At 75.8% G+C, this 57,671-nt stretch carries 48 protein-coding genes (1 of these 48 running past the window's edge); 21 read left to right on the top strand and 27 right to left on the bottom strand.

What is annotated here, in order from left to right:
- The 3 genes from cobM to WCD74_RS26895 form a co-directional block, all read left to right on the top strand.
- A protein-coding gene (gene cobM, locus WCD74_RS26905) for a precorrin-4 C(11)-methyltransferase (protein WP_337697985.1) crosses the window boundary here: on the top strand, window positions 1–601 show its 3' portion. 143 nt of this gene lie to the left of the window's left edge; only the last 601 of its 744 coding nucleotides appear in the window; its start codon lies beyond the left edge, outside the window; its stop codon occupies window positions 599–601.
- Window positions 602–684: 83 nt separating this feature from the next.
- Window positions 685–1,410: a cobalt-precorrin-6A reductase gene (locus WCD74_RS26900; protein WP_337697984.1), complete on the top strand. Its 726-nt coding sequence runs from the start codon at window positions 685–687 to the stop codon at window positions 1,408–1,410.
- A gap of 42 nt (window positions 1,411–1,452) precedes the next feature.
- Window positions 1,453–2,544 carry an LLM class flavin-dependent oxidoreductase gene (locus WCD74_RS26895; RefSeq protein ID WP_337697983.1) on the top strand — a complete coding sequence of 364 codons (1,092 nt, stop codon included), beginning with the start codon at window positions 1,453–1,455 and terminating at the stop codon, window positions 2,542–2,544.
- 27 nt (window positions 2,545–2,571) lie between these two features.
- Here the strand turns inward: WCD74_RS26895 and WCD74_RS26890 are convergent, their stop codons facing one another.
- The 8 genes from WCD74_RS26890 to WCD74_RS26855 all read right to left on the bottom strand — a co-directional run bounded on the left by WCD74_RS26890 (window position 2,572) and on the right by WCD74_RS26855 (window position 11,698).
- Complete coding sequence (locus WCD74_RS26890; protein ID WP_337697982.1) at window positions 2,572–3,849, bottom strand: MFS transporter; 1,278 nt, start codon at window positions 3,847–3,849, stop codon at window positions 2,572–2,574.
- 4 nt (window positions 3,850–3,853) lie between these two features.
- Window positions 3,854–4,297, bottom strand: a complete 444-nt coding sequence (locus WCD74_RS26885; protein ID WP_337697981.1) for a hypothetical protein — start codon at window positions 4,295–4,297, stop codon at window positions 3,854–3,856.
- Complete coding sequence (locus WCD74_RS26880) at window positions 4,298–4,516, bottom strand: hypothetical protein (RefSeq protein ID WP_337697980.1); 219 nt, start codon at window positions 4,514–4,516, stop codon at window positions 4,298–4,300.
- A 49-nt stretch (window positions 4,517–4,565) separates the two neighbouring features.
- Window positions 4,566–5,285, bottom strand: coding sequence for a helix-turn-helix domain-containing protein (locus WCD74_RS26875; RefSeq protein ID WP_337697979.1), 720 nt, complete (start codon window positions 5,283–5,285; stop codon window positions 4,566–4,568).
- A complete protein-coding gene (locus tag WCD74_RS26870) occupies window positions 5,282–6,001 on the bottom strand; it encodes a DUF3159 domain-containing protein (RefSeq protein WP_337697978.1) in 720 nt (239 codons plus the stop codon). The genes WCD74_RS26875 and WCD74_RS26870 overlap by 4 nt, the downstream gene beginning before the upstream one ends.
- 408 nt (window positions 6,002–6,409) lie before the next feature.
- The gene (locus WCD74_RS26865) at window positions 6,410–6,988 is read right to left on the bottom strand and encodes a TetR/AcrR family transcriptional regulator (RefSeq protein ID WP_337697977.1); all 579 of its coding nucleotides are present in this window, start codon (window positions 6,986–6,988) and stop codon (window positions 6,410–6,412) included.
- Window positions 6,985–10,119 carry an acetyl-CoA carboxylase family protein gene (locus WCD74_RS26860; RefSeq protein ID WP_337697976.1) on the bottom strand — a complete coding sequence of 1,045 codons (3,135 nt, stop codon included), beginning with the start codon at window positions 10,117–10,119 and terminating at the stop codon, window positions 6,985–6,987. The genes WCD74_RS26865 and WCD74_RS26860 overlap by 4 nt, the downstream gene beginning before the upstream one ends.
- 1 nt (window position 10,120) lies before the next feature.
- Window positions 10,121–11,698 (bottom strand): AMP-binding protein, encoded by a 1,578-nt coding sequence (locus WCD74_RS26855; RefSeq protein ID WP_337697975.1) that lies wholly within the window; start codon window positions 11,696–11,698, stop codon window positions 10,121–10,123.
- Between the two features lie 120 nt (window positions 11,699–11,818).
- Between WCD74_RS26855 and WCD74_RS26850 the strand changes: the two genes are divergently transcribed.
- A complete protein-coding gene (locus WCD74_RS26850; protein WP_337697974.1) occupies window positions 11,819–14,215 on the top strand; it encodes an NACHT domain-containing protein in 2,397 nt (798 codons plus the stop codon).
- On the opposite strand, the gene WCD74_RS26845 is transcribed toward WCD74_RS26850, so the two are convergent.
- From WCD74_RS26845 to WCD74_RS26835, 3 genes are read right to left on the bottom strand one after another with little or no spacing between them, the layout of a single operon-like run.
- Entirely contained in the window at window positions 14,187–15,719 is a 1,533-nt protein-coding gene (locus WCD74_RS26845) for a precorrin-2 C(20)-methyltransferase (protein WP_337697973.1), read from the bottom strand. The genes WCD74_RS26850 and WCD74_RS26845 overlap by 29 nt on opposite strands.
- Window positions 15,716–16,405: a precorrin-8X methylmutase gene (locus WCD74_RS26840; RefSeq protein ID WP_337697972.1), complete on the bottom strand. Its 690-nt coding sequence runs from the start codon at window positions 16,403–16,405 to the stop codon at window positions 15,716–15,718. Before WCD74_RS26840 ends, WCD74_RS26845 begins: the two co-directional genes overlap by 4 nt.
- Window positions 16,402–17,598 carry a ferredoxin-like domain-containing protein gene (locus tag WCD74_RS26835; protein ID WP_337697971.1) on the bottom strand — a complete coding sequence of 399 codons (1,197 nt, stop codon included), beginning with the start codon at window positions 17,596–17,598 and terminating at the stop codon, window positions 16,402–16,404. The genes WCD74_RS26840 and WCD74_RS26835 overlap by 4 nt, the downstream gene beginning before the upstream one ends.
- Window positions 17,599–17,654: 56 nt before the next feature.
- On the opposite strand from WCD74_RS26835, the gene cobN reads away from it, so the two are divergent.
- Window positions 17,655–21,263: a cobaltochelatase subunit CobN gene (gene cobN, locus WCD74_RS26830; protein ID WP_337698009.1), complete on the top strand. Its 3,609-nt coding sequence runs from the start codon at window positions 17,655–17,657 to the stop codon at window positions 21,261–21,263.
- 32 nt (window positions 21,264–21,295) lie between these two features.
- Here cobN and WCD74_RS26825 read toward each other — a convergent pair whose 3' ends face one another.
- The 10 genes from WCD74_RS26825 to WCD74_RS26780 form a co-directional block, all read right to left on the bottom strand.
- Window positions 21,296–22,060, bottom strand: coding sequence for an SAM-dependent methyltransferase (locus WCD74_RS26825; protein ID WP_337697970.1), 765 nt, complete (start codon window positions 22,058–22,060; stop codon window positions 21,296–21,298).
- Window positions 22,061–22,223: 163 nt separating this feature from the next.
- Entirely contained in the window at window positions 22,224–22,721 is a 498-nt protein-coding gene (locus WCD74_RS26820; RefSeq protein WP_337697969.1) for a MerR family transcriptional regulator, read from the bottom strand.
- 46 nt (window positions 22,722–22,767) lie between these two features.
- Complete coding sequence (locus WCD74_RS26815) at window positions 22,768–23,478, bottom strand: FHA domain-containing protein (RefSeq protein ID WP_337697968.1); 711 nt, start codon at window positions 23,476–23,478, stop codon at window positions 22,768–22,770.
- Window positions 23,475–24,779, bottom strand: coding sequence for a vWA domain-containing protein (locus tag WCD74_RS26810; protein WP_337697967.1), 1,305 nt, complete (start codon window positions 24,777–24,779; stop codon window positions 23,475–23,477). The genes WCD74_RS26815 and WCD74_RS26810 overlap by 4 nt, the downstream gene beginning before the upstream one ends.
- Entirely contained in the window at window positions 24,776–26,059 is a 1,284-nt protein-coding gene (locus WCD74_RS26805; protein WP_337697966.1) for a PP2C family protein-serine/threonine phosphatase, read from the bottom strand. Before WCD74_RS26805 ends, WCD74_RS26810 begins: the two co-directional genes overlap by 4 nt.
- Complete coding sequence (locus WCD74_RS26800; protein ID WP_337697965.1) at window positions 26,056–28,344, bottom strand: tetratricopeptide repeat protein; 2,289 nt, start codon at window positions 28,342–28,344, stop codon at window positions 26,056–26,058. The genes WCD74_RS26805 and WCD74_RS26800 overlap by 4 nt, the downstream gene beginning before the upstream one ends.
- Window positions 28,341–29,585, bottom strand: coding sequence for a hypothetical protein (locus WCD74_RS26795; RefSeq protein ID WP_337697964.1), 1,245 nt, complete (start codon window positions 29,583–29,585; stop codon window positions 28,341–28,343). Before WCD74_RS26795 ends, WCD74_RS26800 begins: the two co-directional genes overlap by 4 nt.
- Window positions 29,586–29,590: 5 nt before the next feature.
- Window positions 29,591–30,571, bottom strand: coding sequence for a glutamate ABC transporter substrate-binding protein (locus WCD74_RS26790; protein ID WP_337697963.1), 981 nt, complete (start codon window positions 30,569–30,571; stop codon window positions 29,591–29,593).
- A complete protein-coding gene (locus tag WCD74_RS26785; protein ID WP_337697962.1) occupies window positions 30,568–31,920 on the bottom strand; it encodes a GlnX family signal transduction membrane protein in 1,353 nt (450 codons plus the stop codon). Before WCD74_RS26785 ends, WCD74_RS26790 begins: the two co-directional genes overlap by 4 nt.
- An 84-nt stretch (window positions 31,921–32,004) precedes the next feature.
- A complete protein-coding gene (locus WCD74_RS26780; protein ID WP_337697961.1) occupies window positions 32,005–32,529 on the bottom strand; it encodes a type II toxin-antitoxin system PemK/MazF family toxin in 525 nt (174 codons plus the stop codon).
- Window positions 32,530–32,578: 49 nt separating this feature from the next.
- Between WCD74_RS26780 and WCD74_RS26775 the strand changes: the two genes are divergently transcribed.
- Window positions 32,579–34,210: a Na+/H+ antiporter gene (locus tag WCD74_RS26775; protein WP_337697960.1), complete on the top strand. Its 1,632-nt coding sequence runs from the start codon at window positions 32,579–32,581 to the stop codon at window positions 34,208–34,210.
- Here WCD74_RS26775 and WCD74_RS26770 read toward each other — a convergent pair.
- Entirely contained in the window at window positions 34,207–35,877 is a 1,671-nt protein-coding gene (locus WCD74_RS26770) for a dihydroxyacetone kinase family protein (protein ID WP_337697959.1), read from the bottom strand. The two genes, WCD74_RS26775 and WCD74_RS26770, sit on opposite strands and share 4 nt — an antisense overlap.
- Window positions 35,878–35,980: 103 nt before the next feature.
- Here WCD74_RS26770 and WCD74_RS26765 point away from each other — a divergent pair, with 103 nt between their 5' ends.
- Window positions 35,981–36,679 (top strand): thermonuclease family protein, encoded by a 699-nt coding sequence (locus WCD74_RS26765; protein ID WP_337697958.1) that lies wholly within the window; start codon window positions 35,981–35,983, stop codon window positions 36,677–36,679.
- Between the two features lie 52 nt (window positions 36,680–36,731).
- Window positions 36,732–37,022 (top strand): MSMEG_0570 family nitrogen starvation response protein, encoded by a 291-nt coding sequence (locus WCD74_RS26760; RefSeq protein WP_337697957.1) that lies wholly within the window; start codon window positions 36,732–36,734, stop codon window positions 37,020–37,022.
- Here the strand turns inward: WCD74_RS26760 and WCD74_RS26755 are convergent.
- A complete protein-coding gene (locus WCD74_RS26755) occupies window positions 37,019–38,482 on the bottom strand; it encodes a protein kinase domain-containing protein (RefSeq protein ID WP_337697956.1) in 1,464 nt (487 codons plus the stop codon). The genes WCD74_RS26760 and WCD74_RS26755 overlap by 4 nt on opposite strands.
- Before the next feature lie 260 nt (window positions 38,483–38,742).
- Between WCD74_RS26755 and WCD74_RS26750 the strand changes: the two genes are divergently transcribed.
- From WCD74_RS26750 to WCD74_RS26730, 5 genes are all read left to right on the top strand, one after another.
- Window positions 38,743–39,240: a helix-turn-helix domain-containing protein gene (locus tag WCD74_RS26750; protein WP_337697955.1), complete on the top strand. Its 498-nt coding sequence runs from the start codon at window positions 38,743–38,745 to the stop codon at window positions 39,238–39,240.
- Entirely contained in the window at window positions 39,237–39,437 is a 201-nt protein-coding gene (locus WCD74_RS26745; protein ID WP_337697954.1) for a hypothetical protein, read from the top strand. Before WCD74_RS26750 ends, WCD74_RS26745 begins: the two co-directional genes overlap by 4 nt.
- A gap of 135 nt (window positions 39,438–39,572) precedes the next feature.
- On the top strand, window positions 39,573–40,844 hold the full coding sequence (locus WCD74_RS26740; RefSeq protein WP_337697953.1) for an FAD-dependent monooxygenase: 1,272 nt from the start codon (window positions 39,573–39,575) through the stop codon (window positions 40,842–40,844).
- A gap of 172 nt (window positions 40,845–41,016) precedes the next feature.
- Window positions 41,017–45,756 (top strand): cation-translocating P-type ATPase, encoded by a 4,740-nt coding sequence (locus WCD74_RS26735; RefSeq protein ID WP_337697952.1) that lies wholly within the window; start codon window positions 41,017–41,019, stop codon window positions 45,754–45,756.
- Between the two features lie 95 nt (window positions 45,757–45,851).
- Complete coding sequence (locus tag WCD74_RS26730; RefSeq protein WP_337697951.1) at window positions 45,852–46,772, top strand: DUF2188 domain-containing protein; 921 nt, start codon at window positions 45,852–45,854, stop codon at window positions 46,770–46,772.
- Between the two features lie 144 nt (window positions 46,773–46,916).
- On the opposite strand, the gene WCD74_RS26725 is transcribed toward WCD74_RS26730, so the two are convergent.
- A complete protein-coding gene (locus tag WCD74_RS26725) occupies window positions 46,917–47,171 on the bottom strand; it encodes a WhiB family transcriptional regulator (protein ID WP_286055351.1) in 255 nt (84 codons plus the stop codon).
- 486 nt (window positions 47,172–47,657) lie between these two features.
- Here WCD74_RS26725 and WCD74_RS26720 point away from each other — a divergent pair, with 486 nt between their 5' ends.
- Both WCD74_RS26720 and WCD74_RS26715 read left to right on the top strand, forming a co-directional pair.
- Window positions 47,658–47,873, top strand: a complete 216-nt coding sequence (locus tag WCD74_RS26720; RefSeq protein WP_337697950.1) for a hypothetical protein — start codon at window positions 47,658–47,660, stop codon at window positions 47,871–47,873.
- A 39-nt stretch (window positions 47,874–47,912) separates the two neighbouring features.
- Complete coding sequence (locus WCD74_RS26715; protein ID WP_337697949.1) at window positions 47,913–49,436, top strand: DUF2867 domain-containing protein; 1,524 nt, start codon at window positions 47,913–47,915, stop codon at window positions 49,434–49,436.
- Here WCD74_RS26715 and WCD74_RS26710 read toward each other — a convergent pair.
- Window positions 49,433–50,518 (bottom strand): carboxylate-amine ligase, encoded by a 1,086-nt coding sequence (locus WCD74_RS26710; protein ID WP_337697948.1) that lies wholly within the window; start codon window positions 50,516–50,518, stop codon window positions 49,433–49,435. The genes WCD74_RS26715 and WCD74_RS26710 overlap by 4 nt on opposite strands.
- Before the next feature lie 47 nt (window positions 50,519–50,565).
- Here WCD74_RS26710 and WCD74_RS26705 point away from each other — a divergent pair, with 47 nt between their 5' ends.
- Both WCD74_RS26705 and WCD74_RS26700 read left to right on the top strand, forming a co-directional pair.
- A complete protein-coding gene (locus WCD74_RS26705; RefSeq protein WP_337697947.1) occupies window positions 50,566–51,033 on the top strand; it encodes an NUDIX domain-containing protein in 468 nt (155 codons plus the stop codon).
- Window positions 51,014–52,192, top strand: coding sequence for an acyl-CoA dehydrogenase family protein (locus WCD74_RS26700; RefSeq protein WP_337697946.1), 1,179 nt, complete (start codon window positions 51,014–51,016; stop codon window positions 52,190–52,192). Before WCD74_RS26705 ends, WCD74_RS26700 begins: the two co-directional genes overlap by 20 nt.
- Here the strand turns inward: WCD74_RS26700 and WCD74_RS26695 are convergent.
- Window positions 52,167–53,426, bottom strand: coding sequence for a sensor domain-containing diguanylate cyclase (locus WCD74_RS26695; RefSeq protein WP_337697945.1), 1,260 nt, complete (start codon window positions 53,424–53,426; stop codon window positions 52,167–52,169). The two genes, WCD74_RS26700 and WCD74_RS26695, sit on opposite strands and share 26 nt — an antisense overlap.
- A gap of 448 nt (window positions 53,427–53,874) precedes the next feature.
- Here WCD74_RS26695 and WCD74_RS26690 point away from each other — a divergent pair, with 448 nt between their 5' ends.
- Window positions 53,875–53,997, top strand: coding sequence for a hypothetical protein (locus tag WCD74_RS26690; RefSeq protein ID WP_337697944.1), 123 nt, complete (start codon window positions 53,875–53,877; stop codon window positions 53,995–53,997).
- A 54-nt stretch (window positions 53,998–54,051) separates the two neighbouring features.
- On the opposite strand, the gene WCD74_RS26685 is transcribed toward WCD74_RS26690, so the two are convergent.
- Window positions 54,052–55,302, bottom strand: coding sequence for an MFS transporter (locus tag WCD74_RS26685; RefSeq protein ID WP_337697943.1), 1,251 nt, complete (start codon window positions 55,300–55,302; stop codon window positions 54,052–54,054).
- 193 nt (window positions 55,303–55,495) lie between these two features.
- Between WCD74_RS26685 and WCD74_RS26680 the strand changes: the two genes are divergently transcribed.
- From WCD74_RS26680 to WCD74_RS26670, 3 genes are all read left to right on the top strand, one after another.
- Complete coding sequence (locus tag WCD74_RS26680) at window positions 55,496–55,993, top strand: DUF3145 domain-containing protein (protein WP_337697942.1); 498 nt, start codon at window positions 55,496–55,498, stop codon at window positions 55,991–55,993.
- Window positions 55,994–56,015: 22 nt separating this feature from the next.
- Window positions 56,016–56,600 carry a hypothetical protein gene (locus WCD74_RS26675; RefSeq protein ID WP_337697941.1) on the top strand — a complete coding sequence of 195 codons (585 nt, stop codon included), beginning with the start codon at window positions 56,016–56,018 and terminating at the stop codon, window positions 56,598–56,600.
- Window positions 56,601–56,694: 94 nt separating this feature from the next.
- Window positions 56,695–57,651 carry a hypothetical protein gene (locus WCD74_RS26670; protein ID WP_337697940.1) on the top strand — a complete coding sequence of 319 codons (957 nt, stop codon included), beginning with the start codon at window positions 56,695–56,697 and terminating at the stop codon, window positions 57,649–57,651.
- The last annotated feature ends 20 nt before the right edge of the window (window positions 57,652–57,671 follow it).

Here is a 57,671-nt window from a genome sequence, read left to right as displayed (position 1 = left end):
CGCCCGCCGGGTCGACACCGCGCGGATGACCCTCGACGAGATCGTCGCCGAGCTCGTGGCCGCCGACGCCGCCGGCCACGACGTCGCCCGACTGTGCTCCGGCGACCCCTCGGTCTTCTCCGCGGTCGCCGAGCAGACCCGCCGTCTCGACGAGGCCGGGATCGCCTGGGAGATCGTGCCCGGCGTCCCGGCCTTCGCCGCCGCGGCCGCCGCGCTGCGCGCCGAGCTGACCGTGCCCGGCGTCGGGCAGTCCGTCGTCCTGACCCGCGACGCCGCCAACGCCACCCCCATGCCCGACGGCGAGTCGCTCGACGTCTGGGCCGCCGCCGGCGGGACGCTCGTCCTGCACCTGGCCGTGCAGCGGTGCGCGGAGGTGGTGGCGACGCTGCGGGCGCACCGGCCCGCGGACGAGCCGGTCGCCGTCGTCGCCCGGGCCTCCCGCGACGACGAGCTCGTGCTGCGCGGGACCCTCGCCGACATCGCCGACCGGGTCGACGCCGCCGGGGTGAAGCGCACCGCGGTGATCATCGTCGGGCCGGTGGTGGGTACGGCCGCCGGTTGCGAGTCGCACCTCTACTCGGCGCAGCGCGTGCGTCCGTGAGCGAGTCCCCCGGATCCACGAACGGGCCGTTCGTCACGCAAGATCGTGATGAACGGCCCGTTCGTCGGTCACGGGGGACCCGCGTGCTCGTCCTCGGCGGCACCGCGGAGGCGCGGGAGCTCGCCGGCGTCCTGGCCGCCGACGGGCACGCGGTCACCACCTCGCTGGCCGGGCGCACCCGCGATCCGCGGCTGCCGGCGGGGGAGATGCGCACCGGGGGCTTCGGTGGGGTCGCCGGGCTGGGCCGGGCCCTCGCGCACGTCGACCTCCTCGTCGACGCCACGCACCCGTTCGCCGCCACGATGACCGCGCACGCCGCCGAGGCCGCCCGCAGCACCGGCACACCATTGCTGGTCCTGCGCCGCCCCGGGTGGGTCGAGCAGCCCGGCGACCGGTGGATCCGGGTCCCGACGACGGCGGCCGCGGCCGTCGCTCTCGGCGACGCGACCCGGGTCTTCCTCGCGATCGGACGGCAGGGCGTGCACCACTTCGCCGGGCTGGACGTCGTGGCGCTGGTCCGGGCCATCGAGCCGCCCGACGAGCTGCCGCCGGGCGCCCACCTGCTGCTGCACCGCGGCCCGTTCGCGCTCGACGACGAACGCGCGCTGCTCGCCGGGCACAACATCGACCTCGTCGTCGCGAAGGACTCCGGGGGCGCGACCGAGGCGAAGCTGGTCGCGGCGCGCGAGCGCGGCGTCCCCGTCGTGCTGGTGGACCGGCCCGCGCTGCCGGCCGGCGTGGCGGTCGGCGGGACGGTCGGCGACGCCGCGGCGTGGGTGCGGGAACACCCGGCCCGTCCCGGGGGTTGAGGCTGCTACCATAGTTGACGCTTCAACTTCCAGGAGGTCGTCATGCAGTTCGGGGTCTTCACCGTCGGCGACGTCACGCCCGACCCGACGACCGGCCGGGAGCCGACCGAGGCCGAGCGCATCCGGGCGATGGTGACGATCGCGCGGAAGGCCGAGGAGGTCGGCCTCGACGTCTTCGCCACCGGCGAGCACCACAACCCGCCGTTCGTGCCGTCGTCACCGACCACCCTGCTCGGCCACATCGCGGCGCTCACCGACCGGCTGGTCCTGTCCACGTCCACGACGCTGATCACGACCAACGACCCGGTCAAGATCGCCGAGGACTACGCGATGCTCCAGCACCTCGCGGAGGGACGCGTCGACCTCATGATGGGCCGCGGCAACACCGGCCCCGTCTATCCGTGGTTCGGCCAGGACATCCGCCAGGGCATCCCGCTGGCGATCGAGAACTACGCCCTGCTGCGACGGCTCTGGACCGAGGACGTCGTCGACTGGGAGGGCCGGTTCCGCACGCCGCTGCACGGGTTCACCTCGACCCCGCGCCCGCTCGACGGCGTCGCCCCCTTCGTGTGGCACGGCTCGATCCGCTCGCCCGAGATCGCCGAGCAGGCCGCGAACTACGGCGACGGGTTCTTCCACAACCACATCTTCTGGCCGGCCTCGCACACGCAGCAGATGGTCGCGTTCTACCGGCAGCGCTTCGAGCACTACGGGCACGGCTCCACCGACCAGGCGATCGTCGGGCTCGGCGGGCAGGTGTTCATGCGGAAGAACTCCCAGGACGCGGTGCGGGAGTTCCGCCCCTACTTCGACCGCGCGCCGGTCTACGGCGGCGGCCCGTCGCTGGAGGACTTCTCACGGCAGACCCCGCTGACCGTCGGGTCCCCGCAGGAGGTCATCGACCGCACGCTGGGCTTCCGCGACTACGTCGGGGACTACCAGCGCCAGCTGTTCCTCATCGACCACGCCGGGCTGCCCCTGACGACCGTCCTCGAGCAGCTGGACCTGCTCGGCGAGGAGGTCGTGCCGGTGCTGCGCCGGGAGTTCGCCGCGCTGAAGCCGGCCCACGTGCCGGACGCGCCGACCCACGCGTCGCTCGTCGCCGCGCGCGACGAGGCCCTGGTCTCGGCCTGACCGACGGTTCCCGACGGCGGGTGCGCGTCACCCGCCGTCGGACCGTGCGAGTGGCCCTATCGGCGTGCTGCCTGCTTCATGGTCAGGTGGCAGCGATGGACCATCGCTGACCGGCTCCAGGTCCCGCAGCGCCCCGGACGCGACGATCGCGACCAGCACCGCCACCCACACGGCGACCACGGAGAAGCCGGCCGCGACCGGTGAGCCCACCTCCGCGACCACCCCGGCGAGCCCGACCCCCGCCGGGGCGGCGACCTGCAGCAACGCGTTCTGCAGGCTCAGCACCCGCCCGCGGGTGGCCTCGGGGGTCCGCTCGGCCTGCAGCACGCCGAGGACCGCGCCCACGAGCGCGTTGCACACCCCGAGCAGCGCCGCCCCGGCGAGCACGACCCAGGCCGAGGCGAGCGTCGCGATCGTCGCCAGACCCGCCGTCGTCCCGACGAGGGCGGTGCCGACCCAGACCCGGCGCGGGACCCGGTGCCCGACCGCGGCGAAGACGCCGGTGCCCGCCAGCATCCCGGCCGCGAGCGCCGTCAGGACCAGGCCGAGCAGGTCCGGCCGGCCGACGGCCTCGAAGTACACCGGCAGGACGAGGCCCTGCAGGCCGCCGATGACGACGGCGAGCCCGAGCGTCAGCCCGACGGTCCCGGTCAGGAAGCGGCTGCGCCGCAGCACCCGGAAGCCGGCCGCCAGCTCGGAGCCGATCGACGGCCGCTCGGCGGGCCGGTCGTCGATCCGGCCGAGCCGGTGGGGGACGGCGAGCGTCAGCAGGGCCGCGGTCGCGGAGGTGGCCGCGGTGAGGAGCAGGACCGTCGTCCCGTCGAACACCGCGAGCAGCGCCCCGGCGGCCGCCGGGCCGATGATCAGCGCCATCGACGTCATGGACTGGCGCAGCCCGATCAGGCGCTCCATGCCGACCCCGGTGTGCCGGGCGAGCGCCGGGGCCAGCACCTGCCGGGCGGTCATGCCGGGGACGTCGCCGAACGCGCCGACGACGGCGAGCGCGATCAGCCAGGCGAGGTCCAGGCCGTGGACCAGCTCGACGACCGGGATCGCGACGACGGCGGCGGCGGAGACGACGTCGGAGACGACCGAGCAGGTCCGCCGGTTGACGCGGTCGAGCACCAGGCCTGCGCCGAGGCCGACGAGCAGCGCCGGACCGGCCGTCGCCACCGAGACCAGCCCGACGCTCGCCGGGCTCCCGGTGATCTGCAGGACGATCAGCGGGAGCGCGACCGCGGCGATGCCGTTGCCGAGCAGGCTGAGGAAGTGGGACGCGAGGAAGGCGAGCGCGGTGACGGGCACGGTCTCAGCCCCTCGGGCGCCGGCCCGGCCGCCGGTCGATCAGGAAGCGGCTGCGGAACGTGATGGCGCGTTCGGTGCCCGCGAGGGCGGTGAGGACGCCGACCACGACCAGCCCCGTGGGCGAGAGGTGGAACGGCATCGTGAACGTGCCGACCTGTGCGGCGATCGCGGGGCTGTGCGTGACCGCCTCGAGGCCGCGGCCGAGGGCCAGGAGGCCCCCCACCAGGATGACGACGACCGCGACGGCGCCGACTGCCCAGCTCGCCCGCGGGAAGCGCTGCGCGAGGCGGGCCCGGCGGCCCTCGAGCGAGCCCGGGTGCGGCGTCAGCAGGTGCTCCGCACCGCCGTCGGTGACGAGGTGGGCGCGCTTGACGCCGTACTGGCCGGCCGCGACCTCGACGACCCCGCCGGGGACGGGGAACGTCGCGGGGAGGTTCGCCCGGGCCACCTAGACGCCGTTGCGGTACAGCGAGGCCGGGCTGCGGCTCGTGGAGCCGTCGGCGCCGGGGCGCAGGTCGACCTCGAAGCGCCCGCCGTCGTGACCCGGGAGGTCGACCGCGAACACCGAGCGGGTGAACAGCTGCCAGAGACGGAAGGGCGGCAGCGGGGACCCGTCGCCGGGCCTGACCCGGGAGAGCTGCCAGCGACGCCGGTAGGTCGTGAACATGGTGTCCACGCTCGCCCGTGCCGTCGCGGCACCCTCCAGCCGGAGTGGCTCAGGTCACAGTTCCCTGGCGCAGGGCCTTCATCCGGCGCAGGACATCGAGCTGCGCGGCGTTGAACACCTCGTCGGACACCTGCTCGACGATGCGGCGGTAGCGCGCCGGGTTCGCGCCACCGAGCGAGCTCAGGCCCGGGAACCGCTCGCGCAGGACCTTCACGTCCTCGTTCATCCGCCGGGCCAGCTCCTGCCGGCTCGCGTCGTCGGCGTCGTCGGTGAGGGCGTCGAAGTCGTCGTCGGTCGGGGTGCGGGCGTCGTCGCTCATCAGCTCGGCGTAGAGCACGCGCTCGTCGTCGGAGAGCAGGCGGCCCATCACGGAGGCGAACTGGCGCTCGTGCTCGGGGAGGGGCCGGTCGGCGACGCGGGCGAACTCCGGAGGCAGGTCGGTGGGGACGCGCTCCGCGAGCATCTCGGCGACCTCCGCGCGGACCTGCTGCAGGCGCTCGATCTGGCCGGCGAGGTCGGCGTCGAGCGCACGCAGCGCCTCGTCGGGGTGCTCGTCGCCCTCGCCGAGCTCGGCGATCTGGGCGAGCCCGAAGCCGAGGTCGACGAGACGCTTGATGCGCAGCAGCCGGATCAGGTGCCGCATGCCGTACTGCTTGTAGCCGTTGGACCGTCGGTCGGGCTCGGGCAGCAGCCCGACCTGGTGGTAGTGACGGACGCTGCGCAGGCTCGTGCCCGCCAGGTCGGCGATCTCCCGGGTGCTCCAGGTCATCGGCTTCCTCGTCGGGCGGCCACCCGGGCGGGGGTGACCAGTCGGTTGGTGGTCCGGCGGAACGCCCAGAAGACCACGATCGCCACCAACGCCGTCAAGGGGACGCCGAGTACCACCCGGGCGACCGCGAGGCCCTCGGTCGAGTCGACCCACCAGAGCCACCCGGAGACGGCGCTGCGGGCGGCGAACATCCCCGCCGTCGCGATCGTCGCGACCAGGTGCGCCCGCCGGGAGGGGCGGTCGTCGCGCCACGCGTGCCCGCCGCCGTGGATCGCGTTCCAGGCCAGTCCGGTGAGCGGGCGCCGGACGACGAGCGAGACGACGGTGCCGACGAGGGCGAGGGTCGACGCGACGATGCCGACGAGGAAGTAGTTCGACGCCGAGCCGGTCCACAGCGCGATGCCGACCGCCACCGCGACCCCCAGCACCCCGCCCAGCGCGGTCGACAGCGGCTCGCCGCGCAGCTTCCGCACCACCCCGAGCACCACGGCGACGGCGAGCGCGACGCCGGCCGTCACGGGGAGGGTCGTGACGTTCGACAGCAGGGCGAAGACGACCTGCGGGACGCCGGTGCCGATCAGGCCCCACACGCCGCCGAGCCGGTCCAGCAGGGTCAGGCGGGTCTCCTCGTCGGCCGGCGGGGTCGGCAGGGGCACCGTCGGGCTCTGCGCGACGTGGTCGACGGGGTGCGGGTAGCCGCAGCGGGCGGGTCGCATGAGGGGTCCTCTCGGCGGTGCGGGCCCGGTGGACCCGTGAGTCGCCGGTGAGGAGACGCCATGACGCGGCGGCACACTCAAGTCCCGGGCTCCCGCGTCTGCGTGCCGCACACGGCTGCGAGAGAGGAGTCCGGGCGCGACGGGCGTTGTGCGCCGCACACGGCCGCGGGAGACGACTCCGGGCGAGCGGGCCGTTGCGTGGCACACGGCCGGCCGGTGAAGGCGAGCCCCCCGTTGCGCGGCGCAACGGTGCTGCGGGGGCGGTCGGCTCGGCTGGGTCGTGTGTAGCGCGCAACGGTGCTGCGGGGGCGGTCGGCTCGGCTGGGTCGTGTGTGGCGCGCAACGGTGCTGCGGGGGCGGTCGGCTCGGCTCGGCCGTGTGCGTGATGCACACCCACGCCCGTCCACCTCAGGACCCGGGTCGGGGCCCCTCGAGCCCGCCCAGCGCCAGGTAGGCGGCGACCGCGGCCTCCACCAGGTCCTCCCGTGCCGCCGGGTCCTCGTCGATCCGCTCCGCGAAGCGCCGCACGATCCCGGTGATCGCCTCGGACACGTGCTCCGGGGCCATCACCGGCGCCGCCCGTCCGGCCGCGCTCAGGCGGGCGAGGAACCGGGCGTTGCGGCGGTGCACCCGGTCGAGGAGCTCGTCCTGCACCGAGGAGTACGCCGGGTCCGTCCGGGCCAGCTGCGCGAGGACCTCGAGGACCCTGCGGTGCCGGACGGTCAGGTCCAGGTAGCCGGTCACCGCCCTCCGGGCGATCGTCACCGGGTCGTCGGTGTCCCGGACCTCCTGCGCGGCCAGCACGTCGTCGCGGACCCGTGCCACCAGCGCCGCGACCACCTCGGCCTTCCCGCCGGGGAAGTGGGCGTAGACGGTCGGACGGGTGACGCCGGCGGCGCTGGCCAGCTCGCCGATCGACGCCGCGTCCACGCCGCGTCGCGAGAGCACCTCCTGCGCCCCGGTGAGGATCGCCTCCCGTGTGCTCACCGGGTGTCCACCACGGCCCGCCGCGGCGGCAGCGGCCCGTCGGCGGCCGCGAGGGCGGCGAGCACGACCGCGGCGGTGTCGGCGGGGTCGATCACGTCGTCGATCTCGAACACCTCGGCGGCCGAGAGCGCCTTGCCCTGCTCGTAGAGCGCGGCCACGAGCTCGTCGTAGCGTGCCCGGCGCGACCTGTCGTCGGGAAGGGCCGCGAGCTCCTTGGCGTACCCGAGCCGGACCGCACCCTCCAGCCCCATCCCGCCGAACTCGCCGCTGGGCCAGGCCACCGTCGTCACCGGGACCCGCATCGACCCGCCGGCCATCGCCATCGCCCCGAGCCCGTAGGCCTTGCGCAGCACCACGCACACCACCGGCACCCGCAGGTTCGCCCCGGCGACGAACATCCGGGAGAAGCGCCGGACGGTCGCGGTCGCCTCGGCGTCCGGGCCGACCATGAAGCCGGGGGTGTCGCACAGCGAGACCACCGGGACGCCGCGGAAGTCGCAGAGCTGCAGGAACCGGGCCGCCTTCTCCGCGGCGTCGGCGTCGATCGCCCCGCCGAGGTGGCTCGGGTCGTTGGCCAGCACCCCGACCGCGCGGCCGTCGAGGCGCGCGAACGCCGTCACGACCCCGACGCCGTACTCCGGCCGCAGCTCCAGGACCGAGCCCTCGTCGGCCAGCCCGGTGAGCGCGGCGCGGACGTCGTAGACCCGCAGCCGGTTCTCCGGCACCACGTGGCGCAGGAGCCGCGGGTCGGGGCGCTCGCCGGGCACGGGCCGGTCCAGCGCGAGGTAGCGCCGGGCGACGTCGACGGCGGCCGCCTCGTCGTCCACCAGCACGTCCACGACCCCGTTGGGCACCTGGACGGAGGTCGGTCCGACGTCGTGCGGGTCCACCTCGCCCAGCCCCCCGCCGGCGATCATCGCGGGACCGCCCATGCCCAGGTTCGCGCCCTCGACGGCGACGACGAGATCCGCGCACCCCGCGAGCGCGGCATTGCCCGCGAAGCAGTAGCCGGCGACCACGGCCACCGTCGGGACCCGCCCGGAGAGCCGCGCGAACAGGGCGAACGTGGGGACGTCGAGCTGGGCGACGGCGATCGTGTCGGTCTCGCCCGGGCGTCCGCCGCCGCCCTCGGCGAACAGGACGACCGGCAGGTCGTGCTCGAGCGCCAGCTCCAGGGCGCGGTCGGTCTTGGCGTGCGAGAGGACGCCCTGGGTGCCGGCGAGGACGGTGTAGTCGTAGGCGAGCACCACGACCCGCCGCCCGTCGACGGCGCCGATCCCGGTGACGATGCCGTCGGCCGGCGTCCTCTCCCGCAGCTCGGCGAGCGACCGCCGGGCCCGCTGCGCCGCGACCGCGAAGGCGCCGTACTCGACGAAGGTCCCCGCGTCGCAGAGGTCGTCGACGTTCTCCCGGGCCGTCCTCCGGCCCTGGTCCCGACGGCGGGTGACGGCGGTCGGGCGGGCCTCGTCGGTGGTGAGGCGGCGCCGGTCGCCGACCTCGGCGAGGTCGGGGCGGACGTGATCGGGGTCGAACGTCGCGTCGACGGCCTCGCTGTTCGTGGCGTCGCCCGGCTCGAGGGCCGCGAGCACGTCGCCCTCGGCCACGACGTCCCCGACCGCGACCGCCACCTCGAGCACCGTCCCGGCCGTCGGGGCCGCCACGACGTGCTCCATCTTCATCGCCTCGAGCACGACGACGGGGGCACCCGCAGCGACCGCGGTGCCGGGCGCTGCCTCCACCGCGACGACCGTCCCGGCCGTACTCGCGCGCAGGGCCTCGCCCCTCTCCTCCGGCGTGAGGGGAACCCTCACGAGGTCGGGGCCGGCCGATCCTCCCCTCACGAGCTCCGGGAGCAGCCGCTCGACGAGTCCGGTGTCGGGCGTGAGCACCTCCGGGCGGCCGAGGAGCGCCCGCAGGACCGGGATCGTCGTCGGGACCCCGTCGACGTCGAAGGCGCCGAGCGCCCGCTCGAGGTGGGCGAGCGCCGCGCCGAGATCGGTGTCGTGGACGACCACCTTGGCGAGCAGCGAGTCGTAGCGCGGGTCGACCGTGAGCCCGGCCGTCCCGTGCGTGTCCACCCGCAGCCCCCGTCCCGACGGCGGGGTGAAGCGCGTCAGCGTGCCGGCGCCCGCCCGCACCGACGCGTCCGGGCCGAGCGTCTCGGCGTTCACCCGGGCCTGGACGGCCACACCGCGGGGGATCGTCGGCAGGGCCAGGTCGGCCAGCCGGGCGCCGTCGGCGACGCGCAGGGACGCCGCCACCAGGTCGACCCCGAGCACCTCCTCCGTCACCGTGTGCTCCACCTGCAACCGCGGGTTGACCTCGAGGAACGCGATCTGTGCGCCCGCGACGAGGAACTCGACGGTCGCGAGGCCGCGCAGTCCGGCACCGAGATCGCGGGCGTGGCCGTGGAGCCGGGCCCGGACGTCGTCGGGGAGGTCCGGCGCCGGGGCGATCTCGACCATCTTCTGGTGACGCCGCTGCAGGCTGCAGTCGCGGTCGGCGAGGACGACGACGTCGTGGCCGTCGCCGAGCAGCTGCACCTCGACGTGCCGCGCGCCCTCCAGGTACCGCTCCACGAACACGCGGTCGTCGCCGAACGCGGCCCGGGCCTCCGCCGAGGCCGCACGCCGGGCCTCGTCGAGGTCCGTCCGATCCCGGACGACCCGCATGCCCCGCCCGCCGCCGCCGGCCACGGCCTTCACGACGACCGGGGTGCTGCCGTCGTCGTCGAGGACCGGCACGCCGAGCTCCGCGGCCCGGGCGCGCGCGAGTCCCTTGTCGCCGAAGAGCTCGAGGGTCTCCGGTGCCGGCCCGACGAACGTGAGGCCCGCGTCCGCGCAGGCTCGTGCCAGTACCGGGTTCTCGGAGAGGAAGCCGTAGCCGGGGTGCACCGCGTCCGCGCCGGCCTCCTTCGCGGCCGCGACGACCGCCTCGACGTCGAGGTAGGCGGCCGGGCCGGTGCCGGGGAGCACCTGCGGTGCCAGCAATGGGTCACTGCTGGCGTTGAGTGACAGAGAATCCGCATCGTCGGCCGCCCCGACGTGCACCGCCTCGAGCCCGAGGGTGGCGACGGCGTCGGCGATCCGCACCGCGATCTCGCCGCGGTTGGCGATCAAGACCCGGCGCACGTCAGCCGTGCCTCGTGACGCGGATGCCGGCGGCCTCGCGGTCCCAGGTCGCCGGCCCCACCCCGGCGTCGCGCAGGAGGTTCTTCTGCACCTTGTGCGTGGGGGTCTTCGGCAGGGCGTCCGCGACCTCGACGTAGCGCGGGACCATGAAGTACGGCAGGCGGTCGACGAGGAAGGCGATCAGCTCGGCCGGGTCGACCGTCGCGTCCGGCTGTGGCACCACGACGACCTTGATCTCGTCCTCGGTCAGCGCCGAGGGCACCGCGACCACCGCGCTCTCGTAGATCGCCGGGTGCTCGTTGACGGTGCGCTCGACCTCGAAGCTGGAGATGTTCTCGCCCCGGCGGCGCAGCGCGTCCTTCATGCGGTCGCAGAAGAAGAAGCGGCCGGCGTCGTCGGTGCGGAACGCGTCGCCGGTGTGCAGCCAGCCGTCGCGGACCACGCGGGCGGTCTCCTCCGGGCGGCCGTGGTACCCGGCCATGACGGTGTGCGGCACCTGCGGGCGGACGAGCAGCTCGCCGATCTCGCCCGCCCCGACGTCGCGCCCGTCGACGTCGACCAGCCGCAGGTCGTAGCCCTCGCGCGGGAACCCGGCCTCGCCGCCGACCACGGTCTCCGGCGGTCCGTCGAGCACGGCCCCGATCTCGCTCATGCCGTACACGGCGGCGAGGTCGACGCCGAACCGCTGGCGGAAGGTGCCGACGTCGCTCGCGAGCGGGGCCATGATCGCGAGCTCGAGCGGGTTGTCCGCGTCGTCGGGCGCCGGGGCGCGCTGGGCGAGCAGCTCGGCCATCGCCCCCAGCAGCACCGTCACCGTGATGCCGTGCTCGCGCACCGTCGGCCAGAACCCGGTGACGGAGAAGCCGGGCTCGAGCACGCACGGGATCGCGTGGATCAGCGACTGGTAGACGCCGTACCACTGCCCGGCGAGGTGGAAGACCGGCAGCGTCACCAGCGCCCGGTCGCCGCGGTGCGGCCGTTCCTGGTGCTCGCGGCTGGCGTAGGTGTAGGCGTGCGCGTGGGGGATCAGCACGCCCTTGGACAGCCCCGTCGTGCCCGAGGTGTACATGATCGCGTGCAGGTCGCCGGGACCGCGGCGGACGGGGCTCGCGGGGGCGTCGAGGTCGTCCAGGGACACCACCCGGAACCGGCCGGGCGGCAGGGCGTCCTCGGGGACGGGACCCCGCACGACGACCGTCCGCAGCGCCGGGACCTCGTCGGCGACCCGGGCGAGCCGGTCCAGGTAGTGCGCCTCGACGACGAGGGTGTCCGCGCCGCAGTCGCGCAGGACGTGGGCGAGGAACGCCCCCTTGTAGGCGGTGTTCACCGGCACCTCGACGCCGCCCGTGAGCACCACCCCGAGCCAGACGTGGACCGCGTCCAGCGAGTTGTCCAGCAGCAGGGCGACCGGCCGGTCCGCCCGCACCCCGAGCCCACCGGCCAGGCGGAGCGACCGCTCGTACGCCTCGGCGAGCGTCCATGTGCCGTCACGGTCGGTCTGGGTGACCGCGTCCCCGCCGTCGAGCGCCCGCTCGACGGCGGCCAGCAAGGTCCGGTCCTCGAGATCGGGCAGGCCCACGGTGATTCCCTCTCGCAGCGGTGCGGACGAAGGCGACTTTACAACGCTGTCAAGTCCGGCGACGACGGTCTGAGCAGGTCCGAGACTCGCTACCATCCCGTCGTGCCCGGGGGGACGCGCGTGGCTGGAGCGGTCGCCGGCAGCGCCCTCGCGCTGTCGGTTGCGGTCTCGGTCGTGGTCAACTACGCCACGCAGGACACGCCGTCCTGGCTTGCCGACGGCAGCACGCGGTGGCTCGTGCTCGTCGTGCTCGTCTTGGTCTCCGTCGTCGTCGCGGTACTCGGGGCACGGGCCGGTACTGCGCCTCGTGACCCGGCGGCCCTGGTCGCCGCCGGCCGGATCGCGCTGGCCGCACGGGTTCGGTCTCAATGGGAGGACGAGCTGCGGCTCCGCCGACTCTTCGACCCCTACCCGATGCCCGTCCGGTGGCAGTCGGTGCCCGATCTGGGCGACCGGCCCACGGAGTCCGAGTTCCGCGGTGATCGTGTGGACGCGCTGGTCGAGGATCTCCTCGCCCGGCGCCGACCCCGCCTGGTCGTCCTCGGCGTCGCAGGCTCGGGCAAGACGACGCTGGCTGCGCAGGTCGTTGTGGAGACGCTGCGCCAGCGGGAGGATGACGATCCCGTCCCCGTCCTGCTGGCGCTCGCGGAGTGGGACCTCGACGAGCACCCCGAGCTGTGGAGCTGGCTCGCCGAGCACCTCGACCGAGAGCATCCAGTCCTCCGCGGAGCGGGAGCCGGAACGGCTGCAGCACTCGTCGCCGGCCGGCACGTCCTTCCGGTCCTCGACGGGTTGGACGAAGTGCCTGAAGACGCCCGGCCTGACCTGATCACCGCGCTGAACGACTCACTGGGCGACACTGACGGCGTCGTCCTCACCTCCCGCACCGCCGAGTATCGGGAGGCGGTTCGCCGCAGCAACACCGTTACCTCCGCGCTGGTGGTCGAGGGGCAGTCGCTCCCCTCGACGGCCGTCGCGGACTACCTGGAGCAGGCGACGCCGCTCCCGCAGCGCTCGCAGTGGCAGCCCGTCGTCGACCGGCTACGTGCAGGCGACGCAGGTTTCGCCGCGGCGGCTGCGACCCCGCTGGACGTGTGGTTGGTCCGCACTGTCCTGCTCGAGGGCGACGAGGACCCGGCCGCATTGCTCGACGCGGCGTCGCACCCCGGTGCTCCGGCCGTGCGGACCCGTCTCCTACGCGGACTGCTGGCCGCGGTATACGAGCGAGAACGACGGTTGGCTCGCGCTCGGGGCGAGCGCGTGCGAGAGCTCGACGTCATCGCACGCTGGCTTGTGACGCTCGCCGTCGACCTCGATGCAGCAGGGGAACGGGAGCTCCGATGGTGGCGGTTGCCCGAGCCGAAGATGTCCGACGGCCTCGTCCGACGTCTGATCCGCCGTACCGTTGCTGGATTTCTCGGCGCCCTCCTGACGACGCTGGTGGTCTACACCGTGCTCGCGCCCATCGGCGTCGCCCTACGGGCCTTCGGTGTCGGGGCACCCGAAGCGGTCTACGTCTCGCTCGGCACGCTGTCCGTGCTCCTCGTCCTCGCGGGATTCGCGACCGGCGTGCTCCTCGCCGGAGGTCGACGTCGGCGTCGAGCAGATCGCGTCCTGTTCGCTCTCGGGATCACTGTGGGCGCGCAGATGGCGACGCCCGTCGAGATCCTCATCGCCACTCCTGTCAGCGTCGCTCTCCGGAATTGGGGCGCCACCCTGCCCTCGGCGGGGGTGCTGGCGACGGTGGCATCCGTCGTCGGCGTCCTCGTCACGGTGCTCGGTGCGGAGGTGGGCCGCCGAGTGGCGGCCGCGCGCTCGACGTCGTTCCCTGTCCGCGCGGACTTCCGGCTGAGGGGTCGTCTCCGGGCGCTCGCCGCATTGCAGGTGCCCGGTATTGCCATGGGTATCGTCCTGGCCGGCGCCATGGGCCTCGTCCTCGCGCCGTCCGCGACCGTCGGTGTCGCCAGTGCGGTTTGGGCGGCAGCGATCTTCATCGGCATCGTCGCTCTGACGGCCGTCCTCGTCGCGCTCGTTTGGGCGATACCTGCCTGGGCGCGAACCGATCGCGCGCACGACGCTGTCGATACTCCGCGGTCGACGCTGCGAGCCGACCGCACCTACGCCGCCCTACGCGCCGCCAGCTGGTTCGTGGCGCTGTGCGTGCTGATCGGGATGGACGCTACTGCCCTGCTCCCCGCCCTCCCGGGCTCGCTCGGGTTCGGGCTGTTCGGCTTCATCGTGTTCGTTGGCGGCGGGCTCGTACTTACCGTTGGCGGAACGGCCTGGACCCGCTACCTGACCGCAGTCATGCGCCGCGCCCTACGCCGACGCTCTCCTTGGCGTTTGATGCCGTTCCTCCAGGACATGCACCGGTGGGGTCTGCTCCGCGCCGTCGGGTCGACCTACCAGTTCCGGCACGCCGAGCTGCAGGACCACCTCGCGGGCGTCGGGCGCGACCAGCAGGCCACACCTCGGACCGGCGAGGTCCTCAGGGCGTCGGCCACCGCCGAGGACTGAACACCCGGCCCGCCACCCACCGGGTCTGCGACGAGCCGACGATCAGCAGGGTGCGCATGTCGACCTCGGCGGGCACCAGGGCGCCCAGCGCGACGACCCGCACCGACTCCTCCGGGCCGTCGACGTCCCGTCCGACGATCACCGGGGTCGTCTCGTCGCGGTACTTGAGCAGGATCTCCCTCGCCGCCTCGACCTGCCAGGTCCGCGACCGCGACGCCGGGTTGTAGAGCGCGATCACCATGTCGGCGTCGGCCGCGGCGGCCAGTCGGCGCTCGACGACCTCCCACGACTTCAGGCGGTCGGACAGGCTGATCGTCGCGTAGTCGTGCCCGAGCGGGGCGCCGATCCGGGCGGCGACGGCGTGGGCCGCCGTCACGCCGGGGAGCACCCGCACCTCGACGTCGGGATAGTCCTCGGCCGCCACCTCGACGACCGCCGAGGCCATCGCGAAGACGCCGGGGTCGCCGGAGGAGACGACCGCGACCCGCCGTCCGGAACGGGCCAGGTCCAGCGCGAACGCCGCCCGCTCGGACTCCACCTTGTTGTCCGAGCCGTGCACGCGCTGCCGCGGGTTCACCGGCACGCGCGCGACGTAGGTGCTGTACCCGACGACGTCGTCGGCCTCGGCCAGCGCGGTGAAGGCCTCGGGCGTGAGCCGGTCGCGGCTGCCGGGGCCGAGTCCGACGACGGTGACGCGGCCGGTCGACGGTGTGGCGTTCCTGTCACTGGGTGCAAGCAGTGACGCTTTGCTGGCACCCAACGCCCCCTCCGCCCGCGCCTGCTCCGTCGTCGCCACGTGCACCCGCGACGGCACGATCCCGACGCTGAAGTACGGCACGGACGCCTCGTCGACGTCCTCCAGGCGTGCCCGGCGTTCGTCGGCCCCGCTGGCCCGCTCGACGTAGTACGCCTCGTCCGCGCGGCCGACCCGGCGCAGGGCGGCCCGCACACCGGTGAACGTCCGACCCAGCTTCATGACGGCGGCCGCGTCCGTGTCGGCCAGGCGGCGCGCGAGCTCGTCGGGATCCAGCGTGCCGGGCAGCACCGTCAGGACCTCGTCCCGCTCCACCAGCGGGGTCCCCAGCGACGCGGCGGCCGCGGCCACGCTCGTCACGCCCGGCACGACCGTCGCCTCGTAGCGGTGCGCCAGCCGCTTGTGCAGGTGCATGTAGGAGCCGTAGAAGAACGGGTCGCCCTCGGCGAGCACCACCACGTCGCGCCCGGCGTCGAGGTGGGCGGCCAGGCGCGCGGCGGCCTCGGTGTAGAAGGCGTCGATCCGGCCCTGGTAGTCGTCGGTCTCCTCGGTGGTGACCGGGTAGGTCAGGGCCTCCTCGATCTGCCCGACGAGGTACTCCGCGGCGATCCGGCGGGCGTTCGACCGGCCGTGCCGGGCGCAGTGGTAGGCGACCACGTCCGCGTCCCGGATCAGCTCGACCGCCTTCACCGTCATCAACCCCGGGTCGCCCGGGCCGACGCCGACCCCGAACAGCCGACCCGTCGTCATGCCCGTGCTCCCAGCGCGAGCGCGTTGACGGCCCCGACGGTCATGGCGGAGCCACCCCGGCGGCCGTGCACCACGACGTGCTCTAGGCCCGCCGGGTGCCCGGCCAGGGCCGCCTTGGACTCCATCGCCCCCACGAAGCCCACCGGCAGCCCCAGCACGACGGCGGGTCGCGGTGCGCCCGCCTCGATCAGCTCCAGCAGGCGGAAGAGCGCGGTCGGGGCGTTGCCGATCGCGACGACCGCGCCCTCCAGCAGCGGCAGCCACAGGTCCAGCGCCGCGGCCGAGCGGGTGGTGCCCAGGGCGGCCGCCTTGGCGGGGACGTCCGGGTCGTTCAGGGTGCAGACGACGTCGTTGCCTGCCGGCAGGAACCGGCGTGTGATCCCGGAGGCGACCATCATCGCGTCGCACAGCACCGGCGCACCGGCGCGTAGCGCGGCGTGCGCGGCGGTGACCGCACCGGGGGAGACCGCGGTGTCGACGCCGAGGTCGGTCATGCCGCACGAGTGGATCATGCGGACGACCAGGTCGTGCGCGTCCGCCGGCAGGTGGTCCAGCTCGGCCTCGGCGCGGATGATCGCGAACGACCGGCGGTAGATCTCGTCGCCGTCGACCACGTACGCCGGTACCGACCGGGAGTCCGGTTCGTGGATCACGCCCGTCGCCGGGGCCACCTCGCCCGAGATCATCCGCTCACCTTCCCCGAACGGACGACCGTCCGGTACGTGCCGCTCGTCTCCGTCTCCGGCGGGACCGCCTCCACGACCGCGACGCGTCCTCCCGGGGTCCCGCACGCCCGACCGCAGCCCACCCAGTGCTGCCGGACCGTCCCGCCCACGTGCCCCGAGGCGACCGCCGCCGCCAGGTCCGCCCGCACGTCCGTGAGCGACTTCCGGCACCGCGGCGCCCCGACGCACGCCGAGACCCCGCGCCACCGGGAGGCCGGATCGGTCTCCACCAGGCCGGCGAGCCGCTCGACGGCGCCGTCCGGGGCGTCGCGGAGCACGAGCGTGCGCCAGGGGGTCGCGCGCAGCGTCGCGCCGTGGCCCATCAGCTCCAGCAGTGCGACCGCCGTCGGCAGGTCGACCTCGCCGAGCCGGGGGAGGACCTCCAGCGTGGTCCCGTCGGGCCCCAGGCGCGTCGGGTCCGCCGGGCCCGGCTCGAGAGGGTTCCCGACGGCGGGGGTGGTGCGGTCGCGCAGGGCGTCCAGCAGCGCCGTGCGCGCCGCGTCGTCCAGCTCCCGCACGCGCCAGGCCGACCCGCGGTGGGCGGTGAACGCGTCGACGGCGGCCAGCGCGAGGGCGGCCGGGTCGTCGGCCCGCAGGCCGGTGTCGACGCCGTCGAGCAGGAGCGCGGCCCCGTCGTCGAGTAGGACCACCGTGACGTCGGCACCCTGCCCGCTGACGTCCCCCACCGCCCGCGTGAGGGGAACCCGCACGCTGTCGGGGCGGGCGGATCCTCCCCTCACGGCCGACCGGTCCTCGATGGCGATCAGCAGCCGCCCCGGCACGTCCGTCCGCCCCCGGAGCGCCGCCGCCACCTCGGCCGCCACCGGGTCGACGCGCGTCGAGCGGGGCGAGGCGATGACGCTGCACGGGACGTCGCGGCCCTGCGCGTCGACGAGGGCGTCGGGCCGTTCGGAGCGCAGGGCGTCGGCCAGGTCGTCGGCCGTGCTTCCCGCGAGACCCCGGACCTGCCAGGATCCCCGGGAGGTCAGCTCGACCGGTGAACCACCGGCGGCCGCGGCCCCCGCGAGCAGGCGCAGCTCGTCCGCGGTGGTCGCCCCGCCGACCGGCCGGAACCGGGCCAGCGCGCCGTCGGCGGCGTCGTGCCGGCGCCAGGCGCCGGGGCAGGCGTCGGGTCGGGAGCGGGTGCGGGGCATCGGCCACACACTACGGCCGATGACACACGGTCTGCGCAGATGATGAGATGGAGCGCGTGCTGCTGCTCCTCTCGACCTCCGACACCGACCTCCGCTCGGCCCGGGCGGGCTCCGACGGGGCCGCGGTCGGCTGGCGCTGGGCGAACCCGTCGCGGATCGACCCGGAGACGGACCTGCCGGGCCTGCTCGACGGTGTCGACCTCGTCGTCGTGCGCCTGCTCGGCTCGCGGCAGTCCTGGGAGACCGGGCTCGACCTGCTGGCCGCCGGCCCGCGACCCGTCGTCGTGCTCGGCGGGGAGCAGGCGCCGGACGCGCAGCTCATGGAGTCCTCGACGGTGCCCGTCGGGGTCGCGACCCAGGCGCACCTCTACCTCGCCCAGGGCGGCCCGGACAACCTGCGCGAGCTGGCCGCGTTCCTCTCGGACACCGTGCTGCTCACCGGGCACGGGTTCGCCCCGCCGGCGGAGATGCCGACCTGGGGCCGCCTCCCGGGCTGGGCGGACGTCGACGGGCCCGGCCCGCGCGTGGCCGTCGTCTACTACCGCGCGCACCACGTGGCGGGCAACACCGCGTTCGTCGACGCGCTGTGCCGCGCCGTCGTCGACGCCGGCGGCGTCCCCGAGCCGCTGTTCTGCTCGAGCCTCCGCAGCCCGGACGCCGAGCTGCTCGACGTCCTGAAGACCGCCGACGTCCTCGTCACGACGGTGCTCGCGGCCGGCGGCTCGAAGCCCGCCTCGGCCTCCGCCGGCGAGGACGACGAGTCGTGGGACACCGGCGCGCTCGCCGCCCTCGACGTCCCGATCCTGCAGGCGCTCTGCCTCACCCGGAGCCGCGAGGAGTGGCTCGGCGACGACGACGGCGTCAGCCCCCTCGACGCCGCGAACCAGGTCGCGGTGCCCGAGTTCGACGGCCGGATCATCACCGTGCCGTTCTCGTTCAAGGAGACCGACGCCGACGGCCTGCCGGTCTACGTCGCCGACCCCGAGCGGGCGGCGCGGGTCGCCGGGCTCGCGGTCTCCCACGGCCGGTTGCGCCACCTGACGAACGCCGACAAGAAGATCGCGCTCGTCCTGAGTGCCTACCCGACGAAGCACGCGCGCATCGGCAACGCGGTCGGGCTGGACACGCCCGCCTCCGTCGTGGCGCTCCTGCACGCCATGCGCGACGCCGGCTACCGGATCGGTGACGTGCCCGGGCTCGAGGAGGGTGACGGCGACCTGCTCATCCGCGCCCTCATCGACGCCGGCGGCTACGACCAGGACTGGCTGACCGAGGAGCAGATGGCGGCCAACCCGGTGCGCATCGACGCGGCGGAGTACACGGAGTGGTTCCACTCCCTGCCGGAGGACTTCCGCGCGGGCGTCGAGGAGCACTGGGGCGCGGCGCCCGGCTCGATGTTCCTGGACCAGGGGTCGATCGTCCTCGCCGCGATCGAGCGCGACCACGTCGTCGTCATGATGCAGCCGCCCCGCGGGTTCGGGGAGAACCCGATCGCGATCTACCACGACCCCGACCTGCCGCCGTCGCACCACTACCTGGCCGCCTACCGCTGGTTGCAGACCGGGTTCGGGGCGCACGCGCTGGTGCACGTCGGCAAGCACGGGAACCTGGAGTGGCTGCCGGGCAAGACGGTCGCCTCCAGCGCGTCCTGCGCCCCCGACCCGATCCTCGGGAACCTGCCGCTGGTCTACCCGTTCCTGGTCAACGACCCGGGGGAGGGGACGCAGGCCAAGCGCCGCGCCCACGCCACGCTGGTCGACCACCTCGTCCCGCCGATGGCGCGGGCGGAGTCCTACGGCGACCTCGCCCGCCTCGAGCAGCTGCTCGACGAGTACGCGTCGATCCAGGCGATGGACCCCGGCAAGATCGAGGCGATCCGCGGGCAGATCTGGCAGCTCATCCAGGCCGCCAAGCTCGACTCCGACCTCGGGGTGAACGACCAGCCCGACGACGAGCGCTTCGACGACTTCATCATGCATCTCGACGGCTGGCTCTGTGAGATCAAGGACGCGCAGATCCGCGACGGCCTGCACGTCCTGGGCCGGGCGCCGGCCGGGCAGGAACGGGTCGACATGGTGCTCGCGGTGCTGCGGGCGCGGCAGATGTGGTCGGGCACGCAGGCGCTCCCGGGTCTGCGCGAGGCCCTGGGACTCGACGAGTCCGCCGGGGCGGCCTCCCGCATCGACGTCGACCGCGCCGAGGAATTGGCGCACTCGCTCGTCGTCGGGATGGAGAAGCGGGACTGGGTCGCCGACGACGCCCACGACGTCGCGACCGAGGTGCTCGGGTCGGGTCCGGACGCGACGGTGGTGGACATCCTGCGCTTCGCCGCCACCGAGGTGGTGCCGCGCCTGGGCCGGACCACCGAGGAGATCGACGGGGTCCTGCACGCCCTGGACGGCGGGCACGTGAAGGCGGGGCCGTCCGGCTCGCCGCTGCGCGGGCTGGTCAACGTGCTGCCGACCGGCCGGAACTTCTACTCCATCGACCCGCGCGCGGTGCCGTCGCGGCTCGCCTGGGAGACCGGCCAGATGTTGGCCGACTCCCTGCTGGAGCGCTACCGCGACGACCACGACGGCGAGTGGCCCACCTCCGTCGGCCTGTCGCTGTGGGGGACCGCGGCGATGCGCACCAGCGGGGACGACGTCGCCGAGGCGCTGGCGCTCATGGGCGTGCGCCCGGTGTGGGACGAGGCGTCGCGGCGGGTCACCGGCCTGGAGGTCACCGAGGCGAGCGAGCTCGGGCGGCCCCGGGCCGACGTCGTGCTGCGGATCTCGGGGTTCTTCCGGGACGCGTTCCCGCACGTGGTCGCCATGATGGACGACGCCGTACAGCTGGCGGCGGGGCTCGAGGAGGCCGACGAGGACAACTTCGTCGCCGCGCACGCCCGCGCCGACCTGTCGTCGGGAAGCACCTGGCAGCAGGCCACGACCCGCATCTTCGGCTCCCCGCCCGGGGCCTACGGCGCGGGCCTGCTGCAGGCGATGGACTCGCGCGAGTGGCGCGGCGACGCCGACCTCGCGGAGATCTACACGACCTGGGGCGGGCACGCCTACGGCCGCGACCGGCAGGGGGAGTCCGCGGTCGAGGAGATGCGTGCGGCCTACCAGCGGATCGCGGTGGCGGCGAAGAACATCGACACCCGCGAGCACGACATCGCCGACTCCGACGACTACTACCAGTACCACGGGGGCATGATCGCGACGGTGCGCGCGCTGACCGGGGCGGCGCCGGCGGCCTACGTCGGGGACTCGACGCGGCCCGAGGCGGTGCGGACGCGCTCGCTGATCGAGGAGACCGCGCGGGTGTTCCGCTCCCGCGTGGTGAACCCGCGCTGGATGGCCGCGATGCGCCGCCACGGCTACAAGGGCGCCTTCGAGATGGCCGCGACGGTGGACTACCTGTTCGGCTGGGACGCGACTGCGGGCACCGTCAGCGACTGGATGTACGGCTCACTGACCGAGAACTACGTGCTCGACCCGGAGAACCGGCAGTTCCTGCGCGACGCCAACCCGTGGGCGCTGCACGGCATGGCGGAGCGCCTGCTCGAGGCGGTCGACCGCGGCCTGTGGGAGAACCCGGAGCCGGCGATGGTCGAGTCGCTGCGCGAGGCGTTCCTGGAGGCCGAGGGGGATGCGGAAGGCGATGTGGCTGACGCCAGGTGAGCACTTTCCCGTGCTGGAGCACGGGAAAGTGCTCACCTGCGCGCAGCGCACACCACGCCGTAGAAGCCGGCTGTGTCGGCTCCCGACGTCTCCGGCCAGTCGACGACGTCGACGATGCCGGGCGGGAGGAGGTCCCACGCCCCGACGATCCGGGCGAGCTCGGACCGGCCGCGCAGCCGCACCGGGGCGACGGCCCGGGAGATGATCGGCTGCTTCTCGTCCGCCTCGTGGTCCGCGAGATCGTCGGGGTGCGCCGTGCTGATCACGAGCAGGCTCCCGGGCGCGAGGCCGTCGTGGTAGGTGGCGAAGACCCGGGCGAGCGTGGGCCCGTCGCTGTCGGCGAGCCACTGCAGCACCGAGGAGCACACGACGGTCACCGGGCGGCCCAGGTCCAGCAGGCCCCCGGCGGTCACCTGCGCGAGCACGCCGTCCGCGTCGTGCAGGTCCGCCTGGACGACCGCGACGCCGTCCGCGTCCGGGCCCACGAGTACCTCGCGGGTGGAGGCCACCGCCACCGGGTCGACGTCGACGTAGACGACGCGGGCCGCGGGGCCCACCAGCGAGTGCAGCCCGCCCGGCGCCGGGATGCCCGCCCCGAGCTCGAGGAACTGGTCGCATCCGTCGTCCAGCGCGTCACGCACGGCCCGCGAGACGAAGGCACGCGACGCCTGGATGCGCCGCCCGAGCCCCGGGTCCATCGCGAGCATCTCGTTCACCGCGGCCCGGTCGGCCGCGAAGTTCGCCCCGCCACCCATCAGGTAGTTCGTCGCGCGCGCGAGGTTCGGCCCCTCCGTCACCGCGACCTCCCCGCCGCCCCCCGCGGACTGCGGGCGACACGCCGTCCCGTCCACCCCGACCCCCTCCCCGAGCCCATGGATCTTGTATCGCACTAGGCCGTTCAGGTGTAACACGGGGGTCGGTCGCGGGAGGGACGGACGGGCACATTCCGCCCGGGCGGGGTCACACGCCGCAGGCGCCGCCGTACGTGGCGATCTTGTAGTCCACGACGGCGAGGGCGGTCTGCAGCTCGCGCAGGTGCGAGGCCACGGCGGCCCGGTGCTCCACGAGCAGGGCGAGCCGCTCGTCGGAGGTGTGCGGACCCTGTCCGGCGAGCTCGACGTACCGGCCGACCGACGCGATCGGCATGCCGGACAGCCGCAGCCACGTGACGAACCGGATGCGGCCGAGCGCCTCGCGGTCGTAGACCCGCCGGCCGGCCGCGTCGCGCGGGACCGTGACCAGGCCGATCCGCTCGTAGTAGCGCAGCGTGTGGGCGGTGATGCCGGTGAGCTCGGCGACCTCGGCGATCCCGAGCGTCTCCGCGTGGTCCTCGGGCAGCTCCAGCGCGCGCACCAGCTCCTGGTCGAGCGGGGGCAGCGCGCCGTCGTCGCTCGCGGCGGACTCCAGGACCGCGCGCAGCCGGGCCGCCGGGTGGTGGTCCTCCAGGGTGGTCGTCACCCGGTCGACCCTAGGACTTCGAGTGCACTCGAAGCCACCCGTCGGTTCAGCGCCGGTCGACCACCAGCGTGGTGAAGGCGCCCACGTGCACCCGGTCGCCCGGGCGCAGCGGCACCACGGTGTCCAGGGCGATCGGGTCGTCCGCGTAGTTGATCGTCGTGCCGTTGGTCGACCCCGGGTCGAGCACCGACCAGCCGTCGTCGTCGGGCCGGGGGAGCAGCACCGCGTGCAGGTGCGAGACCCCCGGGTCGAGCGGCGGGCCCGCGAGGTCGATCTGCGGGGGCGGCGTCGACCCGTTGACCCGGCGGCGCCCGATCCGCACCTCCGCGCCGACCAGCGGGATCTCGGCGGCCGGGTAGTAGTTCGGGAACGTCACCGCGGCGATGTCCGGGCCCTCCCGCGCCACGACCGACTCGTAGTAGCGCCGGTCGGCCTCGACCGTCACCAGCCAGGTCCCCTCCGCGGCCGGGGCGTTCGTGACGGCGGGTGGCGCGGCCGGCGCCGGAGCGGGGGTGGGAGCGGCGGTCCCGCCCTGGAGCACGAAGTCGTGCCCGTCCTCCTCGCAGAACCGGCCCGTGCGCGGGGTCCCGCACAGCGGGCACACCTCCGCGGCGTCGTTCCCGTCCGCCGTCGGCGCGGGGACGGGGTCCGGGCCCGGGACCGGAGCGGCCGCTCCCGCCTCGATGGGCACCCCGCACTCGTCGCAGAAGTCCGTGGTCGTCGAGGTGTGGCCGTGCCGGCAGACCACCGCGCTCACGAGCTCTCCCGCACCCGCGCCGTCCGGGTGGACCGGACGTCGAGGGTCATCTCGTCGGCGGCGGCCACCTCGCGGCGCAGCCGGACCCGCCCGGTGACCGGGTCCGCCACCTCCACGACCTTCTCCAGCAGCGCCGCGGTCTCCTCGTTGCCGGACTCGGCCGCCAACGCCACGGCCCGCCCGAGACGCGCGGTCGCGGTGGGGACGTCGCCCGCGCGCCGGGCGTCGAGCCCCTCCTGGATCGCCTCCGCGAGCTCGGCCTGGCCGGTGTAGTGCGCCACCCGCCGGTTGAGCCGCGTGGCGAGGGCGGAGTCGCCGGTCCAGCTGACCGGCACGCGCGTCTCCGCGAGCGCCCCGTCCCCGGCGAGCGACGGCGCGGCGATCCCGACCCGCGCCGCGAGGATCTCCTCCCCGACGGCCAGGGGGTCGAGGGCGATCCGCACGTGGTACTCGCGGGTCTCGTCGCCCCAGGACCCGGTGGGGTAGAGGCCGATGAGCGGCTTCGCCGGGTCGGGGGAGCGGCGGTCGGTGAGGTCCTCGACGGTCGGGGAGACCTGCTTCACCGAGCGCACGGTCGCCCCGCGCGGGGCCCACACCCGCAGCGCGACGTCGCCGACACCCCGGCCCATCGCCCGCTCCACGATGCCCTCGAAGTCCGCCGCGAGGTGCTCCGGCTCGGCGACGATGTCGGCGGTGCCGAGCAGCCGCCGGGCGACGGACCGCACCTCGCCGACCACCCAGTCCGTCCCGATCCCGCGGGCGTCGCAGGTGAACACGCCCTCGCACGCGTCCAGGGCGGCCGCGAGCTCCTCGGGGGTCTCGTGCTCGTCCTTGCCGTCGGTCAGCACGATCGCGTGCCGCAGCCGCCGCGGGTGCGGCGACAGGAGGCGCTGCGCCAGCCGCAGCCACGTCCCGATCGCGGTGCCGCCGGAGGGGGTCAGGTGATCGACGGCCGCGTGCGCCTGCCGCCGCGTGACCCGGTCCAGCACCACCATGCGCTCCGCCGTCGGGAACACCATCCGGGCGTCGTGGCGGCCCGCGACGACCGCCAACAGCACCCCGTCGGGCAGCGCGTCCACCGCCGCCCGGGTGGCCCGGCGCGCCGCCGCGATCTTGGTGGCCGGGTCGCCCATGGAGCCGGAGCAGTCGATGACGACGACCTGCGCGGCCCCGGTCCCTGCCGCCGCGGCCGCCCCGCCCAGGCCCGACGCGGTGACCGAGACGATCGCGTCGACCTCGGACCCACCCTCGGGCAGGTAGGCGTTGTGGAACGCCTCGACGGTGAACTGCGGAGTGCTCACGGCGCCTCCCGGTCCTCGATCGGGCTCCGCCCGGGCAGGTCGGACCAGTACCCGACGTCGATGACGACGAGCGTGGTGTTGTCCGTTCCGCCGTCGTCCAGCGCGGCCTCCAGCATCGCGGCGGCGGTCCGCGGCGGCGTGGAGGCGACGAGCCGGGCCAGGTCCGACGGGGCGGGCACGTGGTTCCACAGCCCGTCGCTGCAGATCAGCACGATCCCGGGCCGGTCGGCGGCGTGCGCGACGACGTGGGCCGGGCCGGGCGGCCCGTCCGCGGCGACCCAGCGGGTGATCGCGTGCGCCCGCGGGTCGGCGTACGCGGTCTCGGCGTCCAGCAGCCCGATCGCGACCGCCTCCGCCGCCCACGAGTCGTCCGTGGTCAGTACCGCCGAGGCCGCGGGCTCGTCCGGGGTGAGCCAGTAGGCGCGGCTGTCGCCGATCCAGGCGATGACGAGCACCTCCGCGGCGACCAGCGCCGAGACGTACGTGCACGCCGGGGAGTCCCGGCCGGCGAGGGCGCTCACGGCGTCGATCGCCTGGTCCGCGCACACGTACGCCAGCTCGGTCAGGTCGACGCCGCCGGTCGGGGCGAGCTCGGGGTCGCCGTGGTCGGGGTGCGCGAGGGCGTCGCGGGCGGTGTCGAGCACGGCGGCGCACGCGGTCACCGAGGCCGCCTCGCTGCCCGGCACGGACGCGACGCCGTCGCAGACCACCCCGACGACCAGGTCGCCGGCTCCGCCGGCCAGGGGGAGCCGGGCGAGGCCGTACGCGTCCTCGTTCGCCGCCCGGACCCGGCCGAGGTCGGTGACCGCCGCCGCGCCCTCGACCGCGTGGGCGGCGTGGTCGCGGGAACCGGGCGGGACGGTGCCCGCCCCGTCACCGTCGGTGCCGTCGGTGTCCTCGGTGGGCCGGCCGCAGTCGTCGCAGAAACCCCTATCGGCGTGCTCGTCCTGATTGGCGATGGTCCCCTCCCCGCACGCCGCGCACGGCGCTCCGCGGCCCCCGGCCGCCCCGGTCCCGTCGACGGTCCCGTCGACGGAGCCGTGATCGTGCCCCTCGCCGTCGCGTTCCGCACGCGGCCCCGTCGCGACCCGGGCCGTGACCGGCCGCGCCCGGGTGCCGGGACGGGTCTCCGGCGGTGGTCCGACCGTCTCCGGCAACGCGAGCCCGCAGCCCTCGCAGAACCGGTCGCCGGGCTCGCCGAGCTCCCCGCACGAGGAGCACACGGCCCCGGCCGCCATCGACGGTCCGGCTCCGCTGCGCTGCGCGTCCGCCGCCGTCATCGCCGCGTCCACGGTCGCGCGTCGTTGGCGGCGTCCACCAGCTCGAAGCGCTCCGCGAGGGAGGTCGCGAAGCGGGCCCGCAGGCGGTACCGCTCCTCGATCCCGAACCCGAGCCCGTCGTCGTCGAGCCGGCAGCCGAACAGCACCGCGTCCGGGCCGGTGCCGTCGGACCCGGTGCGGCGGTAGGCCTCGAGCACCTCGGTCTGCAACTCCGCCGCGCGCAGCGGGTCCAGCTCGATGCCCTCGGTGCGAGCGCCGGCCTCCATGACCGCCGAGCGTGTCAGATCCGGCGCCCCGAGGAGCACCCGGACGGCCGCCACCCGGGCGTCGGCCGCGTGGACCGAGGTCGGCGGCACCTCGTCGAGGACCTCCACGGCACCGACCCGGTCGCCCGCGCCCACCCGCAACCGGGCCAGGGCGAACGCCGCCCCGGTCCACGTGTGGTCCGTGCGCCAGATGCGGGCGAACCGGTCCGCGGTGATCGCGGCGGCCCGGTCCCCGCCGTCCGCGCGCTCGCCCAGGGCCGCGAGGGCGAACAGCGGCGCGAGCTCGCCGGGCAGGGCGTCGGCGACCTCGTCGACGAGCCGGGCGGCGAGCCGCTCGGAGCCGACCGCCGCGGCGTGCCGGGCCCGCAGCCAGGTCCAGGTCCACTCCCCGGGCAGGGCGTGCTCGTCGAGGGCCGCCCCGGCGGCGTCGGTGTCGCCCGCGTCGAGGTGGGCGGCGACGGCGGACAGGCGGGCCTGGTCGGTGTCGAGCACGCCCTCGGCCGAGACCGCCGCGAGCACCGCCCGCGGGCCCTGTGCGGCCGCGGCCACGATCTCCGGCGTCGACGGGTCGTCCGGGTCGGGCAGCGGGGACGGCAGCGCGTCCGCCAGCTCGCCCGGGGTGGCCGGGCCGGTGATCCCGACCGAGGCCGGCGGTGCGGCGAACATCGTCGACAGGCGCGGCGGCGGGGTGGAGTGCTCGGCGGTGAGCTGGCGCAGCACACCGACGATCTGGTCGGCGAGTTCGTCGACGGACGCGAACCGCGCCGCCGGGTCGGGGGCGGTCGCCCGTTCGACCAGGCGCCGCAGCGGCTCGTTCTCCAGCGCCGGGGCGTCCTCGGGCAGGGGCAGCACGTCGCGCATGGAGCCGTGGAAGTCGAAGTTCGCGACCAGCACCGCGATCGTGCGCCCCACCGTGTAGACGTCGGAGGCGACCGACGGCCCGACCCCGTCCGGCGAGATCTCGGGGGCCTGGTAGCCGACCGTGCCCCACACGTCCCCGCCCGGGTCGTCGATCCGCCGGACCGCGCCGAGGTCGATCAGCGTGACGTCAGTGCCGGTCTGCACGACGTTGTCGGGCTTGAAGTCGCAGTACAGCAGCCCGCGCTCGTGCATGTGCGACAGCGCCGGGAGGACCTCGAGGACATAGGCGAGCGCCTGCTCGGGGGCCATCGGCGTGCGGGGGTCGCGCATCGCCTTGAGCGACCGGCCGCCGATGTACTCCATGACGATGTAGGTCGAGGCGTCCTCGCCGGTGACCACGTTGTAGATGCGGACGATCCGCGGGTGCACGAGCTGGGCCAGGAAGCCCTGCTCCGCGTCGGCCGCCGCGAGCGCCGCGGCGTCGCCGGTGTTGAGCAGGCCCTTGAGCACCACCCAGCGGTCGCGGACCTTGCGGTCGCGGGCGAGGTAGATCCAGCCCAGGCCGCCGTGCGCCAGGCAGCCGAGGACCTCGTACTGGTCGGCGAGCAGCTCGCCCGGCGCCAGCCCGGGCGTGAACGAGAACCGAGTCCCGCACTGCGGGCAGAACCCCTCGGTGCGGCCGGGACGGCCGTCGCGGCCCCGCCCGACCTTCGCGTCGCAGGCCCCGCAGTACCGGCTCGACTCCGGCACGACGGGGTCGGCCATCACCGCCTCGGCGGGGTCGGCGGCCGGCTCCGGGTCGATCGGGACCAGACCGGCCCCGATGCGTCGCCGGCTCGAGCCCGACCTGGTGCGGCCGGACGCGCCGCGCCCCGACCCGCTCCGGCCGGACCCGCTGCGCCCGGACGGCGTCGACCCGGAGCCCCCCGGGGCGGCGGCCGTCGCCGGCCCGGAGACGTGCCCGGAGACGGGCCCGGACGCCGCCGTGGCCGGGCCGGCCGGGTCTGCCGGCTCGGCCGGGCCTGTTGGGCCGGCCGGGCCGGCGCCGCCTGTCGGGTCGGACGCCGCGACCCGCCCGCACGTGTCGCAGAAGCCGTCGGCCTCGATCTCCCCGTCGCACCCCGGCCGGGCGCACCGGGCCGGTGCCGTGCTCGTCATCGCGGCGGCCCCCCGTCGTCGAGCGCCCGCTGGTAGGCGCGGACCGCGACCGTCGCCGCCGCGAGGTCGCACGGTGCGGTCCACAGGATGTCGCGGGCGCGGGCGTGCAGCGCGTCCAGGTCGAGGTCCTCGCTGCGGCCGCGGGCGGACGCCTTGGCCCGCAACGCCCCCAGCCGGCCGCGCAGTTCGGCACGCCGGTCCAGCAGCCCGCCGAGCGCGGTGCGGTCGGACGCGGCGGTCCGCCGGGCGGCCTCCAGCCCGTCCGCGGCCGCGGCGAACCCGGCGGACGCCGCCTCCCACCGGCCCGCGCGGGCGTCGGCGTGCGCCTCGCGGATCGCCGCCCGCAGACCCGGCGCCCGGCGCTCGGGGACGGGCAGACCCGGCGGGGCGTCGATCACCCGGGCCACCTCCGCGGCGATCACCGTGACGTCGGCCTCCACGGCCGCCAGGGCGTCGACCTCGGCGGTGAGCGCGGCGACGCGTCCGTCCAGCCCCTCGCGCAGGGCGCGGGCCTCGGCCAGGACGGCGCGGACGTCCGCCAGCGCGGTCGTGACCTCGGCCAGCCCGGTGGCGTCGACCGGCTCCGCGGTGCCCGTGTGGGGCAGCGGGTCGACCAGGACGGCGGCCCGCAGCGCGTCCGCCCGGGCGGCGGCCCGGTCGAGCCGGGCCGCGGTGTCCGGCGCCGACCCCACGGCGGTCTCGGCCCGCAGCGCGTCGACCTCCCGCTGCACCGGGCCCAGCTGGGCGGCCACCGCCTCCCACACCGCCGCGACGGCGGCCACCACGCCGCTCACCGCGTCGAAGCCGGCCCGCATCCGGGCGAGCAGGGCGTCCGCGCTGGTCCGGGTGACCTCCGAGGTGGGGCCGAGCAACCCGCGCCGCTGCAGCGGGACGGCCTCCTCGGTGACCACGACGGACTCCCCGTGGAGGGCCTCGGCCACCGCCGCCAGCTCCTCCGGTGTCGGCCGGCTGCGGGCACCCCGCGCCTCGCGGGCGGCCGCGACGGCCCGGCGGTAGAGCGCGAGGTCGTGGTGGAGCTCGGCGACGGTGGCCAGGGTCTCCTCGCGGCGGCGCGCCGAGGTCCCGGTGAAGCCGCCGGGGGCGAGCAGCCCGTAGCCCGGGTGGGCCTCGAGGTCGACCAGCGAGGCGGAGGCCCGCACGACGGCGTCCTCGGCGGCCGCGAGGTCGGCGTCGAGCCGGTCGCGGTCGGGGAGAGCGGTGCCGGGGGCCGGTGGGGACATCGTCGTCACCCCGCGTACGCGCCGGCGGGCGGGACCGAGGCGGCGTTGCCGACCGAGGCCGTGGCGATGCGCGCCAGGGTGCCGTCGGCCCGCATCCGGTCGAGCACGCCGTTGACGAACCGCAGCAGGTCGGTGCGCTGCGGGGCGACCGCGATGCCGTACGGCTCGGCGTCCAGCGGCGACCCGCGGACCTCGAGCCGGCGGTCCTCGAGGGCGAACCCGGTGAGGATGGTGTCGTCGGTGGTGGCGGCGTCCACCTGGCCCTGCTGGAGCAGCACCAGGCAGTCGCTGTTCTCCGGCACGCCCACGGCGACCGGCGCCCGGCCGTCGGCCCCGCGGGCGGTCTGCAGCGTCGCCATCGACGTGGTGCCCAGCGGCGCGCACACCGGGCGGCCGCCCAGGTCGGCGATGTCGCGCACCGGCGAGACCCGCGGGACGACCAGGCGCTGCGCGGCCTCGTAGTAGACCGAGGAGATCCCGACCTGCCGCTTGCGCTCGCAGGTGATGGTCATCGCCTGCACGACCATGTCGACCGACCCGTCGAGCAGGTTCGGGATGCGCTGCGCCGAGCTCTCGATGCGGAACCGGACGCGGTTCGGGTCGCCGAGCAGGGCGCGGGCCATCTCCCGGGCGACGGCGACGTCGAGTCCGGTCAGCTCCCCGCTGCGTGGGTCGCGGTAGCTCAGCGGCACGGTGGACTGGTCGATGCCGACGATCAGGGCGCCCCGCGCGGCGATCGCCGCCATGGTCGACCCCGCGGGCATCGCGCCCGGCGCGGGCGGGGGCGTGGGGGTGAGGCTGACCCGCGGGTCGCCGCAGCTGGTGTCGCGCGCGGGCGGCGGCGGACCCGCGAGGACCGTCGTCCCGGCGGGGACCGGGCGTACCGGGACGACCGGCGCCGGGGTCGGCGCGGCCGAGCAGCCCGCCAGCAGCGCCCCGAGCACCACGACGGCCGCGAGCACCCGGGCCCGGACGCGCCGCGTCACCGGTACTCCTGCAGCCGCGGCCAGACCCCGGCGGCGACGCCGCCCAGCGCGACGAGGACGAGCACGACGGTGCCGACGCCGAGCAGCGTCGTGGTGGCGTCGGCGGTGCGCGCGGCGTCGGCGGCCGTGCCGGCGGTGCCGGTGATGGCCCGGTCCAGCGCGTCCTGGACCTGCTCGACCGAGCCCTGCCCGGCGTCGGCCGCCGTCCCCAGCGCGAGCGCGACCGCCAGGTCGTACTGCCCGGAGACGTCCAGGGTGCGCACCAGGTTGTGGACCACGATCCCGCGCCGGCCGGCCTCCTGCGCCGCGGCGGCGTCCCCGGCCTCCGGGCCGTCGCCGACCTCGGCCCGGGCCCGGTCCAGCTGACCCTGCCATCCGTAGAGGCCGACGCTGCGGCGCACGTAGTCCTGCTCGTAGGCCCCGCCGGTGGACCGCGCGACGAGGGTGAGCACCTCGTCGCTGCGAGACTGCAGCACCGCGAAGCGGGCGGCGACGAGCTCGCGGTTCGGGCCGGTGCCGGCGTCGCGGGCGTTCGCCGTGAGCAGCGCGCACGCGCCGAGCGCGAGGACGCCCCACACGGTCAGCAGCGCGACCGCGCCCCCCGCCAGCGCCACGCCCGGGGTGAGGCGGCGGCGGGTGGTGTGGGCGATCCGCCGGTGCAGCCGCCAGACCGCGACGAGGGCGGCCACGAGGGCGAGGAGCGCGAGGACGGACCACACCCCGCCGTCGGCACCGGCCTGCGCGTCGGCGAGCTCGCCGGACCGGACGTCGTAGATCTGCTGGGCCGCCGGCAGCAGGGCGGTGCGCAGGAACGAGGAGGCCTCGCGCAGGTAGGCCGCTCCGTAGGTGAGGCCCTGGCGGTCGGCGGTCCGCGCGGTCTCGACCAGGCCCGCGTACACCGGGACGCCCTGCGCCAGGGTGGTGACCGCGGCCGCGTCCCCGCCGTCGGACGCCGACCCGACGACCGCCAGCGCGCTGCCGGCCGCGGCCAGGTCGGTCTGGTAGCGCAGGCGCAGCGACGCCGGCTCCGCCTCCCCGAGCAGGAAGCCCTGCCCCGCGCTCGCATCGGCGTCGGACAGGGCGCGGTAGAGCTCCTGGGCCGACGCGGTGAGCGGGCCGCTGCGCTCGACGACGTCGGCGGCCGCCGCCTGCGTGCGCAGGACCGCGACGAGGGTGACGACCCCGGCGACCAGGACGACGAGCAGCGTCACCAGGGCGGCCCGGGCCAGCTGCCCCACACGGGTGGTGCGGCCGAGCTCGGCCAGCTCGGCCGTGCGCGCCCGCCAGCCCGAGGGGCCGGCCCGTGTGGCGGGAGCCGGGGGAGCGGACCGCTCCTCCGTGACGCTCATCCGGGTCCCCCTCCCGTCGTGGTGTCGATCACCCTAACCGAGGGGACCGACACCGTGACCAGGGTCGGAGCAGGGAGTCCGGGGTCAGTGCCAGCCGTACGACGACCGCAGTTCGTCCGCGACCCGGTCGAACCGGTCCTGCGGCATGATCGCGCCCTCGCGGCGGATGCCGTGCTCGGGCACCTCCAGCACGCGGTCCAGGCGGACGTAGGAGTCGCGGCCCTCGCGGTCCCACGGCCCGGAGCCGACCGGCACCCAGTTGGCGTCGTCGGCGCGGTGCCCCTGCGAGGAGAGCATCAGCCCGAGCAGCTCGCCCGCCTCGCCCGCCCGCGCGACCACCAGCACCGGCCGGTCCTTGCCCTGGGAGGCGTCCTCCTCGTAGGGCACCCAGGTCCACACGATCTCGCCCGGGTCCGCGGCCCCGTCGAGGTCGGGCGCGTAGCTGATCTGCCGGGCCCGCTCCGAGGACGGCACGGTGCGCACCCCGCCCGGGATCGGCGGGGGAGGACCCGCCGGCTCCCGCCGTCCCGAGTCGTTCTCCCCGCTGGAGGTCAGGATGTCCAGCCCGACCTGCACCGCCCTGCCCACGAAGTCCCCGAAGCCCGCCATGGGGCACAGCATGCCGAACCCGCCGGCGGACGGACCGTAGGGTCGGCCGGTGACCGTGCTCCTCGTCGTCGTCGGGGCGATGCTCGCCGCGGTGCTGCTCGCCGGGGCCGGGGACCGGTTGCGCCTGCCCTGGCCGGTGCTGCTCCTGCTGCTGGGCGCCGCCGCGGCGTTCGTCCCGGGCATCGAGGCGCCGGACATCGACCCCGAGCTGATCCTCCCGCTGTTCCTGCCGCCGCTGCTCTACGCGACCGCGCAGCGCACCTCGTGGGCGCTCTTCCGGCAGCGGTGGCGGGCCATCGCCTTCCTGGCCGTCGGGCTGGTGCTCGCGACGGTCGCGTCGGTGGCGGGCACGCTCGTGGCGCTGACCGGCGTCCCCGTGGTGGCGGCGCTGGCCCTCGGGGCCGCGGTGGCACCGCCGGATCCCGTGGCGGTCGAGGCGGTCGCCGGCCCGCTGCGGGTGCCGCGCCGGCTGGTGGCGACGCTGCAGAGCGAGGGGCTGTTCAACGACGCCACCTCGCTCGTCGTCTTCACGACGGCCGTCGCGGCCGCCACGGCGGGCGGTGAGCTCGGCGGCGTGGCCATCGCCGCGAACTTCCTCTACGGCGCGGTCGTCGCCATCGTGCTCGGCGTCGTCGCCGCGTGGCTGGCGCGGCAGCTGCTCGACCGCCTCACCGACGTCGTGGCGGGCAACGGGCTGACGCTGGTCCTGCCGTTCGCGGTCTACCTCGGCGCGGACGCCCTCGGCGCCTCCGGGGTGATCGCGGTGGTCGTGACCGCGCTGCAGATGCGCCAGCACTCCGACGCGGACGCCTCCGAGGCGCGCCTGGCCGCGGCGTCGTTCTGGAGCGTCGTCGAGCTGCTCGTGACCGGCGTCGCCTTCGCCCTGATCGGCCTGGAGCTGCGCGCCGTCGTCGAGCAGGCCGACCGGGCGCTCGGGGAGATCCTCGCCCACGCCGCGATCGTGTGCCTCGTCGTCGTGGGGGTGCGGGCGCTGTGGATGACGGCGGCCTGGCGACTCAACGCGCGGAGTGCCGCGGCGCCGGAGCGCGCCCCGGCGAGCGCCGCCGAGACGGTCGTGCTCACGTGGGCGGGGATGCGGGGGCTCGCCACGCTGGCCCTGGCCCTCGCCCTGCCGATCACCCTCGACGACGGGTCGCCCTTCCCCGACCGGGCCGAGCTCGTCATCGTCGCCTGCAGCGTGCTCGTCGTGACCCTGGTCGGTCCGGGGCTGACGCTGCCGTGGCTGGTCCGCGTCCTGGGGTTGCGCGAGGACGACGACGTCGTCGCCGAGGCCGAGCGGCGCCTCGCGACCCGCGCCCGCCGGGCGGCCCTCGACGAGCTGGGGACGGTCGACCGCGCGGCCCTCGGCGTCGACGACGAGCAGGGCGAGCAGGTCCTCGACGAGCTCCGCTCCCGCTTCGCCCGCATCGGCCGGTCGTTGGCGGCGGACGACGCCCCCCGACCCGGCGGCGAGGACGACGACGGCGACGACGACTACCGCGAGCGGCTCGCGAGGCTGCGCCGCCGTCGCGAGCAGTGGCAGCGGCTGCAGGCGGTCGCGCTGGCCGCCGCCCGGCGCGAGGTGGTCGCCGCCCGCGCGGAGCCGGGCACGGACCCGGAGGTCGCCGACCGGGTCCTGCGCCGCCTCGACGTCCGCTCGATCGGGACGTCCGGGCTCTAGGCGAGCGCGGCGAGCCACACGGTGACGGCCTCCGCGCCGGCGTCCCGGTGCCCGTGGACCCGGTCGCCCAGGTAGGACGAGCGTCCCCGGCGCGGTGCCATCGTCTCGGTCGCCGCGGCCCCCTCGCGGGCGGCGCCGAGCGCGTCGTCCACCGAGCCGGAGGACGCCAGCGCCGACGCCGCCGGGAAGAGCGCGTCCAGCATCGTCCGGTCGCCCGCCCTCGCCCCGCCGAGGTCGGAGACGCCGTCCGCGCCGGCCTGCAGCGCCGTGGCCCACGATCCACCGTTCGCGAGGTGCTCCGCCGCGTGCAGCAGTCCCGTCGCGTACAGCGGGCCGGACGTCCCGCCGATCGCCCGGCGCAGCGTCGCCGCGATCCCGCGCAGCACGGCCACCGGGTCGTCCCACCGGTAGGAGTCCAGCTCCGCGACGATCGCGTCCGCGCCGCGCGACAGCGAGGTCCCGAGGTCGCCGTCCCCGGTCGCGGTGTCCAGCTCGGTCAGCCGCGGCTCCGCCTCCCGGACCGCGGCGCACACCGCCTCCACCCGTGCGCGCAGGTCGGTCGGGGCCGCGACGCCGGAGTCCGCGAGGGCGGCCCCGCCCGCCGGGCCGTCGCCCGCGTCGGGCACCGTCGGGACCCCGCCGGCGACGACCCCGGACCCGGACGGCCACGCCGCAGACCGCGCCGGCGCGTCCAGCAGCTCCCGGCGGGCGTCGTCCAGGCCGAGGACCGCCACCGAGAAGCCCGCCATGTCGATCGAGGACAGGAACGTGCCCGCCCAGGCCCGCTCGACGGTGACCCCGCGCGACTCCAGGTTCTCCAGTGCGCGACGCAGCAGGACCGACAGCTCCATCGGCGGGGTCGCCCCGGTGCCGTTGACCAGCACCGCGACCCGGTCGCCGGAGGCGAACCCGCGGTCGTCGCAGACCGTCGCGACGACCTCGTCGACCAGCTCGTCGGCCGGGCGCAGCGACTCCCGGCGCACACCCTGCTCGCCGTGGATGCCCAGGCCGATCTCGATCTCGTCGGCCGCCAGGACGAAGCCGGGCTCGCCCGCCGACGGCACGGTGGCCGCGGACAGCGCCACCCCCATGGTCCCGACGGCGGCCGCGGTCTCCCGCGCGGTCCGCGCGACCTCGTCGAGTGACGCCCCGCCCGCCGCGGCGGCGCCCGCCGCCTTCGTCACCAGCACGGTGCCCGCGAGCCCGCGGCGGCCCGCGGTGACGTCGTCGTCCGCGTCGAGCGCGACGTCGTCGGCGACGGTCACCATCTCGCACGGGATGCCCTCGGCCCGGGCGAGCTGCGCGGCCAGCCCGAAGTTGAGCCGGTCCCCGGTGTAGTTCATGACGACGAGCAGGACCCCCGGGTGGCCGCGGAAGGCGCGGATCCCGGACAGGACCGCGTCGGCCGACGGCGACGCGAACACCTCCCCGCACACCGCGCCCGCGAGGTGCCCCGGCCCGACGTAGCCCGCGTGGGCGGGCTCGTGCCCGGAGCCGCCGCCGCAGAGCACCGCCACCTGGTCCGACGGCAGGTCCGTCCGGACGAGCACGCTGGTCCCCTCGATCAGCGCCGCGCCGGGCGTGGACCGCGCCACCCCCTCGAGCGCGTGCGCGACGACGTCGGACGGGTCGTTGATCAGCTTCTTCACACGGGTGGGGTTACCCACGGCGACCACCCGTTCAGCGCCAGGGCTCACCCCGTTGCCGCCGACCCGGACGTGTCGCCCGCCCGGAGACCGGCAACAGGACGTACCCGGACGAGGGAGGGTGATGGGCGAGCACGGCCGGCACGGCAGCGGACCGACGACGGGCGCCCACCGCGCGCTGCGCCGCGAGCCCGTGCGGCTGCGGCTCGCCCTCGCGGCCCTGGGCGTGCTCGGTCTGGGCGTCGCGGTCGGCCTCCTGGTGGCTCCCGGCGAGTCCGCCGGGCCCACTGGGCTCCCGGGGGCCCCGGGACCCGCCGCGCCCGCGGCCGTCGTCGCCACGCCGGCCGGCTCCGCGACACCCGCCATGTCGCACCCGACCCTGCTCGGGGAGGTGGTGCGGGTCGACACCGGGGACGAGGTGGTGGTGCGGGTGGACGGGACCGAGCACGCGGTCGCGATCCTCGGGATCACCGCCCCGCGCTCGGCCGGGCCGCGGCGCGCGACGGGGGAGTGCGGGGCGGCCGAGGCGCTGCGCTTCGCGGACCGCACCCTGTCCGGGCAGACCGTGACGCTGGTCCCCGACCCGTCGGTCCCCGAGACCGACGACGCCGGCCGGCGTCTCGCCTACGTCGTCCTCGCCAGTCAGCTCAACTTCACCGACGCCGCGCTGCTGGCGGGCGTCGTCACCGTCGACACCACGCAGGCGCTGCACTACGCGCCGGTGTTCGCCCGCGAGCAGCAGGAGGCGGTCACGGCGGACCGCGGCCTGTGGGGCGCACCGTGCCGGGCCGAGCCGGGGCGCCCGCTGCCGGCCGGCCGGTGAACCTCGTCGCTCCCGCGACGACGGGCCGGGGCCCGTCGGCCAGGATCGCCGCATGCCCGAGATGCACGCGCGCCTGCGGTGGCCCGACGGCTCCACCGAGCGGGTGTACTCGCCGTCGCTGGTCCTCGCCGAGCACCTGGACGAGGGGGCGGCGTACTCCCTCGACGAGTTCGGTCGCCGGGCCCGCGCCGCGCTGACCGAGGCGAGCGAGCGGGTCCGCGCAAGGTACGGCTTCCCGTGCGGCCGGGCGGCCGCGTCGCTCGCGTCCGTCGAGGCGCGGATCGCTCGCCACCGGGTCGGCGAGGTGGTCGGCCCGGTCGTCGTCGAGGCGCTCGAGCGCTAGCGACCGCCGCCGAGGACGCCGCCGAGGAGCCCGCCGACGCCGTTCAGCACCTGGCCGACGGCACCGGGCTGCGTGGTGCGGGTGGGCCCGTCGGCGACGGGCGGCTCGGCGGGCTCGGCCGCCCCCTGCCGCACCGGCTCCGCCTGCTCGGACTGCTCGGTGGTGCGGGTGGGCTCCGGGTCGGTCGTGCGGGTGGGCCGCAGCATCGGCTCCGTCCGCACCGGCTCGACCGGGATGACGGTGCGGGGGTCGCGCGACGGGCGGGCCGCAGCAGTGGTCTCGGTCGGCTCCGGAGTCGGCTCGGAGGTCGGCGCCGGCTCGGCGGGGACGACGAACTGCGGTGCCCCCGTGTCGGGCGCGCCCACGGTGGCACCGCCCGCGACCACGGCCGGACGGTCGTCCGCGGACACCTCGGCGACCGGGCCGGACGTGGCGATCGCGACCGTCCCGGCCAGCACCGCGCTCGCGGCCAGGCCGGCCAGCACGACGACGCCCCGGGTCCCGGTGGCGCGGGGCGCCGTGCTCCGGGCCGTCGGCCCCCGGCGCGCCAGGGCGTTCCCGACGACGGCGAGCGCACCCGCCCCCGAGCGGGCGGCGGGGCCGCTCACCGTGAGCCCGGGCGCGGCGACCGTGGTGGTCGCCGGTTCGGCCTCGACCAGGGCACGGCGCAGGACGGCGGACGCGGCTGCGGCGTCCGGGCGCCCGGCGGGATCGGCGGCCGTCATCTCGGTCAGCAGCGCCGTGACGTCGTCGGGCAGGCCCTCGGGCAGCACCGGTCCCCGGTCCAGGCGGGCCTGGGCGGCCGAGAGCGGGTCCCCGGGGAAGGCGCGCCGCCCGGTGAGCGACTCGACGAGCACCAGGGCGAGGGCGTACACGTCCGCCCCCGACCCGGCCTGCTCGCCGCGGACCTGCTCCGGGGCGAGGTAGGGCGCGGCCCCGACGGTGAGGCCGGTGTCGGTGATGCGGGGGGCGTCCGCGACGAGTGCGACTCCGAAGTCGGCGAGGTGGGCCCGGCCGTCGGCGTCGTAGAGCACGTTCGCGGGCGTGACCCCGCGGTGCGTCACGCCCGCGCGGTGCAGGTGGTCCAGGGCGCCGCCCACGGTCGCGGCGGTGCGCAGCGCCTCGGCGTACCCGAGGCCGTCGACCGCGTTCGCGGCGGCCAACCGGTCGGTCAGCGACCCGCCGTCGAGCAGGGCCATCACGACGAAGGCGCGGCCGTCGCGTTCCTCGACGTCGAACACCGGCACGAGGCCGGGGTGGTCGAAGCGGGCCAGCAGGCTCAGCTCGCGGCCCGCCCGCGGGTTGGACTCGACGCGGAAGGACTTCACGGCGGCATCGCGGCCGAGCAGGGTGTCGTGGGCGCGGAAGACCACGGAGCCGACGCCGCGGCCCAGCACCGGGCCGGCCTCGTACCGGTCGGCCAGGCGGTCCGGCAGCGTCGGGACGCCCAGAGTCGTCATACCGGCTGCACCTCCGCCCCCGTCGCGCGCCACCGGATCGTCCCGGACGGTTACCCCATCCGGCGCATTCATCCCACTCGATTCCCTCGAAGATGTGACGCCACACCGCCTCGGGCCCGCGGGGCATCTGAATCGTTGACAGAAGTTGCAGTCCCGAGTAGAACTTTCGCACGGGTCGCCCGGCGTCGAGCCGTGCGCGACCTGCATCGAGAGAGCAGTCCCGGGACACCGGGGGAACGACCGCAAGGACGCGACGAGCTGTGGGCGCCGAGAGCCTCGACGAGGAGGACGTACCGGCTCTGACCACCGGTCAGGCCGCGGACGTCCTCGGGGTGCAACCGGCGTTCCTGCGCAGCCTCGACGCGGGGGAGATGGTGCGCCCGCAGCGATCGGCGGGCGGACACCGGCGCTGGTCGCGCCGGCAACTCGCCCTCGCGGCCAGGGTGCGCGCGCTCTTCGACGAGGGGCTGACCCTCACCGCGGCCTGGAAGGTCGTCTCGCTGGAGGACCGGGTGGGCGAGGTCGAGCGCGAGCGCGACGTCGCCCTGGCCGAGCTGGACCGCACGCGCCGCGACCTGGCGCGTGTGCGCCGCGACTCGGCCGAGGCAGTGAAGGCCCGCACCGAGAGCACCACTCGGACCGGGTCGTCCGTGCACGTGAACCGCGTGCCCGGGCTCCCGCGCGTCACGGGGACGTCCCCGGGCGCCGCACGACCGTCGACCACCCCTGCGACCCCCACGGACATCACACAGCCATGAAGCTCATCGACCCCCTCCGCACCCACCGCCCGGCCGTGCTCCGCCGCCCGATGCCGCCGTCGCTGGCCCGCATCCCGCTCGTGGACCTGTGCACCTGCAAGCACCCCCGCGAGTCGCACGAGCACTACCACTCCGCCCAGGACTGCGCGCAGTGCGACTGCCGCGCCTTCGTCCGCTGGGAGCCCGCGGGCATCTGACCCCCGCGCATCCGGCCCCCGTCGCACCTCACGGTGTGCGGGGGCCTTCCGCGTCCTCGGGCCGGGACGCCGCCCCACGGAGACCCCGGTCGCTTCCGACGGCGTGACCGGGTCGTCACACCTACGCTGGGCCGCGTGACGACCGTCGACGAACCGGCGCGGACCGGACCGGCGGTGACGCCGCCGACCGGGCCGCGGGCGCTGGTCGTCGGGGCCGGGATCGCCGGGCTGGCCGCCGCCACGTCGCTGCACCGGGCCGGGTGGCGGGTGACCGTGTGCGAGCGGGCCGCGGCCCGCCGCACCGGGGGCTACTTCGTACGACTGGCCCGGGAGGGGCTGCAGGCCGCCGAGCGGCTCGGGGTCGACGAGGCGCTGCGCAGCCGGCTGCCGGCCGACGGGATCATCACCGGCGTCGACGGCCGCGGCCGCACCACGTCCCGGGTCGACGCCGCGCTCGGCGAGGACAGCGGGAGCCTCGCGCTGGTGCGCGGCGATCTCGAGGCCGCCCTCTGGGAGGGGCTCCCGGACGAGGTGGAGGTCCGGTTCTCGGCGGCACCGCAGGTGGTGTGCGACGACGGCACGGTGGTGCTCGACGACGGCGCGGACCGGTGGGACCTCGTGGTCGGGGCGGACGGGATCCGCTCGACGGTCCGCGAGATGGTGTTCGGCCCGGAGGCGGACTTCCGCCACGACTTCGACCACGTGGTGATCTCCGCGGTCCTCCCGCGCCTGCCCGGGCACCTGGTCGAGGGCGACTATGTCGTGCTCGTCGAGCCCGGCCGCACCGCGCACCTCATGGCGATGGCCGGGCACGCCCCCGTCGTGTTCTTCACCTACCGCGCCGACCTCCCGCACGCCGACCGCACCGATCCGGTCCGCCGGCCCGAGGAGGCCCTGCGCGCGGTCTACGGCGACTTCGACGGGCTGATGCCCGAGATCCTCGACCTGGTCGCGGAGGCGGGCACCACGCACGCCGACACCGTCGGGCAGATCCACCTGGAGCGGTGGAGCCGCGGGCGGGTCGTGCTCCTCGGCGACGCCGCCTGGTGCCCCACGCTCTACTCCGGCCACGGGTCCGCACTCGCACTCTCCGGCGGCGAGGCCCTGGGACGCCACCTGCAGGTGGGGGCGGACGGCACCGGGCCCGCCGACGTGGCGGCGTCCCTCGCGGCCTGGGAGGCCGAGCAGCGCCCCGGCACCCGCACCGCCCGCTCGGCCGCCCGCCGCGCGCGGCACTTCTTCCTGCCGGGCAACCGGGTGGTCACCGCGGTCCGGGCGGTCGCGATGTGGGTCGCGTCGTGGCCGATCGTGTCCCGCGTGTTCGGCAGCGGGGCCCGGACCCGGCGTGTCGACGTTCACCGGACGGTCACCGCGTCGTCCGGGCCGACCCGCCGCCCTGCTCCGTAGACTGTCGCTCGATCGGTGATCGGCGAATTCCGGACCACCCCGGACGGCTGATCGCCGCCGTACACCGCGTTTCTCCAGGCGAAGATCCGGGAACGCAGAGCGGCCGGGCTGCTCCGTCGGTGTGGCGGCCCGCGTGCCGATGAGCGTTGCGAAAGGACGAGTCCCACCCCCCATGCGCCCCGACCCCACCCCCGAGTCGCCCCGCCGCCGTTCCCTCCTGGCCCGGGTGGCCGACCCGCTGGGCATCGCCCGCGCCGCGGTCGACGCCCTGGACCCCTCGCGGTACCGCGGACGGCGGGTGTGGCGGGGTGACGGCCGCGTCCACCTCGGTGTGCCCGCGACCGCCCGCGAGTCCGGCGCGGAGCTGCTGCGCGCGGTGGAGAAGGCGCTGGCCGCGCACCCGGCGGTCGAGTGGGCCACCGTCAACGCGCCGCTCGGCGTCGTGGTCGTCTCGCTCGCCGAGGACGTCGCCGCGGGCGGCCCCGACGAGCGGGACGAGGTCGTCGACGACCTGGTCGACCTCGTCGAGGTCCTCGAGGAGCAGGAGGCCGGCGGGCTCGACACGCACCCCGCCGGCGGGCACTCCACCACCGCGATCTCGCAGGCGCTCACCACCTTCGCCGCCGACCTCGCCGGCCTGGGGATGGCCGGGATCGGCTCGGTCCTGCGCCGCACCCCGCTGCCGGTCGAGTACGCCTCGGCCGCCTCCTTCGTCGACCACCAGCCGCGCCTGCGCGCCGCGGTGGAGCGCGCCCTCGGCCGCGGCCGGGCGGACTTCCTCCTCGCGCTGACCAACGCCGCCGGCCAGGGCCTCGGCCAGGGCTCCACCGGCCTGCTCGTCGACGCGGCCTACCGCGCCCTGCAGATCGCGGAGGCGCGCGCGGCCTCCGAGGCGTTCACCCGCGCCGAGCCGCGTCTGATGGCCGAGCCGGAGCAGGTGTCGGCGGCGGCCGACGACTCGTTGGGCGTGGACGCCCGCCCGGTGCCGTTCCCGCGCGGCCCGATCGAGCGCCACGGCGACCAGGTCGGCGTGGCCGCCCTGGGCGGGTTCGGCACGACGCTCGCGCTCGGCGGCCCCCGCCGCGCGATCGGGGTCGCGCTGTCCACGCTGCCCAAGGCCGGCCGGATGGGCCGCGAGGGCTTCGCGACGACGTTCGGGCGCGTGCTCGCCCGTCGCGGCGCGGTCGTCGTCGAGCCGACCGTGCTGCGGCGCATGGACCGCATCGACACCGTCGTGCTGGACGCCGGGGCACTCACCACCGGTGCCCTGATGCTCGGTGACCTGGCGCTGGTGGACGGCGAGGGGCTGACCGCCCCCGACGGCTCGCCGGTGTCGGTGGAGTCGCTGACGCCGCTGGTCCACGAGCTGTTCGACCCGAGCGACGCCGTGCGCCCGGCGATGCACGCCGACGGCTGGCGGATCGCGCCGCTGGCCACGGGCCGCGAGGACGAGCCGGGCGTGGCCGAGGCCGTGGACGCACTGCGCGCGGACGGCGCGACGGTCGTGCTGGGCCTGTCCTTCGCCGACCCGGAGACCGCTGACGCCGACGCCGCGCTGGTCGCGGTCGTCGGGGCCCTCCCCGAGCCGGCCGCGGCCGCCGAGGCCCTCGGGGCCGCCGCCCGCCGCGCCGGTCTGACCCTCGTCGTGGGGACCGAGGAGAGCGCGCTCGTGCCCACCGCCCCCGCCGCGGACGGGGACGACACCGGTGACGCCGACTCGTCCGCGCCCCTGCCGGGCGCGGACCGGAACGTCCCGGCGACCCGGCGCACCGTCGACCGCCAGGTCGCGGGCGGCGAGGGGCTCGCCGGGGCGGTGCGCATGCTGCAGGTCGAGGGCGCGGGCGTCCTGGTGGTCTCGCGTGACCGCCGGGCCCTGGCCGCGGCCGACCTGGGCGTCGGGGTCGTCCGGGCGGACGGCACCCCCGCGTGGGGGGCGCACGTCCTGGTCGGCGACGACCTCACGACGGCGGCGCTGCTGATCGAGGGCGTGAAGGTCGCGAAGGCGACGTCCGGCCGCTCGGTCGCGCTCGCGCGCGCCGGCACCGTGCTGGGGGCCGCGATGGCGACGGCGGGCACCGCTCCCCGCGGCGCCTCGCTGGCCGGCCTGGCCGTCAACGGCGCCGCGGGCGTGGCGCTGGGGGCGGGCGCGTGGTCGGCGTCCGAGCTGGGGCGCAAGACGCTCGTGCCCGGGGTCTCGCGGACCCCGTGGCACGTCATGCCCGCGGACACGGTGCTGGCCCGGTTGGACGCCTCCGAGCGCGGCCTGTCCGCGGCCGAGGTGGCCCGGCGGACGCGCGAGGACCCGGCGGCCGCCGAGGAGACCACGTCGCTGGGTCGCGCGTTCGTCGACGAGCTGAACAACCCGCTGACCCCGGTCCTGGCCGGCGGCGCGGTGCTCTCGGCCGCGATCGGCGCGATCGCCGACGCGTCCATCGTCGTCGGTGTCACCGCCTTCTCCGCGCTGATCGGCGGGGTGCAGCGGGTGTGGACCGACCGCGCCGTCGCCGGGCTCCTGGAGCGCTCCTCGACCCGCGCGCGGGTGCTCCGCGACGGCGTGCCGACCACCGTCACCGCCGACGACGTGGTCGTCGGCGACGTCGTCGAGCTCGGCCCGGACGACGTCGTGCCCGCGGACTGCCGCGTCCTGCGCGCGGACGGCCTGGAGCTCGACGAGTCCTCGCTGACCGGCGAGTCGCTGCCGGTGCCGAAGACGTCGTCGCCGGTGATCGCGCGCTCGGTCGCCGACCGGCGCTCGATGCTCTACGAGGGCACCACGGTCGCGACCGGCCGCGGCCGCGCGGTGGTCGTCGCCACCGGCTCGTCCACCGAGGTCGGCCGCTCGACCGCCGCGGCGCGGGCGAACGCGCCCGTGGCCGGCGTCGACCAGCGCCTGTCCGGCATCACCCAGGTGACCACGCCGCTCGCGATCGCCTCCGCGGCCGCCGTCGTCGGGGCCGGGGCGGTCCGCGGGCTGCCGATGAACCAGAACCTGCACTCCGGCGTCGGCCTCGCCGTGGCGTCGGTGCCCGAGGGGCTGCCGTTCATCGTCTCGGCCGCCCAGCTCGCCTCCGCCCGCCGCCTGAGCGCGGAAGGGGCCCTCGTCCGGAACCCGAAGACGATCGAGGCCGTCGGCCGGGTCGACGTGCTCTGCTTCGACAAGACCGGCACCCTCACCGAGGGCAAGCTCGCGCTCTCGGCGATCTCCGACGGCGTGAAGCTGCGGCCCACCGACCGGCTGCGCAAGCGGCAGCGCCGCGTCCTGGCGGCCGCGCTGCGCGCCACCCCGCGCCCGAAGGCGGGGGAGCGGCTGGCGCACCTGACCGACCGCGCCGTCGTGTTCGGCGCGCAGTCGTTCGACGTGGACCCGGAGCACAAGCGCTCCGGCTGGTGGCCCCTGGCCTCGCTGGACTTCGACCCGAGCCGCGGCTACCACGCCACGCTCGGGGAGGCGCGCGGCGAGGAGGGCGCCAAGGAGCAGGTGCTCTCGGTGAAGGGCGCCCCCGAGGTCGTCATCGCGCGGTGCGCGGACTGGGCCGGCACCGCCCTCGACGACGAGGCGCGCCAGCGGCTGGTCGAGCACACCGAACTGCTCGCCGGTCAGGGCATGCGCGTCCTCGCCGTCGCGGAGCGCGCCGAGCCGTGGGGGCATCTGCCCGACCACGATCTCGAGGTCTCCGACGACGACGTGGCCGACCTGAGCTTCGTCGGGTTCGTGGGCTTCACCGACCCGGTGCGCGAGGGGTCGCAGGCCACCGTGCGCGACCTGCGCGAGGCGGGGGTCCAGGTCGTCATGATCACCGGCGACCACCCGAGCACCGCGGAGGCCGTGGCCGAGGAGCTGGACGTGCTGGGCGCGGCCGGCGACGGCGAGCGCGGCACCGTCATCACCGGCCAGGAGATGGACGAGCTCGACGACGACGCGCTGGACGCGGTCCTGCCGACGGTGCGGGTCGTGGCCCGCGGCACGCCGGCGCACAAGGTCCGCGCGGTGCAGGCGTTCCAGCGGCTCGGCCGCACCGTCGCCATGACCGGCGACGGCGCGAACGACGCGCCGGCCATCCGGCTGGCCGACGTCGGGATCGCCCTCGGCCGGCGCGGCACCCCCGCCGCCCGGGCCGCCGCGGACCTCGTCGTCACGGACGACCGGCTGGAGACGATCCTCGCGGCGCTCGTGGAGGGCCGCGCGATGTGGGCCTCCGTGCGCGAGGCGCTCGGCGTGCTGGTCGGTGGCAACCTGGGCGAGATCGCCTTCACCGTGCTCGGCGCGGCGACCACCGGGACCTCGCCGCTGACCGCCCGCCAGCTGCTGCTGGTCAACCTGCTGACCGACCTCGCGCCGTCGCTGGCGCTCGCGGTCCGCGCCCCGGCCCCGGGCGACGCGCGGTCGCTGCTCGCCGAGGGACCGGAGGCGTCGCTGGGCGACGCGCTCAACCGGGAGATCGGGCTGCGCGCCGCGGCGACGGCCGGCGGTGCCTCCCTCGCGTGGGCGCAGGCGCAGGCCACGCCGTACGGCAGCCCCGCCCGGGCCCGCACGGTGGCGCTGGCGGCCCTCGTCGGGACCCAGCTGGGCCAGACGGTCGCGGCGGGCGGGCACCGCAGCCCGCTCGTGGTCGGGGCCAGCGTGGTGTCGGCGGGTGCCCTGTTCGCGGTCGTCCAGACCCCCGGTGTGAGCCAGTTCTTCGGGTGCACCCCGCTCGGCCCGATCGCGTGGGGGCAGGCGGCCGGGTCGGCCACCGCGGCCACGATCGCGTCGATGGTCGGCCCCGGTCTCGTCCGCCGCTACGGCGACGTGATCGCGCCGGAGGGTTCCGCGGTGGCCACCCTGCTGGAGCGGCTGGGTGAGGTCCGGGACCAGGCGGGCGCCCGCTATCTGGAGCTGCAGGAGAAGGCGACCGCTGCACTGACCGGGTGAGTGGCGGTGGTCACTCCATGGTGTTTGTGCAGGTCGCAGCGGGGGAACACTGTGAGTGACACGGACCCGACGAGCAGGGAGTAGTGGGAACCGCCATGGCCGACCGCGACGTGAAGCCGACCGACGACGGCTGGCAGGTGCTGAAGAAGGGCGCCCAGCGCGCGAGCGCGAAGGCGCCGACGCAGGCCGAGGCCGTCGCCCGGGCGACCGAGATCGTCTCCAAGGACGGCGGCGGCAAGGTCGTCGTCTACGGCACCGACGGCAAGGTGCGGGAGAGCTCGACGGTGAAGGCCGGGGCCGACGCGGCCACGGAGGCACCGAAGAACGCCGCCAAGGCCACCGCGGCCGGCGCCCGCACCACCGGGAAGGCGGCGGCGGACAAGGCCTCGCAGACCGCGGGGACCGTGGCCGCCGACGCCCGGGCCACCGGCGAGAAGATCGCCGACCGCGCCGAGACCTCGTCGAAGAAGGCCGCGGCGCAGGCCGAGGCCGGCGCCAAGGGCGTGGCCGACGAGGCGAAGGCCGCCACCAACGGCAAGGCGCCCGAGGCCGCGGCCAAGGACGCCGCGACCATCGCGAAGACCGCCGGGTCGCAGGTGGCCGACACCACCGGGCGCGCCGGTGAGCGGATCGCGAAGGACACCGCGCGGGCCGGCAAGCGCGCCGGCCAGACCGTCGGCGCCGCCGCCGAGGAGGCGGGCGAGAAGGCCGTCGAGGGCGGCGACCGCGCGGCGCGGGTGAGCCAGGGCGTGGACCGTGAGCTCAACACGGTCGGCGACGACCTGGCCGGCAACATCACCAGCGTCACCGAGGCGCAGGCCCGCAAGGTCGACGCCGCGGTGGACGAGGCCACCCGCGAGGTCAGCGCCGCGGCACCGTCGTACAACCCGGTCCGCATCGCGGGTCAAGTCGGCGCCTTCGCCGTCCGGACGGCCTTCAGCGTCACCGGGGCGGTCGTGTCCGCCGGCGGGCAGCTCCTGTCGGGCGCCGCGCGGAAGGTGACGGGCCGCCGGTAGTCCCCGGCCTCACCGAGCGAAGGGCCCCTCCGGTCGACCAGATCGACCGGAGGGGCCCTTCGCTCGTTCCGGGCGCATGAAGCGCGTACGACGGAGGGCCCGCCCCCGGTGATCCGGGAGCGGGCCCTCCGTGCGTCGGACGCGTCAGGCGCTGACGGGCAGCGAGCGCCCCGAGAGGCGCGCGCGGCGCATGTCGCGGCGATCCTCCTCGGAGGTGCCGCCCCAGACGCCGGCCTCCTGGCCGGTATCGAGCGCCCAACGCAGGCAGGCGGCCTGCAGCGGGCAGGTACCGCAGATGAACTTCGCGGCCGTCAGCTGCTCGGCCGCGGGGCCCTCGGTGCCGACGGGGAAGAAGAGTTCGGGGTCGTGGTCGCGGCAGGCCGCGAGCTCCCAGTCCATGGGTCCTGCTGTCCTTTCCGGTCTCGGGTGGTGCGTGTCGCCTGCGTGCGCAGGTCGTCCCCGTCGTGGCGCGCGCGCACGCCCGCGCGCCCCGGCGCCGTGTTCGACGCCGTGACGGGGTCGGTCTCGGTGGTTGCTGTCAGCCAGGTCGTGCCTGGCGCGGACCACGGCGCCGGTCCCCGGAGGAACCGCCACCGCCCGCACGCCGGGCGCCCGATCCGCCGACCGCCGTGGGTGGTCATCGGCGTCGAGCGTTCTCGGACCGACAGCGCTCGCGGCGCCGTCCGACTATCTAAGGTAGCCGGACCTCGCTGCGGGCAAACGAGTGTCGTCCCGTTCGGCGACCGAGTGAACTGTGTTTCGCATCACAGGTCAATGTCGCCGTCCGTGACGAACTCGCGATCACCACCGTACGTGCACCGCGGGCCGCGGCGGGGCACACTGGCCGGTGATGCCGATGACACCGATCGCGAGCGGGGGCCGGCGATGAAGTCCATCGTGCTGGCGCTGCGTGACATCGTGGTGGGCGCCATCTGTACGGGTGCCATCGTGGCGTTCGTGCTGGGCTACCCCCTCATCGGGGCGGTCCTGGGCGTCATCGGGGTCTGGCAGGTCGTCCGGATCATGCGGGGCCGGGCCAGCATCATCGGCATCGACCAGCGCTGGGCGGATCGGGAGGGCAAGCCGAACGTCCGCGGCTGACGTCGCGCACGACCCGTCGTCGCAGGCCAGGATGATCGGATGCGCTGCGCCGTCATCGGGTCGACCGGCTACCTCGGCACCCGCCTCGTGCCCCGGCTGCTCGCGCGCGGCGACGAGGTCGCGGTGCTGGTGCGCTCGCCGCAGAAGCTGGCCCTGACGACGTGGGCCGGCGCCGTCGACGTCGTGCCCGGCTCGCTCGAGGAGCCCGAGGCGGTCGCGCAGCTGGTGGCGGGCGCCGACGTCGTCGTGCACCTCGCGCACGCGCTCGACCGGCCGGACTTCCCGGAGCGGGACCGGGCCGCCGCCCGCACCGTGGCCGACGCCGCCGCGGACGCCGGCGTCGGCCGCCTGGTCTACCTCGGCGGCCTGCGGCCCCCGGCAGGCGAGGCATCGGCGCCCGATGGTCGAGCTCCGCTGCGCTCCGTCTCCCGCCACCTCGCCTCCCGCGCCGAGGTCGCCGACGTCTTCCTCGCCTCCCCGGTCCCGACGGCGGCCATGGAGGCCGGGATCGTCGTCGGGTCCGGTTCGGCGAGCTTCGAGATGATCCGCTACCTCGCCGAGCGCGTCCCGGTGCTGCCCGCCGTCCCGTGGCTCGCGCACCGCACCCAGCCGATCGCGGTGGACGACGTCCTGCACCACCTCGCGGCCGCCACCCTCCTGCCGCCCGAGGTCGACCGCCGGCTCGACGTCGGCGGTCCGGACGTGCTGACCTACCTCGACCTCGTCCAGCGCTACGCCCGCCTGGCCGGCCTCCCGCAGCGGGTCGCCGTCCCGCTCCCGCTCCCGGTGCCGCCCGGCGGGCCGACCGTGGCCGCCATGGTGATGGAACTGCTCTCCCCGCTGCCGCGCCGACTCGTCGAACCCCTCATCGAGTCGCTGCGCCACGAGCTGGTGTGCGACCCCGACTCGCTCGCGGAGGCCCGCCGCCTGCTCGGGGACCCGCCCGGCGGCCCGACGACCTACGGGGCCGCCGTCCGCGCGGCGCTGGGACACCGCCGCGACGGCGTCGAGCCGACCGACCGCGACCCGGCCCCCGCCGTCGCCACCGCCGACGAGCGCCCCGCCGCGCTCGCCCTGCCGTCCGACCCCGTCGGCTCGGGCGGCGCCACCTGGCACTGGTCGACCACCGCCCACGGCCGCGCGGCGCCGCCGGTGGTCTGGGCCGCGGTCCAGCGGATCGGCGGCGACACCGGCTGGTACGCGCCGCCCGGGGTGTTCGCGACCCTGGGCTGGGCCGACCAGCTCCTCGGCGGCGTCGGGGGCTACCGCGGCCGCCCGCACGGGCGCGACCTCGTCGTGGGCGACGTCGTCGACGGCTGGCGGGTCTCCGACCTCGCGCCCGGGCGCTGGCTGCGGCTGCGGGCCGACCTGAAGGTGCCCGGCCGGCTCTGGGTGACCTTCACGGTCCTTCCCGACGACGGGGGTGGCTCGGCCGTGCGCGTCGAGGTCGCCTTCGCCCCGTCCGGGCTCGCCGGGGTCGCCTACGGCGCGGGCCTGCGCGTCGGCGCCCCGCTGGTGTTCGGGCCGATGGCCCGCGGGGTGCTGCGCGCGGCCGCCCGCTAGTACCTCAGCTGCGCCGCGCGCACCGCCGCGAGCAGCCCGCCGTCGTCGAACGCCGCCCGCTGCACTGCGGACCCGGTCTCGCCGCGCATAACGCGCTCGACGCCCGCCTGGACGGTCTTCCGGTCGGACCCGAGGGCGTCGTCCACGTGGTCCAGCAACGCGGCCACCGCCTCGCGGGCCGGGACCGGCCGCGCGGTCGACGGGTGGATCAGCGTGCCCGTCTCGGCGTCGGACCGCTCCACGCAGCCCGAGCGCGCCGCCCGCCAGTGCGCCAGGCGCAGGACCTCGATCGGGACGTCGGGCGCCGGCTCGCCCGCCTCGTGGGCCGCGGCCGCCGTCGTCACCAGTGCCCGCGCGAGCAGCGCGACCACCACCGCGTCGTCCACGCTCAGCCCGACGTCGGCGACGCGGACCTCGACGGTCGGGAAGTTCGCTGCCAGGCGGGCATCGAAGTAGGCCATCCCGTCGTCGACGACGGTGTCCGTGGCGAGCATCGCCGCCACCACCTCGTCGTAGGCCTCCACCGAGCCGAACACCCGCGTCGGCCCGGCCGAGGGCCAGCGCGACCAGACGATCGAGCGGTAGCTGGCGTACCCGGTGTCCTCCCCGCGCCAGTACGGCGAGTTGGCCGACAGGGCCCGCAGGACCGGCAGCCACGGGCCGATGCGGTCCAGCACGCCGACGCCCTCCTCGCGCGAGCCGATCTCGACGTGCACGTGCTGGCCGTTCGTCAGCTGCTCGGTGGCGACGGCGCCGAAGCGCTCGAGGATCCGCCCGTAGCGGCCCTCCAGGTCCGGCGCCGGACCCTGGGGGAGGGGCGAGGTGGCGACGGCCGCCACCGCGGCCCCGCGCTCGCGCGCGGCCTCGACGGCCGCGCGGCGGCGCCGGTGGAGGTCGTCGGCGAGGGCCTCCGCGTCGGCGTGCGGGGCGCTGCCGGTCTCGACCTGCTCGTGACGCATCTCGGCGTCGAGCTCCTCCGAGCCTGCGAGCACGGCCGGGGCCAGGCCCAGCGCGGTGCCGTCGTCGGGGTCGACGAGGAGCAGCTCCTCCTCGACCCCCATCCGCCGTGTCGGTGCGTCCACGACGGGGGATGTTCCCACCGGGACGGGGCGGACGAACGGGGAGTGCAGTGGCGCGTGGCACGAACGGGGACGGCTGGGTGTTCTGCGAGCAGGGGCACCGGCACTGGGGCCGCTACGGCGCGGCGGGTCTCCTGCTCGAGTCGCAGGGCCGGGTCCTGCTCGCGCACCGCATCTACTGGAGCCACCACGGCAACACCTGGGGCATCCCGGGCGGGGCCCGCGACGAGCTCGAGACCGCCGTCGCGACGGCGCTGCGCGAGACCGCGGAGGAGACGGGCCTGGACCCGGCCCGACCCGTCGTCGGGAACGCGTCGGTCGACGACCACGGCCGGTGGAGCTACACCACCGTGCACGCCACGCTCGACGAGCCGCTGCCGCTGAGCCCGCAGGACGGCGAGGCCTCCGAGCTGCGCTGGGTGAGGGTGGAGGGCGTCGGTGACCTCGACCTGCATCCGGGATTCGCGGCGTTCTGGGCCCAGCACCTAGCGTGGACCCATGGTTCCGGACCCGAGTGACTTCCTTGCCGTCGACGCCGAGCTGACCGCCGAGGAGCGCGACATCCGCGACGCGGTCCGCGACTACGCGGCCGCCGAGCTCGCCCCGCGCATCGCGGAGTGGTACGAGTCGAACACCCTGCCGCGGGACATCGCGAAGGGCCTCGGGTCCCTCGGCCTGCTCGGGATGCACCTCGAGGGCTACGGCTGCGCCGGGACCAACGCCACGTCGTACGGCCTCGCGTGCCGGGAGCTGGAGGCGGTCGACTCGGGTCTGCGCTCGTTCGTCTCGGTGCAGGGCTCGCTCGCGATGTTCGCGATCCACCGGTGGGGCACCGAGGAGCACAAGCAGACCTGGCTGCCGCGGATGGCGACCGGGGAGGCGCTGGGGTGCTTCGGGCTGACCGAGGCCGACGCCGGGTCCGACCCGGGTTCGATGCGCACCCGGGCCCGGCGCGACGGGACCGACTGGGTGCTCGACGGGTCCAAGATGTGGATCACCAACGGGACCCTGGCCGACGTCGCCGTCGTGTGGGCCCAGACCGACCCGGACGCCGGGTCGTCGGGCATCCGCGGGTTCGTCGTCCCCACCGACACCCCGGGTTTCACCGCGAACGAGGTCAAGCACAAGCTCTCGCTGCGCGCCTCGCTGACCGCGGAGCTGGTGCTCGAGGGCGTGCGCCTGCCCGCGGACGCGATGTTCCCGGAGGTGTCCGGGCTCAAGGGTCCGCTGTCGTGCCTGAACGAGGCCCGGTACGGGATCCTCTGGGGTGCGGTGGGGGCCGCGCGGTCCTGCTACGAGGCCGCGCTGGCGTACGCGATGGACCGCGAGCAGTTCGGGAAGCCGATCGCGGGCTTCCAGCTGACCCAGCGCAAGCTCGCCGAGATGGTCGTGGCCGTCAACCAGGCGTCCCTGACGGCGGCCCGGATCGGTCGGCTCAAGGACAGCCACGAACTGCACCCCGCGCAGGTCAGCTTCGGGAAGATGGCGAACGTGCACGCCGCGCTGGACGTGGCGCGCACCGCGCGCACGGTGCTCGGCGGGAACGGGATCACCCTGGAGTACCCGGTGTTCCGGCACATGACGAACCTGGAGACGGTGCTGACCTACGAGGGCACCGAGGAGATGCACGCCCTGTCGATCGGGCAGGCCCTCACGGGGTTGGCGGCGTTCCGCTGATCGGGGTCCCGACGTCGGGTCGGGTCGGGGCCGCCGTGATCGTGCGGTCCCGCCCCGCGCGCTTCGCGCGGTAGAGCGCCGCGTCGGCGGCCGCGAGCAGTTCGTCGACGGTGATGTCGCGCGGGGCGCACGGAGCACAGCCGATCGAGGCCGTCAGGCCGCGCACCCGCGCCGTCGACCCGTGCGGACCCGGGACCGCGAGGTCGATCGACCCGATGCGCGCCCGCAGCCGTTCGGCGGCGAGGGTCGCGGCGCCCGGGTCGACCCCGGAGAGCAGGACGACGAACTCCTCGCCGCCGAAGCGCCCGACCGCGTCGTACGCCCGGACCTCCGCCGAGAGCGCCGCCGCCACCGCCCGGAGGACCTCGTCGCCCACCAGGTGGCCGTGGGCGTCGTTGACCGCCTTGAACTCGTCCAGGTCGACCATGAGCACGGCGAGGCCCAGGCCGAGACGGCCCGCGCGGGCGATCTCCTTGCCGGCGACCTCGGCCCAGGCGGCCCCGTTGGCGAGCCCGGTCTTGGGGTCGGTCCGCGCGGCCTGGCGGAACTGGTCGAGGAGCACGCCGCGGTGCAGCGTGATGACCGGGACCAGCAGGATCGGCACCAGCCACGGGGAGGCGGCGGCCAGGACGGCCAGGGCGGCGCCGAGGGCGAGTGCGCCGAGCCCGAGCAGGGTGTCGGCGGGGCTCGCGAGGTGCGCCCGCAGCGACCGGTCCCGGGTCGTGAGCAGCAGGACACCGACGATCAGGCCGTGGTTGACCACCCAGCGCACGCAGGCCGCGGCGGCGATCAGCGCCAGCCCGGCCGGCCCGGCCGCGCGCTCGAGCAGGGTGTCGAGCTCGAACCCGGACAGCACCAGCCCGGCCGCGGACGTCCCCAGGACCACGGTCGCGCAGGAGAAGACCCACTTGTAGAGCGCGGAGTGGTGTCGCCCGTTGCGCAGCCACCAGTAGGCGAAGGTGGCGCAGACCAGGACCAGGGCCGGCCCGGCCGGGACGAGCAGCAGGCCCGCGAAGGTCCACATCGACTTGAGGTCGATGAAGGCGCGGTCCGGGCGGGACACCCGCACCCGCTCGATGTGCCGGGCGGCCTCGGCGTGGACGACGGCCCCGAGGAAGAGCAGCCCGACGACGCCCCACCCGCGGTCGGACCCGCCCACGACCAGGAACGCCGCCATGACCAGCACCGCGGCCAGCTCCACGGTGAGGATGTAGGCGAGCGGGCGCAGCGGCACGGCCCAGAGCGGCCACCGGCGAGGGTCCCACCGCCCACTCCTGTCACGGAGCGTGTTGACGGCAGCGTCCGCGCTGGTGAGCCGCGACCGCGAGTCCGTCACTGTCTGTTGCCTCCAGGCCAGGCGTCGGTGGCCGTGACATCACGGACCGGGTTCCGCGTGCGTCTCGCACGGTACCGCGTCGTCCTGCTCGGGGAGCTTGCGGATCACCCTTTCGTGGCATCTCACCTGGATGGTTGACGCCTGGTCGCCGGGTGGTCACCGACCGCCACAACGGTCACGATGGATCTCGTCCGTCGGTCGCGCTCCGTGCTCTTCGTCCGTCGTGGCCCGACGACGGGGATCACGATGCGTGACCAGAAACGACAACGGCAGGCGCACGAGCGGGCCACCGGACCGGCCCGCGCACACGGCGTGCGTCCTGCCACACACCACCCGAGGAGAACCCATGCGTCCCGACTCGAACTGGCACCGCGACTCCAACTGGTCCCGCGACTCGAACTGGTCGCGCGACTCGCACTGGGCTGTGGCCGACTCGAACTGGTCCCGCGGGGACGTGCACTGGGGCTGAGCTCCCCGAGCCGCCGGCCGGCGCCCCCGCGGGGGAGCCGGCCGGCTCCGCGCGTCAGGGACCGTCCGTCCGGCTGCCGGTCGAGGCGCGTGCCCACGAGCGCGCCGCCAGCACGGCGACCACGACCCCCGCGGCCCCGCCGACGGCCACCGCCGTCGAGGGTGCGGTCCGTTCCGCGAGCGCCCCGGCGAGCAGGACCCCGACGCCCTGGGTCACCCGGAGCGCGGTCACCGCGAGACCGAACGCCTGCCCGCGGCGGGCGTCGTCGACGGACACGACGAACGTCGCGTTCGCCGGGACCTGGTAGGCGCACGCCATGCCCGAGACCACCCAGGCCGCCACCAGCACCCACAGCGGCGGCGAGAACGCCGAGACCAGCAGCGGCACGCAGGACGCCACGGCGAGCGGCCCGATCAGGCGGGGCCTCCGGTGGGGCGGGACGAGTCGGGTCAGGACGAGGATGCCCAGGACCTGGCCGAGCGGGTTGGCGGCGAGCAGGAGGCCCACGGCCGCGGTCCCCGCGCCGAGCTCGGCGGCGTACGGCGCCGCGAGTCCCTCCACGGTCACGACGAAGGCCGAGATGCACGCGAGGCCGATCAGCGACCGCAGCCGCGGGTCCGACCCCACGACCCGGGCGCCCGCCACCACGCGCGCGACCTCCCCGCGCACCCCGACCCGCACCGACCCGTCGTCGAGAACGCGCTGCTCGGGGACGCCCCACTGCAGGACCGCGGCCGAGAGCGCGTAGGTCGCCGCGTTCACGGCCAGGGCGGTGGAGACGCCGAGGGCCGCGACCAGCGGCCCGCCGAGGGCGAATCCGAGGACCTGGGCCGCCTGGTAGGTCGTGCTGATCACCGCGTTGCCCGCGACGTAGCGGTCCCCGGGCAGCAGGTGCGGCAGGATCGCCGAGCGCGCGGCGAGGAACGGCGCGGCGAGCATCTGGACCGCCACGAGCAGCACGACCAGCACCGGCAGCGGCACGCCCGGGACGGCCATGACGGCGACGAGCGCCGCGCGGGCGAGGTCGGTGACCACCATGACCGCCCGGCGGGGGAAGCGGTCGGCCAGCCCGGAGAGCAGCGGCCCGGCGACGAGGTCGGGGAGGAAGCTCAGGGCGTAGGTCAGGGCGGTCAGGGTCGCGGAGGCGGTGCGGTCGTAGACGAGGACGGCCAGGGCGACGCGCGCGACCTGGTCGCCGATGATCGAGAGCAGCTGCCCGAGCCAGAGCCGGCGGAAGGGTGGGACGGCGAGGGCGTCCCGGAAGGTCGCCGGACGGTCGTCGCCCCGTGGATCGCCCCCCGTCATCGTCCGGTGACGCTAGGCGAAGCAGGGGACGAGATCCACGTGTCTCCCGCTCGCGACACGCCGAGACGCGCCGATCACTGGCGTACCAGGGGCATCAGAGGGCACACTGCTGCACCGGTTGGTCATCGCGAGCCCGAGGACCGAGTTCGAGGACGTTGGGGAAGACGCTTCTCGTCTCGACCGGAGGTCAGCAGTGAGCACCCGTGGCGTGGTCTACGTCCACTCGTCGCCGCCTGCGGTCAATCCGCACGTCGAGTGGGCCATCTCGGGCGTCCTGGACGCCCGTGTTCAGCTGGACTGGACCGCTCAGGACGCGGCCCCGGGCCAGATGCGGGCCGAGTGCTCCTGGACGGGGCCGGTCGGCACCGCCGCGCGGCTCGCGAGCGCGCTGCGCGCCTGGGGCATGCTCCGGTTCGAGGTGACCGAGGACCCGAGCCCCGGCACCGACGGCGAGCGCTTCTCGCACGTCCCGGGCCTGGGTCTCTGGCACGGCCGCACCAGCGCCAACGGCGACGTCGTGATCGGCGAGGACCAGCTCCGCGCCGCGATGGCCGCCGCCCGCCGGTCCGGCCCGGACGCGCTGCACCACCGCGTCGGCGAGCTCCTGGGGCGTCGCTGGGACGACGCGCTGGAGCCCTACCGCTTCGCCGGCGACGGCTCCGCCGTGGGGTGGCTGCACCAGGTCGGGTGAGCCCGGCTGGTTCGATGTCCCCATGCGACTCCTGCGGCCCGCGGTGACGGTGCCGATCGCGCTGGTGCTGGTGCTCGCGGCCCTCGGCGTGGTCGCGGCCCTGCTCGCCGGTCGGGCCGCCGGCACCGCCCGGGACGCGCTCGGCGACACCGGGCCCGCCCTGGCCGGGGTCGCCCTGCCCGAGGACGGCACGGCCGGCCCGCCGACCGTCGCGCTGTCGCCCGCGGCCGCCACCTTCCCCCGTGCGGCCGAGATCCGGGACCTGGTGCAGCGTCAGGTCGACGCCCGCAACGCGGGCAACTTCGTGGACTGGGTGGCGACGTCCTCGGCGACGTCGGTGGCCTCGGTCTCGCAGGCGCAGTTCTCGGACCGCAACCGCACCGTGCGGGTCGGCTCGGTGATCCTGCGCCGCATCGACCCGGTGGGCGGCGGGGAGTACGTCGTCCCGACCGGCTGGATCACCACCCAGGACCCCGCCGCGGCACCCCCGGACGTCCCGGCGGCGCGGCTGTGCTGGCAGGTGTCGATGACCCTGGTGACCGAGCGCGGCGAGCTCAAGATCGTGGACCCGATGGCGGGGAGCAGCTTGCGGACACCATGTGGCTGACGCCATGTGAGCACTAAGTGGGCCTATAGGCCCATTTAGTGCTCACGAGCGAAGCACATGGAACCGGAACGGCCCGGCGGCACTCAACGCTGGTGTGGACGAACTCGACGCGTGGCAGATCCTGCGCGACACCCAGAAGAACGTCGTGAGCCTGAAGCAGGTCCTCGGCCGGCAGTTGACCATGGATGCGGTCCGGGCGAACGTGGCCGCCCGCCGATGGCTGCCGTTGTTCCACGGGACCTACGCCCTGACGACGGGTGAGCCGACGGCGGAGATGTGGCAGTGGGCGGCTCTGCTCTTCGCCCGGGGGCCTGCGCTCCTCAGCCACGAGACCGCCGCCGCCGTCCTGGGGCTCCGCGGTGGTCGGGCGGGGCTCCCGGTCCACATCACGGTGCCGTACGGCTCGTCGGCCCGCGGCTGCGAGGGTCTCGTCGTCCACCGCAGCCGCGCCTTCGCCCACCTCGGGGTCGAGCGCGACGGCTTCCCGGTGACCAGCAAGGTCGTCACGCTGATCGACCTCGCAGTGGAGGCGCCGACGGCGAAGGACGGGATGCGGAGCCTGGTCGCGGGCGCGGCGGCAGCCCGGGTCGATCCGGCGAGCATTCGGGAGAGCCTGGACGTCCGACGGCCCCGGCGGTACGGCAAGGCGCTGACGGCCGCGGCGACGCTCCTCGCCGATGGCGTGGGTTCGGCTCTCGAGGGCGACTACGTGACCGACGTCGAGCTCGCGCACGGACTCCCCGTCGGCGTCCGGCAGGTCCGTCGTCGGGTCGAGAACACGAACCGCTACGAGGACGTCGAGTACGAGATGCCACTCGGCGTCCTGACGGTCCGCCTCGACGGATGGATAGTCCACGCGAACCGGAGGACCGCCCGCAGCGACCGGGCCCGGGACAACGCCGCCGAGATCGAGGGCCGAGCACGTCTGACCTTCGGCTGGGAGGAGGTCCACTGGACCGCGTGCGGCTCGGCGCGGCTGGTCTGGACCCGCCTCCGCCAGCTCGGCTGGCAGGGCGAGTTCATTCCATGTGCCCGCTGCGCGAGCTCGTGAGCACTAAGTGGGCTCATAGG

The organism is Actinomycetospora aurantiaca (assembly GCF_037401875.1).
GTDB lineage: Bacteria > Actinomycetota > Actinomycetes > Mycobacteriales > Pseudonocardiaceae > Actinomycetospora > Actinomycetospora aurantiaca.
The sequence above is the reverse complement of the archived record's forward strand: the minus strand, read 5'-3'. Positions and strand labels throughout refer to the sequence as shown.

Bases quoted from the DNA above. Each gene is read 5' to 3' on its own strand.
- WCD74_RS26835 (WP_337697971.1), bottom strand. From the start codon at position 17,598: ATGCCCCGCACCCGCTCCCGACCCGACGCCTGCCCCGGCGCCTGGCGC.
- WCD74_RS26725 (WP_286055351.1), bottom strand. From the start codon at position 47,171: ATGGACTGGGAGCTCGCGGCCTGCCGCGACCACGACCCCGAACTCTTC.
- WCD74_RS26675 (WP_337697941.1), top strand. From the start codon at position 56,016: ATGCGACTCCTGCGGCCCGCGGTGACGGTGCCGATCGCGCTGGTGCTG.
- WCD74_RS26735 (WP_337697952.1), top strand. From the start codon at position 41,017: ATGCGCCCCGACCCCACCCCCGAGTCGCCCCGCCGCCGTTCCCTCCTG.
- WCD74_RS26805 (WP_337697966.1), bottom strand. From the start codon at position 26,059: ATGACGGCGGCGGACGCGCAGCGCAGCGGAGCCGGACCGTCGATGGCG.
- WCD74_RS26875 (WP_337697979.1), bottom strand. From the start codon at position 5,285: ATGACCTGGAGCACCCGGGAGATCGCCGACCTGGCGGGCACGAGCCTG.
- WCD74_RS26795 (WP_337697964.1), bottom strand. From the start codon at position 29,585: ATGTCCCCACCGGCCCCCGGCACCGCTCTCCCCGACCGCGACCGGCTC.
- WCD74_RS26685 (WP_337697943.1), bottom strand. From the start codon at position 55,302: ATGACGGGGGGCGATCCACGGGGCGACGACCGTCCGGCGACCTTCCGG.
- WCD74_RS26895 (WP_337697983.1), top strand. From the start codon at position 1,453: ATGCAGTTCGGGGTCTTCACCGTCGGCGACGTCACGCCCGACCCGACG.
- WCD74_RS26800 (WP_337697965.1), bottom strand. From the start codon at position 28,344: ATGACGAGCACGGCACCGGCCCGGTGCGCCCGGCCGGGGTGCGACGGG.
- WCD74_RS26780 (WP_337697961.1), bottom strand. From the start codon at position 32,529: ATGGCGGGCTTCGGGGACTTCGTGGGCAGGGCGGTGCAGGTCGGGCTG.
- WCD74_RS26765 (WP_337697958.1), top strand. From the start codon at position 35,981: ATGGGCGAGCACGGCCGGCACGGCAGCGGACCGACGACGGGCGCCCAC.
- WCD74_RS26845 (WP_337697973.1), bottom strand. From the start codon at position 15,719: ATGACGACGGGTCGGCTGTTCGGGGTCGGCGTCGGCCCGGGCGACCCG.
- WCD74_RS26755 (WP_337697956.1), bottom strand. From the start codon at position 38,482: ATGACGACTCTGGGCGTCCCGACGCTGCCGGACCGCCTGGCCGACCGG.
- WCD74_RS26700 (WP_337697946.1), top strand. From the start codon at position 51,014: ATGGTTCCGGACCCGAGTGACTTCCTTGCCGTCGACGCCGAGCTGACC.
- WCD74_RS26760 (WP_337697957.1), top strand. From the start codon at position 36,732: ATGCCCGAGATGCACGCGCGCCTGCGGTGGCCCGACGGCTCCACCGAG.
- WCD74_RS26715 (WP_337697949.1), top strand. From the start codon at position 47,913: ATGCGCTGCGCCGTCATCGGGTCGACCGGCTACCTCGGCACCCGCCTC.
- WCD74_RS26880 (WP_337697980.1), bottom strand. From the start codon at position 4,516: ATGTTCACGACCTACCGGCGTCGCTGGCAGCTCTCCCGGGTCAGGCCC.
- WCD74_RS26745 (WP_337697954.1), top strand. From the start codon at position 39,237: ATGAAGCTCATCGACCCCCTCCGCACCCACCGCCCGGCCGTGCTCCGC.
- WCD74_RS26840 (WP_337697972.1), bottom strand. From the start codon at position 16,405: ATGATCTCGGGCGAGGTGGCCCCGGCGACGGGCGTGATCCACGAACCG.
- WCD74_RS26730 (WP_337697951.1), top strand. From the start codon at position 45,852: ATGGCCGACCGCGACGTGAAGCCGACCGACGACGGCTGGCAGGTGCTG.
- WCD74_RS26785 (WP_337697962.1), bottom strand. From the start codon at position 31,920: ATGAGCGTCACGGAGGAGCGGTCCGCTCCCCCGGCTCCCGCCACACGG.
- WCD74_RS26720 (WP_337697950.1), top strand. From the start codon at position 47,658: ATGAAGTCCATCGTGCTGGCGCTGCGTGACATCGTGGTGGGCGCCATC.
- WCD74_RS26870 (WP_337697978.1), bottom strand. From the start codon at position 6,001: ATGCGACCCGCCCGCTGCGGCTACCCGCACCCCGTCGACCACGTCGCG.
- WCD74_RS26690 (WP_337697944.1), top strand. From the start codon at position 53,875: ATGCGTCCCGACTCGAACTGGCACCGCGACTCCAACTGGTCCCGCGAC.